Origin of the sequence: Roseibium sp. MMSF_3412, from assembly GCF_030733265.1 — a bacterium.
Taxonomy (GTDB): Bacteria; Pseudomonadota; Alphaproteobacteria; order Rhizobiales; family Stappiaceae; genus Roseibium.
The window spans coordinates 169,913-221,835 of sequence record NZ_JASHJI010000010.1 but is presented as its reverse complement, the minus strand read 5'-3'; the positions used below and the strand labels follow the sequence as shown (position 1 = coordinate 221,835).

General features: G+C 59.6%; 45 protein-coding genes, 1 tRNA gene and 1 pseudogene (1 of these 47 cut by a window edge). 26 read left to right on the top strand and 21 right to left on the bottom strand.

All coding sequences use genetic code 11. The features are described from left to right. From RBB49_RS18460 to RBB49_RS18445, 4 genes and pseudogenes are all read right to left on the bottom strand, one after another. Nucleotides 1-1,010 (bottom strand): annotated as a pseudogene (locus RBB49_RS18460) (hypothetical protein); the annotation flags it as partial. Nucleotides 1,011-2,014: 1,004 nt separating this feature from the next. Then, nucleotides 2,015-2,869, bottom strand: coding sequence for a flagellar motor protein MotB (locus tag RBB49_RS18455; protein ID WP_306144337.1), 855 nt, complete (start codon nt 2,867-2,869; stop codon nt 2,015-2,017). A gap of 26 nt (nt 2,870-2,895) precedes the next feature. Continuing rightward, nucleotides 2,896-3,663, bottom strand: coding sequence for a motility protein A (locus RBB49_RS18450; protein WP_306144336.1), 768 nt, complete (start codon nt 3,661-3,663; stop codon nt 2,896-2,898). 173 nt (nt 3,664-3,836) lie between these two features. Next, a complete protein-coding gene (locus RBB49_RS18445; RefSeq protein WP_306144335.1) occupies nt 3,837-4,850 on the bottom strand; it encodes an SIS domain-containing protein in 1,014 nt (337 codons plus the stop codon). Between the two features lie 318 nt (nt 4,851-5,168). Here RBB49_RS18445 and RBB49_RS18440 point away from each other — a divergent pair, with 318 nt between their 5' ends. The 3 genes from RBB49_RS18440 to RBB49_RS18430 all read left to right on the top strand — a co-directional run bounded on the left by RBB49_RS18440 (nt 5,169) and on the right by RBB49_RS18430 (nt 9,230). After that, nucleotides 5,169-6,626, top strand: coding sequence for an outer membrane beta-barrel protein (locus RBB49_RS18440; protein ID WP_306144334.1), 1,458 nt, complete (start codon nt 5,169-5,171; stop codon nt 6,624-6,626). 92 nt (nt 6,627-6,718) lie between these two features. Then, on the top strand, nt 6,719-7,948 hold the full coding sequence (locus RBB49_RS18435; protein ID WP_306144332.1) for a lytic murein transglycosylase: 1,230 nt from the start codon (nt 6,719-6,721) through the stop codon (nt 7,946-7,948). Between the two features lie 136 nt (nt 7,949-8,084). After that, entirely contained in the window at nt 8,085-9,230 is a 1,146-nt protein-coding gene (locus RBB49_RS18430) for a GDSL-type esterase/lipase family protein (protein WP_306144331.1), read from the top strand. An 82-nt stretch (nt 9,231-9,312) separates the two neighbouring features. Here RBB49_RS18430 and RBB49_RS18425 read toward each other — a convergent pair whose 3' ends face one another. After that, nucleotides 9,313-10,743, bottom strand: coding sequence for a glutamate synthase subunit beta (locus RBB49_RS18425; RefSeq protein ID WP_306144329.1), 1,431 nt, complete (start codon nt 10,741-10,743; stop codon nt 9,313-9,315). A gap of 86 nt (nt 10,744-10,829) precedes the next feature. Then, entirely contained in the window at nt 10,830-15,563 is a 4,734-nt protein-coding gene (gltB, locus tag RBB49_RS18420; RefSeq protein WP_306144328.1) for a glutamate synthase large subunit, read from the bottom strand. A gap of 606 nt (nt 15,564-16,169) precedes the next feature. Between gltB and RBB49_RS18415 the strand changes: the two genes are divergently transcribed. The 5 genes from RBB49_RS18415 to RBB49_RS18395 all read left to right on the top strand — a co-directional run bounded on the left by RBB49_RS18415 (nt 16,170) and on the right by RBB49_RS18395 (nt 19,976). Beyond that, complete coding sequence (locus RBB49_RS18415; RefSeq protein WP_306144327.1) at nt 16,170-16,469, top strand: DUF2282 domain-containing protein; 300 nt, start codon at nt 16,170-16,172, stop codon at nt 16,467-16,469. 96 nt (nt 16,470-16,565) lie between these two features. Further along, on the top strand, nt 16,566-17,456 hold the full coding sequence (locus tag RBB49_RS18410) for a DUF692 domain-containing protein (protein WP_306144326.1): 891 nt from the start codon (nt 16,566-16,568) through the stop codon (nt 17,454-17,456). Beyond that, nucleotides 17,456-18,238 carry a DUF2063 domain-containing protein gene (locus RBB49_RS18405; protein ID WP_306144325.1) on the top strand — a complete coding sequence of 261 codons (783 nt, stop codon included), beginning with the start codon at nt 17,456-17,458 and terminating at the stop codon, nt 18,236-18,238. Before RBB49_RS18410 ends, RBB49_RS18405 begins: the two co-directional genes overlap by 1 nt. A 49-nt stretch (nt 18,239-18,287) precedes the next feature. Continuing rightward, nucleotides 18,288-18,872, top strand: coding sequence for a DoxX family protein (locus RBB49_RS18400; protein WP_306144324.1), 585 nt, complete (start codon nt 18,288-18,290; stop codon nt 18,870-18,872). A 45-nt stretch (nt 18,873-18,917) separates the two neighbouring features. Beyond that, on the top strand, nt 18,918-19,976 hold the full coding sequence (locus tag RBB49_RS18395) for a low specificity L-threonine aldolase (protein ID WP_306144323.1): 1,059 nt from the start codon (nt 18,918-18,920) through the stop codon (nt 19,974-19,976). A gap of 89 nt (nt 19,977-20,065) precedes the next feature. On the opposite strand, the gene RBB49_RS18390 is transcribed toward RBB49_RS18395, so the two are convergent. Beyond that, nucleotides 20,066-20,512, bottom strand: a complete 447-nt coding sequence (locus RBB49_RS18390; RefSeq protein ID WP_306144322.1) for an Hsp20 family protein — start codon at nt 20,510-20,512, stop codon at nt 20,066-20,068. A 270-nt stretch (nt 20,513-20,782) separates the two neighbouring features. Between RBB49_RS18390 and RBB49_RS18385 the strand changes: the two genes are divergently transcribed. Both RBB49_RS18385 and RBB49_RS18380 read left to right on the top strand, forming a co-directional pair. Further along, nucleotides 20,783-21,214, top strand: a complete 432-nt coding sequence (locus RBB49_RS18385) for a hypothetical protein (protein ID WP_306144321.1) — start codon at nt 20,783-20,785, stop codon at nt 21,212-21,214. Between the two features lie 97 nt (nt 21,215-21,311). After that, the gene (locus RBB49_RS18380) at nt 21,312-22,448 is read left to right on the top strand and encodes an alpha/beta fold hydrolase (RefSeq protein WP_306144319.1); all 1,137 of its coding nucleotides are present in this window, start codon (nt 21,312-21,314) and stop codon (nt 22,446-22,448) included. Here RBB49_RS18380 and hisN read toward each other — a convergent pair. Both hisN and RBB49_RS18370 read right to left on the bottom strand, forming a co-directional pair. Next, nucleotides 22,435-23,235, bottom strand: a complete 801-nt coding sequence (hisN, locus tag RBB49_RS18375; protein WP_306144318.1) for a histidinol-phosphatase — start codon at nt 23,233-23,235, stop codon at nt 22,435-22,437. The two genes, RBB49_RS18380 and hisN, sit on opposite strands and share 14 nt — an antisense overlap. 266 nt (nt 23,236-23,501) lie before the next feature. Further along, nucleotides 23,502-24,365, bottom strand: a complete 864-nt coding sequence (locus RBB49_RS18370) for an N-formylglutamate amidohydrolase (protein ID WP_306144346.1) — start codon at nt 24,363-24,365, stop codon at nt 23,502-23,504. Between the two features lie 277 nt (nt 24,366-24,642). Between RBB49_RS18370 and cpdR the strand changes: the two genes are divergently transcribed. The 5 genes from cpdR to RBB49_RS18345 all read left to right on the top strand — a co-directional run bounded on the left by cpdR (nt 24,643) and on the right by RBB49_RS18345 (nt 27,388). Next, nucleotides 24,643-25,002, top strand: a complete 360-nt coding sequence (cpdR, locus tag RBB49_RS18365; protein WP_029060655.1) for a cell cycle two-component system response regulator CpdR — start codon at nt 24,643-24,645, stop codon at nt 25,000-25,002. Nucleotides 25,003-25,136: 134 nt separating this feature from the next. Further along, a tRNA-Val gene (locus RBB49_RS18360) sits at nt 25,137-25,211 on the top strand. 150 nt (nt 25,212-25,361) lie between these two features. Further along, nucleotides 25,362-25,487, top strand: coding sequence for a type B 50S ribosomal protein L36 (gene ykgO / locus RBB49_RS18355; protein WP_006932207.1), 126 nt, complete (start codon nt 25,362-25,364; stop codon nt 25,485-25,487). A 161-nt stretch (nt 25,488-25,648) separates the two neighbouring features. After that, nucleotides 25,649-26,311, top strand: coding sequence for a tetratricopeptide repeat protein (locus tag RBB49_RS18350; RefSeq protein WP_306144317.1), 663 nt, complete (start codon nt 25,649-25,651; stop codon nt 26,309-26,311). 66 nt (nt 26,312-26,377) lie between these two features. After that, a complete protein-coding gene (locus RBB49_RS18345) occupies nt 26,378-27,388 on the top strand; it encodes an alpha/beta fold hydrolase (RefSeq protein ID WP_306144316.1) in 1,011 nt (336 codons plus the stop codon). A gap of 58 nt (nt 27,389-27,446) precedes the next feature. Here RBB49_RS18345 and pyk read toward each other — a convergent pair whose 3' ends face one another. Together pyk and RBB49_RS18335 are read right to left on the bottom strand one after the other, a co-directional pair. Then, the gene (gene pyk / locus RBB49_RS18340; RefSeq protein ID WP_306144315.1) at nt 27,447-28,883 is read right to left on the bottom strand and encodes a pyruvate kinase; all 1,437 of its coding nucleotides are present in this window, start codon (nt 28,881-28,883) and stop codon (nt 27,447-27,449) included. After that, entirely contained in the window at nt 28,880-29,368 is a 489-nt protein-coding gene (locus tag RBB49_RS18335; protein WP_306144345.1) for a DUF1036 domain-containing protein, read from the bottom strand. The genes pyk and RBB49_RS18335 overlap by 4 nt, the downstream gene beginning before the upstream one ends. A 425-nt stretch (nt 29,369-29,793) precedes the next feature. On the opposite strand from RBB49_RS18335, the gene RBB49_RS18330 reads away from it, so the two are divergent. From RBB49_RS18330 to RBB49_RS18320, 3 genes are all read left to right on the top strand, one after another. Further along, on the top strand, nt 29,794-30,603 hold the full coding sequence (locus tag RBB49_RS18330; protein ID WP_306144314.1) for an N-formylglutamate amidohydrolase: 810 nt from the start codon (nt 29,794-29,796) through the stop codon (nt 30,601-30,603). Nucleotides 30,604-30,637: 34 nt separating this feature from the next. Further along, entirely contained in the window at nt 30,638-30,934 is a 297-nt protein-coding gene (locus RBB49_RS18325; protein WP_306144313.1) for a DUF1244 domain-containing protein, read from the top strand. A gap of 131 nt (nt 30,935-31,065) precedes the next feature. Further along, entirely contained in the window at nt 31,066-31,332 is a 267-nt protein-coding gene (locus tag RBB49_RS18320) for a DUF2312 domain-containing protein (protein WP_306144312.1), read from the top strand. Between the two features lie 350 nt (nt 31,333-31,682). Here the strand turns inward: RBB49_RS18320 and RBB49_RS18315 are convergent, their stop codons facing one another. Together RBB49_RS18315 and RBB49_RS18310 are read right to left on the bottom strand one after the other, a co-directional pair. Next, on the bottom strand, nt 31,683-33,479 hold the full coding sequence (locus RBB49_RS18315) for a DUF882 domain-containing protein (RefSeq protein ID WP_306144311.1): 1,797 nt from the start codon (nt 33,477-33,479) through the stop codon (nt 31,683-31,685). 236 nt (nt 33,480-33,715) lie between these two features. After that, nucleotides 33,716-35,296 (bottom strand): sigma-54 dependent transcriptional regulator, encoded by a 1,581-nt coding sequence (locus RBB49_RS18310; RefSeq protein ID WP_306144310.1) that lies wholly within the window; start codon nt 35,294-35,296, stop codon nt 33,716-33,718. Between the two features lie 186 nt (nt 35,297-35,482). Here RBB49_RS18310 and RBB49_RS18305 point away from each other — a divergent pair, with 186 nt between their 5' ends. From RBB49_RS18305 to RBB49_RS18285, 5 genes are all read left to right on the top strand, one after another. After that, nucleotides 35,483-37,309: a M3 family oligoendopeptidase gene (locus RBB49_RS18305; RefSeq protein WP_306144309.1), complete on the top strand. Its 1,827-nt coding sequence runs from the start codon at nt 35,483-35,485 to the stop codon at nt 37,307-37,309. Between the two features lie 26 nt (nt 37,310-37,335). Next, entirely contained in the window at nt 37,336-38,223 is an 888-nt protein-coding gene (locus RBB49_RS18300) for a DUF3445 domain-containing protein (RefSeq protein ID WP_306144308.1), read from the top strand. Nucleotides 38,224-38,348: 125 nt separating this feature from the next. Beyond that, nucleotides 38,349-39,728 carry an AarF/ABC1/UbiB kinase family protein gene (locus tag RBB49_RS18295; protein WP_306144307.1) on the top strand — a complete coding sequence of 460 codons (1,380 nt, stop codon included), beginning with the start codon at nt 38,349-38,351 and terminating at the stop codon, nt 39,726-39,728. A 164-nt stretch (nt 39,729-39,892) separates the two neighbouring features. Further along, on the top strand, nt 39,893-40,174 hold the full coding sequence (locus RBB49_RS18290) for an aa3-type cytochrome c oxidase subunit IV (protein WP_306144306.1): 282 nt from the start codon (nt 39,893-39,895) through the stop codon (nt 40,172-40,174). Nucleotides 40,175-40,274: 100 nt separating this feature from the next. After that, nucleotides 40,275-40,946, top strand: coding sequence for a pseudouridine synthase (locus tag RBB49_RS18285; RefSeq protein WP_306144305.1), 672 nt, complete (start codon nt 40,275-40,277; stop codon nt 40,944-40,946). Between the two features lie 427 nt (nt 40,947-41,373). Here the strand turns inward: RBB49_RS18285 and RBB49_RS18280 are convergent, their stop codons facing one another. The 3 genes from RBB49_RS18280 to rpsU all read right to left on the bottom strand — a co-directional run bounded on the left by RBB49_RS18280 (nt 41,374) and on the right by rpsU (nt 43,184). After that, nucleotides 41,374-41,817: an NAD(P)H-dependent oxidoreductase gene (locus tag RBB49_RS18280; protein ID WP_306144304.1), complete on the bottom strand. Its 444-nt coding sequence runs from the start codon at nt 41,815-41,817 to the stop codon at nt 41,374-41,376. A 115-nt stretch (nt 41,818-41,932) separates the two neighbouring features. Continuing rightward, nucleotides 41,933-42,787 (bottom strand): tetratricopeptide repeat protein, encoded by an 855-nt coding sequence (locus RBB49_RS18275; RefSeq protein ID WP_306144303.1) that lies wholly within the window; start codon nt 42,785-42,787, stop codon nt 41,933-41,935. Nucleotides 42,788-42,956: 169 nt separating this feature from the next. Continuing rightward, on the bottom strand, nt 42,957-43,184 hold the full coding sequence (gene rpsU, locus RBB49_RS18270) for a 30S ribosomal protein S21 (RefSeq protein WP_306144344.1): 228 nt from the start codon (nt 43,182-43,184) through the stop codon (nt 42,957-42,959). A 388-nt stretch (nt 43,185-43,572) separates the two neighbouring features. Between rpsU and RBB49_RS18265 the strand changes: the two genes are divergently transcribed. Continuing rightward, on the top strand, nt 43,573-44,970 hold the full coding sequence (locus tag RBB49_RS18265; RefSeq protein WP_306144302.1) for an MATE family efflux transporter: 1,398 nt from the start codon (nt 43,573-43,575) through the stop codon (nt 44,968-44,970). Nucleotides 44,971-44,973: 3 nt separating this feature from the next. On the opposite strand, the gene RBB49_RS18260 is transcribed toward RBB49_RS18265, so the two are convergent. The 3 genes from RBB49_RS18260 to RBB49_RS18250 form a co-directional block, all read right to left on the bottom strand. After that, a complete protein-coding gene (locus tag RBB49_RS18260) occupies nt 44,974-46,065 on the bottom strand; it encodes a 5-(carboxyamino)imidazole ribonucleotide synthase (protein ID WP_306144301.1) in 1,092 nt (363 codons plus the stop codon). Nucleotides 46,066-46,089: 24 nt separating this feature from the next. Beyond that, nucleotides 46,090-46,581, bottom strand: coding sequence for a 5-(carboxyamino)imidazole ribonucleotide mutase (purE, locus tag RBB49_RS18255; RefSeq protein WP_306144300.1), 492 nt, complete (start codon nt 46,579-46,581; stop codon nt 46,090-46,092). 138 nt (nt 46,582-46,719) lie between these two features. Further along, nucleotides 46,720-46,917, bottom strand: coding sequence for a YdcH family protein (locus tag RBB49_RS18250; RefSeq protein WP_306144298.1), 198 nt, complete (start codon nt 46,915-46,917; stop codon nt 46,720-46,722). Nucleotides 46,918-47,278: 361 nt separating this feature from the next. Here RBB49_RS18250 and RBB49_RS18245 point away from each other — a divergent pair, with 361 nt between their 5' ends. Continuing rightward, the gene (locus RBB49_RS18245) at nt 47,279-47,458 is read left to right on the top strand and encodes a YdcH family protein (RefSeq protein ID WP_306144297.1); all 180 of its coding nucleotides are present in this window, start codon (nt 47,279-47,281) and stop codon (nt 47,456-47,458) included. A 64-nt stretch (nt 47,459-47,522) separates the two neighbouring features. Here the strand turns inward: RBB49_RS18245 and RBB49_RS18240 are convergent, their stop codons facing one another. Together RBB49_RS18240 and RBB49_RS18235 are read right to left on the bottom strand one after the other, a co-directional pair. Beyond that, entirely contained in the window at nt 47,523-49,157 is a 1,635-nt protein-coding gene (locus tag RBB49_RS18240; protein ID WP_306144296.1) for an acyl-CoA synthetase, read from the bottom strand. Between the two features lie 618 nt (nt 49,158-49,775). Continuing rightward, a complete protein-coding gene (locus RBB49_RS18235; protein WP_306144295.1) occupies nt 49,776-50,540 on the bottom strand; it encodes a sulfite exporter TauE/SafE family protein in 765 nt (254 codons plus the stop codon). Between the two features lie 172 nt (nt 50,541-50,712). Here RBB49_RS18235 and RBB49_RS18230 point away from each other — a divergent pair, with 172 nt between their 5' ends. Then, nucleotides 50,713-51,923 carry the 5' portion of a propionyl-CoA synthetase gene (locus RBB49_RS18230; protein WP_306144294.1) on the top strand. 697 nt of this gene lie beyond the right edge of the window, so 1,211 of the gene's 1,908 nt are visible here — the first part of the coding sequence; the start codon lies at nt 50,713-50,715; its stop codon lies off the right edge, out of view.

Sequence of the window (51,923 nt, the reverse complement as noted above, 5' to 3'; positions counted from 1 at the left end):
GAGTGCGAGGCCCCGGTGGTGAGGTTGAGAGTTGTCTCGGATTCGAAGGTGATGGCACCGCCGAGAAAGGAGGGGGCATTCAGGTTGACGGTGCTTCCGTCCGAACCGTTGGCAACATGGATCGCCTCGCTTCTTTCGCTGATGATCACGCCGCTGTTGGTGAAGACTGTACCGCTTGAGTAGTAGCTGAAAAAACCGGGAGCATCATCGCCGGTTGTTCGTATGTTGCCGCTGTTGGTGATGCGCGCGTCGTAACCATAGTAGTTCAAAATTCCGTCGGCACGATCCCCTGTCGTTCGGATGTCACCACTATTGGTGATCACCGAAAGGTTGTTTCTGCTATTGAATATTCCACGGGCGTTGGCCCCGGTCGTTTGGATATTGCCACTGTTCGTGATCGTGGTTTCGTTTCCCGCATCGTTGAGGATCCCGGAAGCAAAGCGCCCGGTCGTGAGGATGTCGCCGCTGTTGACGACCGTGCCATTGTCGCCATAGTTGTAAATTCCGTATGCGGACTGCCCTTCTGTTCTGATGTCTCCGCTGTTGGTGATCCTGACGTCGCTTCCGTCGCTGAAAATCGCGATTGAAAAATTGCCTTCGGTCTGGATGTCGCCGCTGTTGGCAATTCGTGAGTCGTTGCCCCAATTGACGATTGCGTTCGAGTCGCTCTGAGTCGTCCGGATGTCACCAGTGTTGAGGATCGTTACATCGGAGCCAATGCTTCTGATCCCTTCCGACTCGCCTCCGGTGGCAAGAATGCTGCCGTTGTTGACAATCGAGTGGCCATCGCCGGTGCTGTAGACACCCGGTTCCTGGAAACCATCGGTCGTGAGGCTGCCATCCCCGGTGATGACGATTGCGTCATAGGGAAAACCATTCATGATCTGGGTGGCGGTTTCGGCACCCTCGACAACAATTTCGTCGGAGCGGGCGGGTTGTGTGGTCAGGGCGAAAACAAGCACACCGGTGGAAACAGTAGTCAGCAAAAGCTGACGGGACAAGCTCGACACTTCGGACGTCTCTCGAATCGGACGTCCCCCACACACTTCCTTGTACCCCGTCATTTCTGACCGGAACATGAAAATCTTGCGGTCAGGGGGATTAAAGGCGGATCAGGTGTGCACTGACCGCGACCATGCTGGAGATTGTCTCAGCAGAAAAGCGGATGCAGGTTCTACCGCGCTGCCTCCGGTGGGGCGGCCGGGTGGAAAGATCCGTCTTTCCGGACAAGTGCAGCGCAAGCTGCACGCTGATCCGGAATCCAGATGTCAGTGTGAGCGGAGCGAACCCGAAAACACATTTCCTGGGAGATGACGCGCCTCTGGCGCGAGCAGAAGTCTGGATTCCAGATCAGCGTTCGGTTCCACCTCACTTGTCTGGAATGACGGTAGGGGCGTGTTGCCGGCTCCAGCGCCATCGATTCAACGAGCGCATCCGATCGCGCAGGCGCGTATTTGGAATGACGATACTCGAGTATGAACACCCTCATCCTGAGGAAGCGCGTGAGCGCTGTCCCGAAGGATGGGTTCCACGGAACGGAGCTTGCCACTGATCCTTCGAGACGCACGCAAGCGTGCTCCTCAGGATGAGGTGGAGCGAACCTCTCTGTAAACGCGGAGGTCCCGGCTCTGCGCTTTGCTTGGCCGGGACGGCGGCCGGATGGAAAGATCCGTCTTTCCGGACAAGTGCAGCGCAAGCTGCACGCTGATCCGGAATCCAGATGTCAGTGTGAGCGGAGCGAACCCGAAAACACATTTCCTGGGAGACGACGCGCCTCTGGCGCGAGCAGAAATCTGGATTCCAGATCAGCGTTCGGTACCACCTCACTTGTCTGGAATGACGGTAGGGGCGTGTTGCCCGCCCCAGCGCCATCGATTCAACGAGCGCATCAGATCTCGCAGGCGCGTATTTGGAATGACGATACTCGAGAATGAACACCCTCATCCTGAGGAAGCGCGCTCGATCTCGCCGAACTCACGAACGAACGGGAGGAAAGGTCAGCGCCTTGGGAAGGTCAAAGCTTGTGGCCGGGCGGGACCGGAGGTTCTTCTGCCTTCAGCAGGATGCCGATGCGCCTGTTCGCAGCCAGGTAGGGATCGTTCGGAAATAGCGGCTCCGTATCTGCCTTGCCAACAACGGCGAAGAACTGATCCTCGGGCACCCCGTACTCCGCCAGGATCTGACGTGCGACATTCGCGCGTTCGCTCGACAGGTCCCAGCCGGTGTAGCTCGGATCACTTGTCTGCTGGCCTGCCGTGGTGTGCCCGGTGATTTCGACGCGATTCGGCATGCGCGCGAGCACCGGTGCCATCTTGGCAATCAGGCGCCGTGTTGTTTCATAGGGATATTTGGATCCTTCGCGGAACATCGAGCGGCCGTCCTGGTCGACCAGCATGATGTTCAGGCCTTCGTCTGATTCTTCCAGAATGATGTTGCTCGAAACCTCGGTGATTTCCGGCATTTCCTGCCAGGCCTGTCGCAGGGAGGCTGCGGCCGTTGCAAATTGGCGCGGTTTTTCGATATCGGCTTCAAGCGTGTCGTGCGTGTTGGCTTCCGGCCCCTGTTTGCGGCGCTTTTCGTGCCGCTCCTGCGAGAAGTCGGAATCGTTTTCCTGTTCGACCTGGCTGATGTCTTTCATGTATTGCCGGATGGGAATGCCTTCGACCTCGATAATGCCCGTGCGGCGCGAGGTTTCCTTGACACCGAAGGCCTCGCGCATCGACCCGGCAACGACCTGCAGTTTCTCCTTGTCCTGAATGGAAAAGGAGATGATCAGGACGAAGAAACACACGAGCAGCGACATCAGGTCGGCAAAGGTTACCAGCCAGTCTGGAGCGCCACCGCCGCCTTGCTGCTTTTTCTTTGCCATGCACTCCTGCCCGTTCGGTTAGACTGTTATGCCGCCTCAGCCAGTTCGGCGCGTATTTTCTCCGGCAGGTAGGCCACCAGCATTTCCTTGATGAGCGCGGGGCTCTTGGATTCGCGGATCTGGCACACACCGTCGATGATCAGCGTCTGGTTGAGTTCATCCACGTCGAATTTCGCATCGAGCTTGTCCACGAGCGGCAGGCAGATGATGTTCGAGATAAGAGCGCCGTAAAGCGTGGTGAGCAGCGCGACAGCCATGGAAGGACCGATCGCTGCCGGGTCGTCCATGTTGGCCAGCATCTGGACCAGACCGACCAGTGTTCCGATCATGCCGAAGGCCGGGGCCGAATCGCCGAGCGCCTTCATCACGCGCTTGCCTTCAGACAGGCGTGACAGCTGCAGATCCCGCTCCCGTTCCATCGCTTCCTTGATGAATTCGAGCTCGTAGCCGTCCGCGATATACTGCACACCCTTGGCAAGAACCGGGTCCGAGACATCGACGTTTTCCAGTCCGAGCGGACCGGACTTGCGCACGATTTCGCCGAGATTGGTGATCTCCGAAATGAGGTCCCGCGGGCTGTTGCCCTTGCCGGCAAGGGCAACCTTGAAACCTGTCACGAAGGCGGTCGCGATATCCGACAGCTGAAAGCGGACAAGCGTGGCGGCAAGACCGCCGCCGATCACGATCAGCATCGAGGGCACATCGACAAATTGCGTGAAGCTGCCGCCAAGGAAAATAGCGGTCAACACGATGCCAAACGCACCCAGGATTCCAATAAGGGTCGCCAGATCCATTCTGATCACACACCAAGGTTTATGGCACCAACGCCAGTTAAACTCGGGTGCAGTCTAAGTCCGTTATGGCTAATCAAATCCTAATGCGCTTCGACGAAGTGCATGGAAAACGAACTTTTTTAGCCGTGCTGACGGTTTTGTGACCGGGGCCTGCCGGTCCGTTTCGGCAAATTTCAGGCTGCGCCGATCCGCAGAAGATCGTGGAGGTGCACGATGCCGACGGGGCGGCCGTCCTCGATCACGAAAACGGACGTGATCGACAGGCTGTTCACCAGTTCAAGGATCGTCGCCGACAACGTGTCCGGCGCGACCGTTTTCGGCGACGCGGTCATGATATCACCGGCGGACTTTTCCAGGAGGTTCGCCGAGACGTGCCGGCGCAGATCGCCGTCCGTAATGATCCCGATCAGCTGGTTCAATTCGTCTGTCACACCGAGGACCCCGAAGCCGCGCTGGGTCATCAGGACAATGCCTTCGCTCATGGATGTGGATGCGGACACGAGCGGAAGTCTGTCCCCGGAATGCATGATGTCCCGCGCCGATTTGAGGCTGGCGCCCAGCCGGCCGCCGGGATGAAAGACGCGAAAATCCTGAGCGGTGAAACCGCGTCCCTCCAAAAGCGCCACGGCAAGCGCATCGCCGATGGCAAGCTGGATCAGGGCGGATGTCGTGGGTGCCAGGCCATGGGGGCAGGCTTCGGCGACGCTTGGCAGCTTCAGGACGATGTCCGAAGCCCGGCCGAGTGCGCTGTCTTCGCGGGAGGTGATGGCCACCAGCGGAACCTTGAAGCGCCGGGTGTAGGTCACGATGCTGGCGAGTTCCTGTGTCTCGCCCGACCAGGACAGGGCCAGAACCACATCGCCATTGCCGATCATGCCCAGGTCGCCATGACTTGCTTCGGAGGCGTGCACGAAGAAAGACGGCGTTCCCGTGGAGGCAAGACTGGCGGCGATCTTCGTGCCGATATGACCGCTCTTGCCGATGCCGGTAACGATGACACGACCGGTGCTCTTGCTGATCAGCTCAAACGTTCGTTGGAACGGGCCGGAAAGACCGTTTTTCAGTGCGGCCCTGACAGCGCTCAATCCCGCGATTTCTGTCTCCAGGGTCCGTTCGGCGGACACGACACTTTGCGCAAGATTGTCAGCGCCTTGATCGGAAACGGAACCGGGGGATGGAGTAGCCATATGATCTTTCTTTTTCTGAACAGGGTATGACCTAAAACACTCGTCGGCGGGGATCAAGGAGCGACAGCCGCCAAACCGCCGCAGATTCCCGACAAATTCACTGTCTCTGCCCAGATTGTGCCAAATCTATGGATGTGCGCGTATTTGACCGGTATGACGCGCGGCAAATTAGCCGCGCATGTGGATGAAAGCACGTTCGGGTCAAACTCCGGGTCTGCAAAGCGTTGTTGCGTTGTCATTTTGCAAAAAAGAAACGAAGGATTAACCATCATTCGTCAGTTTGAAACCGATCACGATTTCGACCGGTTCGATACCTGAATGCGCCGCTTATTGCCTTTGCTTGCCTTTCTGACCGTTTTTGCGGCGGCGCCGTCCCATGCGCAAACGGCGCTTCCGAACCTGCGCGGGACGGATGACCCCGGAGGGCGGGAAGGCGTGGCCGATGCTGCCGCGGAGAGCGCGCGGGCCAACCCGACCCAATCCGACGTCTATGCGCTTCGACGGACGCTCAACAGCGCGGAGGCGGAAGAAGGCTCCAGCGGCCTGGGGACAAACGGCCAGGTCGCGCCGGTGCGGCCGTTTTCCGATCGAATCGCGTCTGTGGACCGTTCGGTTCCCCTGTCGGACAGTCTTGTCGATGACAGCGTCTTTGGCGGGGACACGACGTTCGATCAGCCGAGCGGCATTCGTCTTGGATCCTTCACCTTCACGCCGCAAATTACGCTTGCCACCGGCTGGACGGACAACACCGCCCGCTCCTCCTCGGGCACGGCAGGGGCCCTCTACCGGATTTCTCCGGACCTGGCGCTTACATCAAACTGGTCACGGCATGAATTCGGCGCGTCGCTGCGCGGCTCTTATACCGGGTATCCGGAAAACTCAGACGACAATGACGGCAACGTGTCCGCCGCTGCCGACCTGAGGCTCGATCTCAACGATGTGACACAGATCGACACCGGTGTGTCCTACACCTACACGCGCGAGGAGGACGGGAGCGCCGAATCAACGGCTTCCGGTGCCGATCACGTCCAGACATTCACCGCCGATCTCGGTGCGACGCGCGCCGTCGGTCTTGTTGCGGCGACGGCGTTCGTCGGGCTCGACCGGAGTGTCTACACCTCGGACGACGATATCGACAGCGGGCGCGACAACACGCTTTACTCGGCCAATCTCCGGCTCGACATGGATACCGGCAGCGTGTTCACGCCCTTTGTTGAGGGATCACTGCTTCTGCGCCGCTTCGACGACTCCTGTAGTGACAGCCTTTGTGAAAAACGCGATGCCAACGGCTACCAGCTGCGCGGCGGTCTCAGCATCGCGTCGGGTCCTAAGGTGACCGGCAATATCGGTCTCGGCTGGCGGATCGAGGATATCGAGGATGACCGTCTGGACGCCCTGTCTGGTCTTGTTGTCGACGGATCGCTGGTCTGGTCGCCCTCCCGCCTGACAACCGTCACGGCCGGGCTCGGAACAAACTTTGTCGCCACCGATATTGACACGTCCAGCGGCTCGATCATTTATTCGGGGGATCTGAGGGTTGCGCACGCGTTCAGTGACCGGCTGGTTGCGGAAACGGGTGTCGGATACAGTTACAGGACGTATGAAGGCGTTTCGATTGAAGAAAAGACATTGACCGGATTTGGCGGCGTGACCTTCGCATTGACGCGAAACACGGCCCTGATCGTCGACTACACCCATCGCAGGTTCGACAGTTCGGAGGATGGCAGCGACTACACGGAAAATGCGATCGAAGCCGGTGTCAGGTTCCGTCATTAACGGTACAGTAACCACTCAACGATCATTCATGGGGCGGGGGCAGAAGCGAACACGAATGAGGGTCACGGACCCTTGGGCTTAAGGAGGCCCTGATGCCTGGACTGACTTTCGTGACATCCCGACTTCGGCGGCTGGCGAGCCGCGCCATCCTGGCAACCGGACTTGCCGCCATGGCCGTGCCCGCGCAGGCCGATCCCGGGTTTGACCGTTTCGTGCGCGACTTCTGGCCGACGGCGAAGGCTGCCGGGATCTCCTCACAGACCTACAATTCCGTCTTCACCGGGATGAAACCCGACGACGACACGATCCGCCTGATGGGAAAACAGTCGGAATTCGTGAAGCCGATCTGGGACTACCTGGACAGTGCGGTTTCCGATACCCGTGTTGAAAAGGGGCGCGAGCTGCTGGAGGAATACGCAATTGTCCTGCAGCAGATCGAAGGCAGATATGGCGTCGACCGGGAAGCGGTCCTGGCGATCTGGGGCATGGAGACCAACTATGGCGGCTTCATGGGCCGGCACAACGTGATCCAGGCCCTTGCCACCCTGGCCTATGCGGCGCCGCGACGGAAGAGCTTCTGGAACAAGGAGCTGGTGACCGCTCTTGCCATCGTTCAGGCGGGTCATGTCCGCTTTCAGGACATGGAAGGTTCCTGGGCCGGTGCGATGGGTCACACGCAATTCATGCCGTCGAGCTGGAAAGCCTACGCCTCCGATTATGACGGCGATGGCCGCCGGGATATCTGGACGTCGATCCCTGATGCACTCGCCTCCACCGCGAACTACCTGAAGAAACACGGCTGGCAGACCGGCAAGACCTGGGGCTATGAAGTCAAGCTGCCGTCCGGCTTCGACTATCACCTGGCCGATGGCGAGAAGACCCTGACGATCGGCGAGTGGAGCAAATACGGCATCGGCCGCTCCAATGGCAGGGGCTTTCCGCGGCCGTCCGACAAGGCTGTTCTGGTGCTTCCGGCAGGCGCGAGCGGACCGGCCTTTCTGATGTTGCGCAATTTCTACGTGATCAAGCGGTACAACAATGCGACGGCCTACGCCCTTGCCGTCGGCCACCTGGCAGACCGGCTGATCGGAGGCGGACCGCTTGCGGGCGACTGGTCGCGGGATCACAAACCGCTCAGCCGATCGGAAACGGCCGAATTGCAGAACCTTCTGAACAGGCGCGGTTTTTCCGTCGGTGCCGCAGACGGCAAGGTCGGACCCGCAACGCGCAGGGGCATCCGTGCCTTCCAGCAATCGCGCGGTCTCGTGCCGGACGGATATGCATCGGTCATGTTGCTGAGGCAGGTGAAGCAGGGCGGCTGAATGCCACCTGCACAAATCAACACGCATCTGGTGGCTTCCCCTGCGGCGCTGTTGGGTTTATCTGTGTTAGGCGGATCAACGGGATTGAGCGGTGGCATTGATGCCCGGACAGGCAAAGCTCAGCACGAAAGCAATAATGCATCTTTCAAGAGTTGCGTTGGTTGCCGTGCTGTGCCTCTCGTTCGGGCCGTCTCCTGATGCCTTTGCCCAGCAGGCTGAAGACAAAGAGATAATTGTCGCGCAAAGCGGTTTGCTGCGCGGCTTCAATCCGTTTTCCCCCTTGCAGAAACTTTTCGGCAACAAGGAACGCCGCCGGGGTCAGCAGTCCCAGCAGCAGGTGAAGAAACGCAAGGCACCGGCACGGGCGGCCGGGACGCCGCCGAAATACGAAGCCGTGGCCAAAGACGAAAACGCCGGTGTGATCCTGGTCGTCGGCGACCGCATGGCACGTGGCGTTGCCGACGGGCTTGATTTCATCTTTTCCGAAAAGCCGCAGATTCGCGTCGAGCGGATCACGGAGGACAAACTGGGCTTTGCGGGTGAAGGCGCGCCCGACTGGAGCACCAGAGCGCTTGCGAAGATACGTGGAGACGACGTCAAGGCCGTGGTCGTGATGATCGGCCGCCAGGATCTGGGCAAGCCGTTTCCAGGCGAAGTCCCGGTCGAGTTCATGACCCAGGAATGGATCGACGCCTATCGCAACAAGGTCGAAGGCTTTGTGCGCGTGGTGCGCCAGGAAAAGAAGCCCGTCGTCTGGGCGGGATTGCCGCCCACGAATACGGAGACGGTCAACGCGGATTTCACGCAGCTGAACTCGATCTTCCAGTCGCTGACAGAGGACCGCCGTGTCCGCTATGTGGATATCTGGGACATTTTCCTGGCGGAGGACGGCAGCTATTCCTCTTTCGGCCCGGATGTTGACGGCAAGAACACACGGCTGCGCACGCAGGACCGGATCGGCTTCACCTGGCCGGGGTATCAGAAGGTCGCGTTCTTCGTTGACCGCGAGCTGCTGCGGCTGCTTGGCGGTTATGGCGGGCTTGCGTTCGAGGGCATCGAGGACGATCCGAACTTCATCGTGCTGACGGGCCGGACAACGTCGCCCGAGGCCCTGCTTCTGGGCGGCGAGGATGACGAAGGCACTGTCAACAGAAACAGCTCGGCCTATCGTTTCTTCGTCAAGGGCGACCCGCTGCCGCCCATGCCCGGCCGCGTGGACGACCCGCGCATGGCGGTCGAAGGCACGTCGGTCCTGGAAGAAGCCATTCCGAGCGGGTCTTAGTTTCCAAAAGGTGCAACGCAGCTTCTTCGCTGCGTGCGTAGACCTTGGAGTGGCGGCCCGGAGCCGCCTTCACACTCTCGGGTTATCTCGGAAGATCGGAAGAACCGGTCAGGAATTCGTCGACTGCCCTTGCGGCCTGCCGGCCTTCCCGGATGGCCCAGACGACCAGCGACTGACCCTTGCGCACGTCACCTGCGGCAAAGACCTTGTCCAGGCTTGTCTTGTAATCTTCGGTATTGGCCTTCACGTTGGTGCGACCGTCGAGTTCAAGCTGATCACCTGCCTCGGCAATATAGGTATCCAGCAGCGGGCCGGAAAAGCCGATTGCTGCCAGAACCAGATCCGCGCGCAGAATGAATTCCGTGCCCTCGATCGGACGGCGCTTTTCGTCAACGCGGGCGCATTTGACGCCGGTAACCACACCGTCTTCGCCGACGAGGGCCAGTGTTGCCGCTGAGAATTCGCGTTCGGCGCCTTCCGCCTGCGAGGACGACGTGCGGAACTTGGTCGGCCAGTAGGGCCAGACCGTCATCTTGTCTTCCTTGAGCGGCGGGATCGGGCGGATGTCGAGCTGCGTAACGGACAGCGCGCCCTGACGGAACGCCGTTCCAACACAGTCGGAGGCGGTGTCGCCGCCGCCGATGACAACGACGTGCTTGCCACCTGCCCAGATCGGCAGTTCGTCGCCTTCCGGTTCACCGCCGACCCGGCGGTTCTGCTGGACGAGATATTTCATTGCCCAGTGGCAACCTTCCAGTTCCATGCCGGAAACGCCCGGATCGCGCGGGCGTTCCGCACCGGCGCACAGGATGACCGCATCGTGCCGTTCGGCAAGCTCTTCAAGCGTGGTGTCGACGCCGACATTCACTCCGTAGTGGAAGGTGACACCTTCGCCTTCCATCTGCTCGACGCGCCGGTCGATATAGTGTTTTTCCATCTTGAAATCGGGGATGCCGTAGCGCAGCAGACCGCCCGCCTTGGGTTCCCGCTCGTAGATGTGGACGGTGTGCCCGGCGCGCGCGAGCTGCTGTGCAGCTGCCATTCCGGCCGGTCCGGACCCGATGATCGCAACGGCCTTGCCGGTCTTGCGTGCGGAAGGTTCCGGGACGATCCAGCCCTCTTCCCATCCCTTGTCGGCAATTGCCTGTTCGACGGTCTTGATGTTGACCGGGATGTCTTCAAGGTTCAGCGTGCAGGCTTCCTCGCAAGGGGCCGGGCAGATGCGTCCGGTGAATTCGGGGAAGTTGTTCGTCGAATGCAGATTGCGCAGGGCAATGTCCCAGTCACCCTGGTAGACGAGGTCGTTCCAGTCGGGGATCTGGTTGTTGACAGGACATCCGTCGGGACCGTGACAGAACGGGATACCGCAATCCATGCAGCGCGCTGCCTGGCTGGCGACTTCCTGATCGTTCAACGGGATTGTGAATTCGCGGAAATGGCGGATACGGTCAGAAGCCGGCTGGTACTTCTGCTCCTGACGATCGATTTCCATAAAACCGGTGACCTTGCCCAAGGTAACCTCCTCAAATTTGCGTCTTCCCAAAGTGGCTTCTATCGGCCGCCGGCGGCGGCCGAGAGCCATATCGTTCCGTTTTCCGGTTATTCCGCGGCGACCATGCCGAGGCGTTGCTCTTCCATTTCACGCAGCGCACGGCGGTATTCGACCGGCATCACCTTGACGAATTTCGGCCGGTAGGTCGCCCAGTCGTCCAGGATCGATGCCGCCTTTGTCGACCCGGTCAGCTCGACATGCTTTGTCAGCATCTGGCGCAGGCGCTCGTCATCGTGCCGGCTCATGTCGGACGACAGGTCGACACGCCCCTTGTGCTCGATGTCGCCGCCGTGGTGATGCAGCTTTTCCAGAAGGTCGTCTTCTTCGGTGACCGGTTCCAGATCGACCATGGCCAGGTTGCAACGGGTGCCGAAGGAGCCGTCCTCGTCGAGAACGTAGGCGATGCCGCCGGACATGCCGGCTGCAAAGTTGCGTCCGGTCTGGCCGATGACGACCACAACGCCGCCGGTCATGTATTCGCAGCCGTGGTCACCCACGCCTTCGACAACGGCAACGGCACCGGAATTGCGGACCGCGAAACGTTCACCGGCGACACCGCGGAAGTAACATTCGCCTTCGGTCGCGCCGTATAGAACGGTGTTGCCGACGATGATGCTGTTCTCCGCGACAATGCGGGTGTTCTGCGGCGGCCGCACGATCAGCTTGCCGCCTGCGAGGCCCTTGCCGACATAGTCGTTGGCATCACCTACCAGATCGATGGTCACGCCCCGGGCGACAAACGCTCCGAATGCCTGTCCGGCCGTGCCTTTCAGGTTGATCCTGAGCGTATCGGGTTTCTTGAGGCCCTTGTTGCCGTAGCGTTTGGCAATCTCGCCGGACAGCATTGCTCCAACCGACCGGTCGACCGAGCAGATGGTTTCGTCGATGACGGTCGGTTCCTTGCTCTCCAGTGCCGGCTGGGCGGCAGCGATCAGGCGACGGTCGAGAATGTCGACAATCGGGTGTTCCTGGGTCTGCGTCCACCGGGTTTCCTCCGGGTCCGCATCCGGCTGGAAGAAGATGCGCGAGAAGTCGAGACCCTGGGCTTTCCAGTGCTCGATCGCCGCGTTCTTGTCCAGGAAGTCCGAGCGGCCAATGAGCTCGTCCAGCTTGCTGACACCGAGCCCGGCCATGATCTCGCGCACTTCCTCGGCAACGTAGAAGAAGTAGTTGATGACGTGTTCCGGCGTTCCCTTGAAACGCTTGCGCAACACGGGATCCTGGGTGGCGATGCCGACAGGGCAGGTGTTGAGATGGCACTTGCGCATCATCAGGCAGCCGGCGGCAATCAGCGGGGCCGTGGAGAAGCCGAACTCGTCTGCACCAAGGAGGGCACCGACGATCACGTCACGACCGGTGCGCAAGCCGCCATCCACCTGGAGGGCAACACGCGAGCGCAGGCCGTTCAACACGAGTGTCTGCTGGGTCTCGGCCAGGCCGATTTCCCACGGGCTGCCGGCATGCTTGATCGAGGTAAGCGGGGATGCGCCCGTGCCGCCGTCGAAACCGGAAATGGTGATGTGGTCCGCACGTGCCTTCGCGACACCGGCCGCAACCGTCCCGACACCGACTTCCGACACCAGCTTGACGGAGATATCCGCTTCGGGGTTGACGTTCTTCAGGTCGTAGATGAGCTGCGCCAGATCCTCGATGGAATAGATGTCATGGTGTGGCGGCGGCGAGATCAGGCCGACACCCGGGGTCGAGTGACGCACCTTGGCGATCACCGCGTCGACCTTGTGACCGGGAAGCTGGCCGCCTTCACCGGGCTTCGCACCCTGGGCAACCTTGATCTGGATCATGTCGGAATTGACCAGATATTCCGTGGTGACGCCGAACCGGCCGGAGGCTACCTGCTTGATCGCCGACCGGCGCGGATTGCTTGAACCGTCGGGAAGCGGGTTGAAGCGCTCGGGCTCCTCACCGCCTTCACCTGTGTTCGACTTGCCGCCGATCTGGTTCATGGCAATGGCCAGTGTCGTATGGGCTTCGCGCGAAATCGAGCCGAACGACATGGCACCGGTGACGAAGCGCTTGACGATGCTCTCTGCAGGCTCCACCTGATCGATGTCGATCGCGGACCGGCCGATTTCACCGGCGCCCTTGATGCGGAACAGGCCGCGGATCGCGTAGCGGCCGCTCTTTTCGTTCACTTCCTGGGCGAACGCGCGGTACATGTCCGGAAGCTTGGACCGGACCGCATGCTGGAGCTGTGCGATGGATTCGGGCGTCCACATGTGGTTTTCGCCACGTGTGCGGTAGGCATACTCGCCGCCGACTTCCAGCGAGCGGCGCAGGATCGCGACGTCGCCGAAGGCTTCCGAATGACGCAGAACGGTTTCCTCAGCAACCTCGCCGAGGCCGATGCCCTCGATCATGGTGGCGGTTCCGAAGAAGTACTTTTCAACAAATTTCGACCCGAGGCCGACAGCGTCGAAAATCTGCGCGCCGCAGTAGGACTGGTAGGTCGAAATGCCCATTTTGGACATGACCTTCAGGATGCCCTTGTCGATCGACTTGATATAGCGCTCGACGACCTCGAACTGGTCCACTTCTTCCGGAAAGTCCATTTCCATGTGCATGGAAAGAAGCGTTTCGAAGGCGAGATACGGGTTGATCGCCTCGGCACCGAAACCGGCGAGAACGCAGAAGTGATGCACCTCCCGTGCTTCACCCGTTTCCACCACGAGCCCGACGGATGTGCGCAGGCCCTTGCGGATCAGGTGATGATGCACGGCGGCGGTCGCCAGTAGCGCTGGAATGGCAATGCGCGACCGGCTGATCAGGCGGTCGGACAGGATGATGATGTTGTAACCGTCGCGAACGGCTTTTTCCGCACGTTGGCACAGTTCATCAAGCGCACCTTCCATCCCGTTCGAGCCTTTTTCGGCGTTGTAGGTGATGTCCAGTGTCTTGGCGGAGAACTGGTTGTCGGCGATGTCGCCGATGGCGCGGATTTTCTCCAGGTCCTCGTTCGTCAGGATCGGCTGGCGCACTTCCAGGCGTTTGGAAGAGGACAGACCCTTCAGGTCGAAGATGTTCGGGCGCGGTCCGATGAAGGACACCAGGCTCATCACCAGTTCCTCGCGGATCGGATCAATCGGCGGGTTGGTGACCTGGGCGAAGTTCTGCTTGAAATAGGTGTAAAGCAGCTTCGACTTGTCGGAGAGCGCTGAAATCGGCGTGTCGGTTCCCATGGAGCCGATGGCTTCCTGGCCGACGGTTGCCATCGGTGTCATCAGAAGCTTGATGTCTTCCTGGGTGTAGCCGAAGGCCTGCTGACGATCGAGCAGGCTTTCACCGGCGACAGGCGCGCGCTGGCGCACGCCCGGCAGATCCTCAAGCACGATCTGGGTCCGGTGGAGCCAGTCCTTGTAGGGGTTGGCCGTCGAGAGTTCACGCTTGATCTCGTCGTCGGAGACAATGCGGCCCTCGTCAAGATCGATCAGAAGCATCTTGCCCGGCTGCAGGCGCCACTTCTGGACGATCCGCTCTTCCTCGACCGGCAGCACGCCAACTTCGGAGGACATGATCACGAAATCGTCGTCGGTGACGATGTAGCGGGCCGGGCGCAGGCCGTTGCGGTCCAGCGTCGCACCGATCTGCTGCCCGTCGGTGAAGGCAACGGCCGCCGGGCCGTCCCACGGCTCCATAAGCGCCGCGTGATACTCGTAAAATGCACGGCGGTTGTCGTCCATCAGCGGATTGCCGGCCCAGGCTTCCGGGATCAGCATCATCGCCGCATGCGCGAGCGAGTACCCGCCCATGACGAGGAATTCCAGCGCATTGTCGAAACATGCCGTGTCGGACTGGCCTTCATAGGAAATCGGCCAGAGCTTGGAAATATCGTCACCCAGCAGTGCGGAGGAAACGGACGCCTGACGGGCCGCCATCCAGTTGACATTGCCGCGCAGGGTATTGATCTCGCCGTTGTGGGCGACCATCCGGTAAGGGTGCGACAGGTCCCAGGACGGGAACGTGTTGGTTGAAAAGCGCTGGTGTACGAGCGCAAGTGCGGATGTGAAGCGTTCGTCCTTCAGGTCGGCGTAGTAGGCGCCGAGCTGATAGGCAAGGAACATGCCCTTGTAGACAATGGTCCGGCTGGACAGCGAGACGATGTAGAACCCTTTTTCGACCGCATCGGTCTCAGCACGCACGGTGTTGGAAATCACCTTGCGCAACACGTAGAGACGGCGCTCGAAGGCATCCTGGTCCTCGCTGCGCGCGCGCTTGATGAAGACCTGGCGGGAGACAGGTTCCGTCGCTGCAATGTCCGGCGCCTTGGACAGCGACGCATTGTCGACGGGCACATCGCGCCAGCCGATCAGGTCCTCGCCCTCGGCGACAATGACCCGCTCGACGATCTCTTCGCATTTGGCGCGCAGGGCATCGTCCTGAGGCATGAAAACGAAACCGACGCCGTAGTGGCCGGCTTCCGGAAGCGGCGTCCCCGCCTTTTCCATTTCTTCGGCAAAGAAGGCGTGCGGGATCTGGACAAGCATGCCAGCGCCGTCGCCCATGAGCGGGTCGGCACCGACAGCGCCGCGGTGCGTCAGGTTTTCCAGAACCTGCAGGCCGTCGGAAATGATCTTGTGGGACTTTGCGCCCTTCATGTGGGCAATAAAACCGACACCGCAGGCATCGTGTTCGCGCGACGGATTGTAGAGCCCTTTGTCGGCGGCCGTGCCCAGTCGTTCGGCAAGTGTTGCGGCTGTGGCGGATTTTGTCTCCGCGTTGCCTGCTTGCATGGCTGTGCTGGTCGTCAGCTCTGTTCTCGTCATGTGCGCCCTCACTGTTTACCCCAGTGCTGCCGTGGTTTGAAGCGTCCGGTTCCGTTCGGGTCGCATCCCATCAAGAATGCGGCTCGGCGAACCCTGGCCTCAATGCCCCGGCTCTGTCGATGTATTACCGCGCCGGCCTGTCAAAACAAACCGTCGCATTGACGCAGCGGATATACCGCTGCCGAAACATCCCGTTTCGTCTTGCCGCGAATCCTCCCCGGATCCGTCGACCGGTCAGCCTACTTGCTGCTTCTTTCCCGTCATCCGGCATGTGCCGCTGACGTCGCATTAATTGGGACAGCATACCTGTCCTATTCTAGGCGCGCGGAACATGACAGATTTCACTGCCGGGAGCAAGTCTGTTTCTGTGGGGCGGCATTATAATTGTTTCATCGAAAAAGTTCCAATTGTCTCGAAAGGTCATTTTCGCCAGAATTTGGGTAAGAATATTTCGTCTGTGAAAATCTTGCCTTTGGGTGCTCTCAAACCGGTCACAGGCGTTTGATTTCCTATTTATCGGCGATAGGCTCATTTCTGTGTTGCGCCTGCGCCACAAAGGAGCGCGTTGGCCCCTATTGGAATTTGGATCGACCAGAGGAGTTCGAAATGAAGAATAAGGCTATGTCCGCAGCAATCCTTGCCGGTGCCGTTGCAACTGCTGTCGCCGGTCTTTCAGCTACGGCCCCTGCGCACGCGCAGGCCAAGGAAAAGTGCTACGGCGTGTCGCTCAAAGGCCAGAATGACTGCAAGGCAGGTGCCGGCACGACATGCGCGGGCACATCCACCGTCGATTACCAGGGCAACGCCTGGACGCTCGTTCCGAAGGGAACATGCGTTTCCATGGATCTGCCGGATGGCCGCAAGGGTTCGCTCACCGAGCTTGACCGCGACCTCCCGGAAGCCTGATTTCCGATCGAATTGCGGCCGGATGACCGGCCGCTTCTTCGGGCAGGCGGATATGTGCCGCCTGCCTGATGGTTTTTTCTCCACCCGGAGCAAGACATGGTCGCCCAAGAGACACGTCCACACCGCATAGACGCAGCCATTCCGGCGCGGGCAGGCGCGGGACTGAAGGCTGAACATGTGAACGATATCCTCCAAACGGATGCCGATATCGGGTTTTTCGAGGTTCACGCGGAAAACTACATGGGTGCCGGCGGCATGCCGCATCGCCAGTTGGAGACAATCCGGGAAAAATACCCCCTTTCCCTGCACGGTGTCGGTCTTTCGATCGGCGGCGAGATGCCGCTCGACAAGGACCACCTGCAGCGGCTTGCGATACTCAACAGGCGATACGAGCCGGGTCTTTTCTCGGAGCATCTCGCGTGGTCCACCCACGACACCACCTATTTCAACGATCTGCTTCCGGTGCCATATGACAAGGCAACGCTGGATCGCGTTTGCGAACATATCGACGAAGTGCAGACCGTGGTCGGGCGCAAGATGCTGCTGGAAAACCCGTCGACCTACGTTGCGTTCGAACAAAGCACGATGAGCGAGCTCGAATTCCTGAGGGAGATCACGCGCCGTACCGGCTGCGGCTTGCTGCTCGACGTCAACAATGTCCACGTGTCGTGCACCAATCACGAAAGATCTGCCGAGGATTATCTGGCGGCGTTTCCCATCGGCGATGTCGGCGAGATTCACCTGGGCGGTCACGCGCCGGATATCGACGATGCCGGGCGTCCACTGCTGATCGATGCACATGACCGTGAAGTGGACGAGGCCGTCTGGACGCTTTACGAGACGGTGATCCGTCAGAACGGCCCGATTCCCACCCTGATCGAGTGGGACAACGACGTTCCCGCCTGGCAAGTGCTTCTGTCCGAGGCGAAGGCTGCCGATACGCTTCTCAGTCAGGCTGCCGCGACACATCTGAAGCGTGCGGTCTGATGAATGCGTCCGAGTTTTCTCCCAGGGTAAGCGCCGACACGTTCGGCAGGGCGCTCTGGGATCCGGCCGCGGAGACGCCAACGGGGCTGGTCGGGCCGGACGGCAAGACTGCGCCCAAACGTTTCAACGTCTATCGCAACAATGTCGTTGCCAGCCTGAGCGAAGCGCTCGAACAGTCGTTCCCGGCGGTTGGACGCCTGCTTGGCGAAGACTATTTCAAGGCGCTTGCACGCGCGTTCGTGGCCGAGCACCCGCCCAGGTCCCCGGTGCTGATGTGGTATGGCGCGGAATTCGGTGGTTTCATCGAGAGGTTTCCGCCGCTCCAGGCCTATCCCTATCTTGCAGATGTGGCGCGGGTCGAATGGGCCTGGCTGGAAGCGTATCATTCCGCTGACGCTCTACCGCTCGATCCGGCCGAGATCGGCGCCGTTGCGCCTGACGAGATCGGGAACATCCGTTTTGAAAAACATCCGGCATCGTGCGTCTTCCGGTCGGAATGGCCGATCTGGGATCTTGTGCGCGCGAACCGGTTTGACCCAGATGCCAATATCGAAATCGATCTGGAGAAGCCGCAATCGGTACTGATTACGCGCCCGGAGCTTGAAGTTGAGCTGATGCTGCTCCGTCCCGGAGGCGACGTTTTCCTGAGCGCCCTCTTCGATGGCGGGACGCTCGCGGAAGCCGCCGCGGCGGCGAGTTCGCAAGTCGAAGAGTTTTCACTGTCCGACACCCTGTCGGATTGTCTAGCAAATGGTGTTTTCACAACTCTCGTAAAGGCTTAAACAAGCAAAGAGCCTGAAGTTGTCGACTGGAAAGGGAATGGGGTCTTCTATGGGTGCTCTCATCGGATTTTTTGTCAGATTGTATACGGCCGTGTTCGGCTTCTTTGAACGCATCACCAACGGCTGGCTGCTCGGACTTGCGTCCCGGCTGATTTTCGCTGCCGTCCTGTTGCAGTTTTTCTGGGCGTCCGCGCTGACCAAGATCGGCGGCAGCTTCATGAACATTTTCACGCCGACCGCGGGTGCCTATGCCCAGATGTTTCCGCAACTGATGGAACAGGTCAGCTACGACACGAGCCAGATCGCCTATTTCCCCTACGGTCTGATCGTTCTGGTCGGAACCCTCGGTGAGTTCATCCTGCCGTTTCTGATTGTCGTTGGCCTGTTCACGCGCTTTGCCAGCGTCGGCATGATCATCTTCATTTGCGTCATGACCTATGTCGACATTACCGGACACGGTCTGGATGCAAAGTCGATCGGCAAGTTTTTCGACAATGATCCTTACAGCATTGTCTCCGATGACAGGCTGCTCTGGATCTTCCTGCTGCTGGTTCCGACGCTGAAGGGACCCGGTGTGATCTCGCTCGACTGGCTGTTCGGGCGCATGTATCGCAAGCGGGAAATGTACTACTGAGAAAATCCTGTTGCCGGTTGAAAGGCGACCTGCTTAAACCGGCACATGAATTTCGCAAGTGACAATTGGGCGGGTGCGGCTCCGGCGGTGATGTCGGCGCTGGCCCGCCACAGTTCCGGGTTTGCACCCGGTTATGGTGCAGATCCGTTGACGGCCGGCGTCAGCAGGTCTTTCAACGACATCTTCGAGCGCGAGGTCGCGGTCTATTTCGTGGCCACGGGGACGGCTGCAAACGCGCTCGCGCTTGCCAGTTTCGCAAAACCGGGCGGTGCCGTGTTTTGCCATCGCGACAGCCATATCAATATCGACGAGTGCAACTGTCCGGAATTCATGACCAGCGGCAACAAGCTCGTCGGCATTCCAGGTGCCGATTGCAAGATTACCCCGGCCGCCCTGACCGAGGCGATGTCCAGATTTCCGGACGGTGTGGTGATGCACGGCCAGGTCGCGTCCGTCTCGATCAGCCAGGCCACCGAAAGCGGCACGGTCTACACGGTCGCGGAGATCGAAGCGCTGGCGGAAGCCGCCCGTTCCCGGTCAGTCCCGCTGCATATGGATGGAGCCAGGTTTACCAATGCCCTGGTTTCACTTGGATGCACTCCTGCGGAAATGACCTGGAAGGCAGGTGTCGATGCCCTGTCCTTTGGCGCAACGAAAAACGGGTGCTGGTGCGCCGAGGCCGTTGTCTTCTTTGATCCGGAACGGGCAAGAGACTTTGAGTATTTCCGGAAACGTGGCGGACACCTTTTCTCCAAGAGCCGGTTCGTGGCCGCCCAGTTCGAGGGCTACTTCGAGAATGAAAGCTGGCTGGATACGGCGCGGCACGCCAATGCCATGGCGCTGAGGCTGGCGGAGGGCATCAGATCGCTTGGCGGGCGCACGGCATGGGCCGTTGAAGCCAACGAGCTGTTCCCGATCGTCAAACGCAGCCAGTTCGAAACCCTGACGGCGGCTGGTGCAAAAATCTACGAATGGCCGGCCAGTGACCTGTCGGACAACGTCGCTCCAGCCGACGATGAAGTCTGTTTCAGAATGGTGACGAGCTTTGCAACAACAGATGAGGACGTGAAAACGTTCCTGGAAACGCTCACGCAAGCCAGCTGAACGGCGGTATGCGATGGGAGAAATGAAACAAGGGCGTCCGGTTTCCCGGGCGCCCGTATTTTTTTTGCGGTTCGATACAGACCCGGTGTTTAGTGGGTCTTGGCTTCGATCTGCTTGGACGCGCCGGATGAAATCTCGATCTTGCGCGGTTTCATGGCTTCCGGGATCTCGCGCACGAGATCGACGTGGAGCAAGCCGTTCTCAAGGCTGGCGCCGTCGACGCGGACATGCTCGGCGATCTGGAAGCGACGCTCGAACGTGCGCGAGGCGATGCCGCGATAGAGGATTTCCCTGTCGGAATCCTCGTCGGTCTTTTCACCTTTGATCGTCAGGACGTGTTCCTTGGCTTCGACGGAAAGTTCAGCGTCGGTAAAGCCGGCCACGGCCATCGTGATCCGGTAGGCGTTTTCGCCGGTCCGTTCGATGTTGTAGGGCGGGTAGCTCGGGGTGTCGTTGCCGGCGGTATCCAGCATCGAGAAAAGCCGGTCAAAACCGACGGTCGAGCGATAAAGGGGAGAGAAGTCCAAGTGACGCATTTAAGTGTCCTCCTTTGAGCAACAGATACTTCACTGATTTTCATGTGTTCCTGTCCCCCATAGTGGCGGGACGGGAGGTGATTGCAGACCCGATTGGCGCCTGCACGGTTGAGGTGGGAATTGCCCGGCTCGATTTCAAGACCGTGGCTCTGTGACCGGCATGCGACATGAACGCCCGATGAATGACCTCTTCCGGTTTGGTTCAAGCGGGATCGGTCATCTTCCGGTCAACGTCAGCAAAACGCTGGCGATCAGACCAGGAGAATTGAAATGTCATTCTTTGCTTCAAAACTTTCCGCTCCGATCGCCGGAGCCATCTTGCTGGCAACGGTCGGGTTCGCCCCGGCAGCCACCGCTTCACCGCTCTCCGCCAGCAAGCAGATCCAGTCCTCGCAGGATGCGCCCGTCATCCAGATCCATCACAAGAAAAAGGGCTACGGCAAGCACAAGGGAAAACGCCACGGATGGCAGGGCGGATACGGCGGGGGGCATTATTCCCTCGGACCGCGCCAGATTCGCCGCAGCCTGCGTCATCGCGGATTTCACAGGATCCGGATCATCGACCGCCGCGGTCCGATGTATATCGTCAAGGCCGTCGGCTGGCGCGGCATGCCCATGAGACTTGTCGTTGATTCGCGCAATGCACATATCGTGCGCAGCCGCCCGATCGGGCACGGCGTCTACTGGCAATACCGCTGGTAAGATTTGCCAGGTGTATTGCGGCTTCCCGGCCGGTGCTGCCATGCACCGGCCCGAAGTCTGTTGTCGGGCCGCGCGAAGGCGGGTATCACAAAGAACCATGGACCTGATCGATCATCCCGACAATCCCGTGCCGGACGGGGGAAAAGCCGGATTTGTAACCACAGCGGACGGGATCCGCATCCGCTATGCGCACTGGGCCGGAACAGGCCCGCACAGGCGCGGAACGGTGACGCTCTTGCAGGGCCGCGCCGAGTTCATCGAGAAGTACTTCGAGGTGGTCGAAGATCTGCGCAAGCGCGGTTTTGACGTGGTTGCCTTCGACTGGCGCGGGCAGGGTGGTTCCCAGCGCGTGACACGCAGTTTACGGCGCGGTCATATTTCCAACTTCCGCAAGTTCAGGACGGATCTGCGCACGATCCTGAAGGAAGTCTCGCTCGCCCATTATGCCGGCCCCCATTTTGCCCTCGCGCATTCCACGGGCGGCCTGGTGCTCCTGAGCGATACGGCACGCCTTCGCACGATGCTGGACCGGGCCGTTATCACCAGCCCCCTGCTCGGTCTGCCGTCAGGTTCCCATGCCCTGGGGATTGGCGATTCGTATCGCCGGTTTCTGCGGATCATCACGTTGGGACTGCTGGGCAAGCCTCCCCTGCGCGCGAGCGCTCCGAAGACGTCGGCCGTCGTGGAGAAGGTCGGGTATCCGCTTGCGCGGCTGATGTCGATCATCGGTCTGGGCCGGCTTTATGTGCCGGGGGGGAACAGCAAGCTCATGGTGCCGTTCGAGAAGAACCGCCAGACATCGGACCGGACGCGTTTCGAGAGATGCAAAAAGGTTCTGGACAAGGCTCCGGAGCTTGGCATCGGGTCGGCGACCTTCGGTTGGCTGAACGCTGCCGCGCGCACGATGATGCCGCTTCGAAAACGGGCCGCCGGCCCGGGTATCAAACTGCCCTGCCTGATGTTAGGTGCCGGCGAGGACAGGATCGTCTCGACGCCCATTGTCGAGGACTTCGTCGCCCGCACGCGGTCGGCTGCTTATGTGGAAATTCCCGGCGCTGCCCATGAGATCATGATGGAGCGGGATGTTTACCGCGACCAGTTCTGGGCAGCATTCGATGCCTTCATTCCCGGTTTCGAGGCAGAGCAGGAACTTGCCGAGGCCCGGTTGAAATCAACCGCGACGGTCGTGCGCGATCCCAACAAAGCGGGTCTGGCCGAGGTCAGTCAGGCTTAGAGAGTTCCGTCAGAAGTCGGTCGTGGAGGCGCGGGTCGCCGCTCGCGACAATCTGGCCGCCGTTTGCGGGTGAGCCGCCCGTCCAGGTCGTCACAACACCGCCGGCACCCTCGATGATCGGAACCAGCGCCACAATGTCATATGCCTGCAGCCCGGATTCAATCACGGCATCGCCCTGTCCTGCCGCGACCATGCAATAGGCGTAACAATCCGTTCCATATCTGGAAAGGCGCGCAGAGGCCTCGACGCTGTCGAAGGCCGCACGTTCAGTATCGTTGAAAAGAAACGGTGTGGTTGTGAATATGGCCGCGTCTTCAAGCCTGCTGCACGTCCGCGCCTTCAGTGTCCTCGTTCCCAGCGGGCCGTTGTACCAGGCCTGTTCGCAGTCTCCTGCGTAGCGCTCGCCGATATAGGGCTGAACCATCATGCCGAGACTTGGCGTGCCGGCGCTCCGAAGGCCGATCAGCGTTCCCCATGTCGGCAAACCGGTGATGAATGCCCGTGTCCCATCGATCGGGTCGAGCACCCAGACATGGTCGGCATCCAGTTTTTCCGGCCCGTGTTCCTCGCCGAGAATGCCATGATCGGGATAAGTGCTGTTGATCAGGGTACGCATCGCGGATTCGCCGTTCCGGTCCGCAATCGTGACAGGGTCGAACCCGGATTCGAGTTTGTTATCAACGGCAAAGCCCTGGCGGAAATGCGGCATGATCGCCGCGGCGGCGGCATTTGCCAATTCGTCCAGAAAGGGGGCAAACCTATTCGAACTTGGGGCGGTTTCGGTCATTGAATTTTCCTGATGGAACGTGCGCGCGCGCACCGAATAACACTCGATTTGCCGCTTGTATAATCTCTTGTGATGAAAATTGGATCTCTGAAATAGGGTATTTTGCCTATAGTTTGTACAGGATACTACCTATTTACGACTTGACCTTTGTGCACTGCAATGCGATTTTATTGCAGTGCGATATCTTTTATCGCATCGCCCTCCTTGGGCGTTTCCTCCCTAGACTCGGGCCGCCTCATCAGAGTGCGGCCTCTTTTTTTGGGTGATTATTCGGCTGCGATCGAGTCGGCAGGCAATGCGGCATCCGGCATTGCAATCAGTTCCTGCGCGAATTGCTTCAGATTGTGGAACAGGTCGTCGAAGCCGGGTGCGCGTTCGTGTGTCGCCTCGTTCATGTAAAGGCCGCGGTTGATTTCGACCTGCAGCGCGTGCAGACCGCTGGCGGGACGGCCGTAGTGTTCGGTGATGAATCCACCGGCATAAGGTTTGTTGCGGCTGACGCTGTATCCCATGTCCCGGAGAATCGAGCAGGCATATTCCGTCAGTTCACTGTTGCAACTGGTGCCGTAACGATCGCCGAGTATGAAATCGGGGCGCACGTCGGTTGTCTGGCATTTGACGCTGGATGGCATCGAGTGGCAATCGATCAGGACGGCATAGCCGAAGGTGACATGCGTTTGCGCGAGCAGCCGGCGCAGCGTGGAGTGATAAGGCTTGTAGATCTCCTCGATCCGGTTCAATGCCTCTTCGACCGGAAGCCGGTGCCGATAGATCTCGTGGTTTTCGCTGACAATACGGGCCACCGTTCCCAAGCCCCCGGCAACGCGTATCGAGCGGATGTTGGCGTAGGACGGAAGCCTGCCGTCGAACATCTTGGGATCGAGCTCATAGGGTTCCCGGTTCACATCCAGGTATGCCCGGGGGAAATGCGCGCGCAGCAGTGGCGCGCCAAGAGGAACGACATGCGCGAACAGATCATCCACGAAAGCGTCTTCAGAGCGCCGGATCGCGCTTTCATCCAGGCGGGAAGATGCGAGAAACTGCTGCGAATACTGCCTGCCGGAGTGAGGCGAATTGAATATGTAGGGAACCCGTTGGTCGGCGGGACACAGAACGTCAAATGCGGGCAAGCCGTTAAAGTCGGCTACGAATGGCGTATTGAACGAGGGCTTTGTGTCGTCCGTCAAATTGTCCGTCCTACCGTTTCACCTTTGGGCCAGGCCACCCCAATCGCTGCCGGTTCCCCTATGTCTATGGTGCCAAGGAATCAACACACAGTCCACAGTCGGCTGATCAAAAGCTTTGAAGAACTATTTCTCCCTATCATTCTGTGGAATTCGGGCTATAACCGGCAAAAGGTGAGATCCCAATGCCGCCAAATCGAAATTAAAGCAATGGTTGTTTACAATGTCGCGTATCCTGCTTGCTGAAGATGATAACGATATGCGCCGGTTTCTTGCGAAAGCGCTGGAAAACGCCGGGCATGATGTCGTTTCTTTCGATAACGGCAGGAGCGCGTACGAACGGTTACGCGAAGAACCGTTTTCGCTTCTGCTGACCGATATCGTCATGCCGGAGATGGACGGTATTGAACTCGCGCGGCGGGCGACGGAGCTGGATCCGGACCTTAAAGTCATGTTCATAACCGGTTTTGCTGCGGTTGCCCTCAACCCGGAATCCGACGCGCCCAAGGATGCGAAGGTCCTGTCCAAGCCGTTCCATCTGAAGGATCTTGTTCAGGAAGTGGAGCGCATGCTGGCGGCATGATGATTGCCGTTTCGGGCGGGCAGTCCGGACGGGGAAAATTTGACGGTTCGATGAAGAACAGGGTTGCGCTGAATGCCGATCCCCGTTATATCGCACCCCACTACGGCGTTCGGCGCCGGACTACCGAGAAATTCGGGCGTGTAGCTCAGCGGGAGAGCACTTCGTTGACATCGAAGGGGTCACAGGTTCAATCCCTGTCACGCCCACCATTATTGCGCTGAATGAGGGTTTCAGGACGCGCAGGTTGATCCGAAAAGCGGCGCAGCAATGCGACTCGATTGAAGGCAACCGAATAGAATGTGAGCGCCTCAGGCGCTCATTTGGTTTAAAGTAACGGGACCCCGAGAGGGGACAGTGACATGAAGATCAAGAACTCGCTCAAGGCGTTGATGACCCGCCATCGGGACAACCGCATGGTGCGCCGCAAAGGCCGCGTCTACATCATCAACAAGAAAAATCCGCGCTTCAAGGCGCGCCAGGGCTAAGTCCCGTTTTTCGGGCGCGCTGCGGGAGTGTTGAAAACTCCTGCGATGCGAAGTGCTTAATCGCTGGACGATCGGGCCTTCCGACATCGGCAAGACGGCGCGCACGAAGAAGTGTCAAATTCCCGGATTGACCGCCGCATTCAACGACCCATAATCGTTGGATGCGGATTTTTGTGTTTACATGCCTGTTTGCCATGGTGCCGTTCCTCGCAGGAGCGCAACCTGTCCCCGATCTCGGACCCGAGGTCGATCCGCCGTCTGCCGAAGACTTCAATCCCATGCCGGAAGATCTCCCGGAGGCCGGTGGCCAGGTTGTTGTCGAAGAAAGCGATCCCGAAGAGGAGCAGTCCCGGCTCGACCAGCTGTTCGATGACCTGGCCAAATCCGAGGAACCTTCGGACGCAGAGCGCGCCGTGCGGGAAATCCAGATGATCTGGATGGAATCTGGAAGCGATACAGTCGATATCCTGATGTCGCGGGCCGGGAAAGCCATACAGGCCGACGATCACGCCCTCGCTCTTGATCTGCTCGACGTCGTCGTCGTCCTGAAGCCCTCCTTCGCGGAAGGATGGAACCGGCGGGCAACGGTCCATTACATGCGCGAGGATTTCGGGAAGTCTCTTGTCGATATCGAGCGGACGCTTGCGCTTGAGCCGCGTCACTGGGGCGCGCTTTCCGGACTTGCAATCATTCAGCGCCGGCTGGGCTTTGACGATGACGCACTTGTGACATTCAAGCGGGCGCTCGAAGTCAATCCTGGACTTGAGAACGCCGAGGAAGCCATCGAGGAGCTTGAAAAGAAGGCCGAAGGCGCGCCGGCCTGAGGCCCGGATCGGCGGATCTTGCACGACAACCCTTGAAGCGACCGGTGCGAAAGCTATGTTCGCGCTATGATCCTGATTGTGTTCTTGTCCGTCGGTGCACCGTTTCTGGCCGCATTCATCTATACCCTGATCAAGGTGAGGCAAATCAGGCACCGGTTTCAGCCCGATGGCAGGTTGTTCGAGACCGATGGCGTCAATCTCCACTATCACTTCTACCCGTTGCCTGAAGAGGATCAGGCGGCGCCTGTGCTTGTGTTCCTGCATGGAGCGAGCGGAAACGCCTACGACATGAAACTTGCCTTCCTGGAGGCTTTGCGGGGCCGCCATTCTCTGTTGTTCATCGACCGGCCGGGCCTTGGATTCTCAAGCAGCTCAAAAGACGGCTCGGACCTGCCTGAGGGGCAGGCGGAGGCCATTGCTCGTCTGCTGGAGGAACTGGAGATCGAGACCGCCATCGTCGTCGGGCATTCCCTTGGCAGCGCCGTGACGGCCGCACTTGGCCTTGCGGCTCCGGGCAGGGTCAAGGGCCTGGCGTTTCTCGCCCCGGTCAGCCATGAGTGGCCCGGCGGCGTGACCTGGTACTACACTGTGGCTGCCTGGCCGGTGATCGGTGCGCTGTTCTGCTGGACCCTGACGCTTCCGGTCGGCGGGCTGCTCGCGCCGGGGGCCATGACCAACGTGTTTTTCCCCGACCGCGCGCCGCAGGACTATTTTGCAGGGATACGGCTGCCGCTTTTGTTCAGGCCGGCCTCCTTTCGCGCCAATTCGCGCCAAATAGCCTTTCTGAAATCGGCGATCATCGGTCAGTCGAAGCAGTATTCCAGGCTCGACCAGCCCGCGCTTGTCGTCAGCGGGACGCAAGATACGGTTGTCTGGCCGTCGATCCATTGCGAGGGGCTCATGCGGGATCTGCCGAACGCGCAGCTGCTCATGCTGGACGAGGCGGGTCACATGCCTCACCACACGCACACCGATGACATTGTCAAAGCCCTTGCGACGCTTGTTCGCAGGGTTGAAGGCACAGAAGAGGCGCTGCCGCATGAACAGGCCGGAGGCGAAGTCGGCAGTCCAGTCTGACCCGGTCCTGATACCGGGCGGTGATGCCGCCCGATGCCCGTTTCAAACGATTAGAGGATCAAATTCCGCCCTGGCCATCGTTGCCGACAAACGCGATCCTGAGCATGTTGGTGGAACCGGGCGTCCCGAACGGAACACCTGCCGTCACGATGACACGCTGACCCGGTTTCGCGAACCCTTCAGAAAAGGAAATGCGGCAGGCGCGGTCGATCATGTCTTCTTCGTTGGTGGCGTCTTCGCTGACAACGCAGTGAAGCCCCCAACCGAGCGACAGGCGGCGTGCCGTTGCCAGAACGGGCGACAGAACGATCACCGGCGACGAAGGACGTTCCCGGGACGCGCGCAACCCGGTTGCACCTGACGTGGTGTAACACACCACGGCAGCGAGGTTGAGCGTTTCCGCGATTTGCCTGGCGGCAGCGGAGATCGCATCTGCGCCTGTTGCTTCCGGTTCCGCCCGCTGGGCATCGATAATCGTCCGGTAGTTGTTGTCCTGCTCGACCTGGTGCGCGATCTTGTCCATGGTCGTGACGGCTTCGACGGGGAAGTCACCGGCTGCCGATTCCGCGGACAGCATCACCGCATCCGCACCTTCGAACACCGCGGTCGCCACATCGGAGACCTCGGCACGCGTCGGTACCGGGGAGGTGATCATGGATTCAAGCATCTGCGTTGCGATGACCACCGGCTTGCCGGCGCGCCGGCAGGCACGTGTGATCCGCTTCTGCAGGCCCGGGACCTGCTCCAGCGGCATTTCCACGCCGAGATCGCCGCGTGCCACCATGATTGCGTCCGACAGTTCGATAATCTCGTCCAGTCGCCCGATTGCCTGCGGCTTTTCGATCTTTGCCAGGACGCCCGCGCGCCCGCGCGTGATCTTGCGCACTTCCGCGAGATCATCCGGGCGCTGAACGAAGGAAAGCGCAACCCAGTCAACCTTCTGCTCGAGTGCGGCAATCAGGTCCTTGTGGTCCTTCTCGGTCATTGCGCTCGTGGCGATTTCGGAATCGGGAACGCTCACGCCCTTGCGGTCGGAGAGCTTGCCGCCGACGACAACCTCGGTAATCGCTTTCGTTGCGCTGGCCTCTTTCACGTTCAGCTGGATCTTGCCGTCGTCCAGCAAAAGCCTGTGGCCGGGTTCCAGCGCTTCGAGAATTTCCGGATGCGGGAGATGAACCCGATTGACGTCGCCGCCGGACGTGTCCGCGTCGAGCGTAAAGGTTGCGCCGTTTTCCAGCATCACCGGACCGTCTGAAAACGTGCCCACGCGCAGTTTCGGACCCTGAAGATCGGCCAGAATGCCGATCGGTCTCCCAATCTTTTCCTCAGCAGAACGGATTCGCTCAACGAGCAGTGCCAAACGATCATGGTTTGTATGGCTCATGTTGATGCGGAACACGTCCGCTCCAGAGCGATACAGGTTTTCTATGATGTCTTGTTCTGAGGAAGAGGGTCCGAGAGTTGCTAGAATTTTCACTCGCCGGTTTCGCCTCATCGCCCACCTGTCCCTTGTTGCACGGGTTCGGTCAGCTGGACCGTCCAGCTGCTTTGTTCACCCGTGTCGATTTCAAAAAAGCCTGTCCGCTCAAAGCCACGGGCCACACAGTCCTCGATCCCACGAATGGTGAATTCCTTCTCGCGGGTGCACATGAATGCGCGGCCGCCCCATTCGCCGAACTGATCGTAATCAACTGCGTAGATGTAATAGTATCGTGACACCAGAGAACCTGGAACCAGCGTCTCGCATGAATTCGAGGCGAGGTTCCACCAGCCCTCGGTAACCCAGTCGCTCTTGTCCTTGTAGCCGATCGCCACGCCAACCTGACTGTCCGTCTTGTTGCAGAGCCGCAAATCGGCATGTGCGTCATCACTGGATATTGAGAAAAACAGCAGTGTAAAGACAGCGAGCAAGACTGCCCTCAAAGGCGCATTGACGCGCGCCCGAGACCATCCTTGGTGTCGTTCCCCAACCTCATACATATGCAGTCGTTCACTTTGCTGCTTTACTGACATTCGCTTTTTGCGTCGACAACAGGGTCTTGTCAACGTCGTTAACAGGTTAATGTGCAGGCACCCACCCAACCGTGTTTACAGAAACCGTTCAATAAAATCTGCCCGCGGGAACGATAAGGACACCTATGTGGCCAGAAATGGGGCGGGAACATGGCGGTTTCTTCGCTGATAGATGCTAGCCGTCAATAAAGCGTATACAAATGCGGTTTGGCGACGGGAAAGGGCCATGAATTCACAGAGTTTTCCAGCGCCCGCCTCGAATGCGGCGGACTTGGCCCGCGGAAGGGATGATCTTGCCGTTTTTGCGGATTCCGACTTGGTTCTTCCTCCGGTTTGACGTAAAGCTTTCGGCGACCGCATTCTGCGCTCGACAAACTTCCACGAAGCGAGACATGACACAGACAGCAGCGATAGCGAGTGAGATTTTTCGGCCGACCGAATATGTGACTGGTGATCTGAAATCCGGACTTTTGCTTCTGTGCGACCATGCCCGCAACACCGTGCCGCCGGGCTATGGAAATCTCGGCGTGGCACCGGAGCAGTTCGAGCGCCACATCGGCTACGATATCGGTGCCCGTGCTGTCACGCTTGAACTCGCAAAGCAGCTGAGCGCGCCGGCCTGCCTTTCAACCTTTTCCCGGTTGCTGATCGATCCAAACAGGGGGGAAGACGACCCGACGCTGATCATGCGCCTGTCCGACGGTGCAGTTGTCCCGGGCAACGCCCGTGTGGATGAAACCGAGCGAGCGTTCCGCATCGATCAGTTTCACAAGCCCTATCATGATCTGATCGATCAGACGCTGGATGCCATGATCGACGTTGCCGCGCCTCCGGTCCTTGTGTCGATCCACAGCTTCACGCCGATCTGGCGCGGTGTGCCCAGACCCTGGCATGCGACGGTTCTGTGGGACCTGGATGCGCGCGCGGTCGAGCCCATGCTGAGCGGCCTCAGGGCGCAGGACGATCTTGTCATCGGAGACAACGAGCCTTATGACGGCGCACTGAAAAACGATACCATGTACCGGCATGGAACCTGTCGCGGATTGGCGCATGTTCTCCTGGAGCTGAGGCAGGACCTGATCGCCGATCACGCCGGCCAGATGGAATGGGCCGGACGTCTGGCGCCTATCCTGCGCGATATTGCGACACGGAGCGCTTGCCGGGAAATCAGGCATTTCAATTCGCGCACCGACGCGCATTGACCGGCTGGGACAGACACTGAAGGAACCCGTTGCGATGGACGATAAAACGAAACAGGAACTGGAGGCCGCGGTTTTCCGCCGTCTTGTGGATCATCTGCGGAACCGGACCGATGTTCAGAACATCGACATGATGAACCTTGCCGGGTTCTGCCGCAATTGCCTGTCGAACTGGTATCAGGACGCCGCCGGGGAAAAGGGCATTTCGCTGGAGAAGGCGGATGCCCGCGAGATTGTCTACGGCATGCCGTATGGCGAGTGGAAAGACAAATACCAGACCGAGGCCACGGCCGAGCAGAAAGCGGCATTCGACAAGAACAAGCCGGAACACTAGCAAACCGTTCCGTCGCGTCCGATAGGCGACGCGACAGGTATTCACATTTGTATCCCTGTCCGGGCGGGCAGCATTCGCCCGGATCCGGCTCCCCGAGCCGTCAAGAAAAATGAAAAAGGAGAGTTGAGTTCATGTCCGATCCGGGTGGAGTTGCAGCAGATCAGCTGCGGGCATTTGTTGAACGCATCGAGCGTTTGGAAGAAGAAAAGAAAGTCATTGCCGACGACATCAAGGATGTCTACGCCGAGGCGAAGGGCAACGGCTACGACGTTAAAATCCTGCGCAAGGTGGTGTCGCTGCGCAAGAAACAGCCACACGAGCGTGAAGAGGAAGAAGCCGTTCTCGACCTCTATATGCACGCCCTCGGCATGGCCGGTCCCGCAGAACCGGAAAGCTGAGCCTTAGGGTACGGACCCATAAATGACGCCGATTTGGCGACAGAAATGGCAAAATCTCGGGAGGAAGCGTGAGTAGAGCGGGCTTTATGCCCGGTCAAGCGCGGTGACGCTGCGAGGTGAGGTCATTTTGCCGTCCTTCGGATTTGGCCGTTTTGGCCATCTACCACGTCGCGAAAGGCTTGAAAATGAACCACATTTCCTGCGCTTTCACTTCTCGCAGTTGGTCAAAACGATCCAAACTAAATCGGCGCCATTTATGGGTCCGTACCCTAGAGTCCAGCACGTGTCAAAGAAAAGAGCGGCCGTTGAGCCGCTCTTTTTTTAATCAAGAAAATGCGTTTGCCGAAAAGCTATCGTGCGTAGCGCACCGGCAGCACGACGATCGCCGGCCCGTCAAAACGGTCTGTGCGGAGCGCGCCATAGGGCGCGTCCTCAAAGCTTGCCGACACGAAGCGGTTGCCCGGCATCATCACATTCTTCAGTTGGCGCTGGTTCGGGTGGCTGAGAAGCGCAAATTTCTGATGACGCGTTGTTCCCGCTCCCGACAGCAGGGTCGGTTCGGACTTGTCCGGAAGGCTCGCAAAGCCCGCCATCGGGTCGATGATCTGATCACGGGGGATCCGGCCGGAAAGAGACGGCTGGGCGCGGACCGGCGCATTTCCGCTCTGTGCCGCCTCAAGGTGGGCAGCGTCAGGCTGTTGCTGTGAAGTCGCGTTTGTCCTGAGCGACCTGTTCAGGACAGGCGGGGTCGCAGTCGCAGAGGCATAGGCCAGCGTTGCTTCCGGGCGCGGTGCAGGCGCCGGGAAGGGCGCCGCGGTTCCGGTCGCGGCAGCGATTGCGGCAACGGGATCGTCTGTCTGCGGTGCCGCGGTCGGCGCGGCTGCTTCGTCGATGCCAAGCTGTGCGGCAGCGATCTTCGCTGCCTCGCTCAGGCCGCTGTCGGGCTTCTGGCCGGGCAGGGCGGCGACCTGGAACCGTGAGTCGATCGCCTCGTTTGCGGCCACCGTCTGACCGCTCTCAAGTGCAAATCGTTGTGCATCCAGTGTGTTGGGAGCGGGCGTTGTGCCAATGGATTGGGGCGGGACCGGTCCGGCCGGGGCCGGCTTGGCGCCTGGCGATGCGCTCGCAAGCACGATTTCCGGGGCCGTTTCCGGCGGTGTTGCCCTGAATTTCGGTGCCGGGATCGGCGGGTTCTTGACCACAGGCGATACGCGCGCTGTGGTGGTTCTGTTGTTGCGCGTGCCGTTCTTGTTCGCCTCGTCCCGGTCTCTCGATCCGCCCCGGAACAGACCTGCAAAGAGGCTGCCGCCGCTGCTGTCCGCAGAAGCCGGTCTTTCGCTGCCGGATGCTGTCTGGATCGGTTTGCCGGGCGCGGTCAGGTTCTGATCCCTGGTATTGAGTTCCCGACGGGCCGAGTTTTCGTTTCTGTTGGAGGCGACGATCGTCGGCTTGGTAATCGACCGGCGCTTTCCTGATTTCGATTCAGCAAGCGCCAGCTTGTAGCCCTTCATCGGTTTTCCGTCCGAAGGAATATGCAACGTCTTGCCACTCGGGAAGACCTTTGCCAGCTGGGACCTGCTCATCTTCGGCCAATGGCGGACGCGGCCTGTATCCATATGCACGAAGGGAGATCCGGAGCGCGGGTAATAGCCGACACCGCCCACCTGTTTGCGCAGTCCCGCCGCGCGCAGTTTTGCAAGGTTCACGCCCGGAATATAGAAATCCATTGCCTTGCCGAGCGTGTGCTGGCTGTTCTTGGCGACACCTCTTGAGCGCTTGCGCAGCATGTTGTTGGTCGCAGGCGACCGGTAACTTGAGACGACGTAAATGTAGTCCCTGGCGCGGACCTCGCGGTAGACTTCCCAGATCAGGTCCAGAAGCTCCGGGTCGATCTTGGTGATCTCGTTGCGTCGCCAGTCGCGCAGAAAGCGATTGACCTCGCGCAGGCCGGACGGGATGTAACGACCGTTTTTCTTGAACGTGATGGAGACACGTTCCTTGGTATGGGTGTTGTAAAGCTTCAGGGTGCGGGTCTGTGCATGAGCAATCGTGGTGAGGCAGGCAAGCGTGACCACGCATGCAATTGCGAGCCTCGCTGTTCGCGTCAGCCAATCGACGGCGCCGAAATCAAAAAATCGGTTACGCAATCTCTATCTCGCCGTTTTTTGAGGGCTCACGCCCATCCCTTGCTCCCCAGCAGGAGCCAAACACTATCCGCTGCAAGTTAAGAAGTTTTTACCTTAAATTCGCTTGCCTGAAAATCGTAGCATAAATGCAACGAGGCGCCCGCAAACCGGAAAAAACCCTGCAAGAGGGCTGGATAAGGGCAGAATGCGTCAAAAAATCGTCCATTTGACAGTTGCCGCCCGAATCTTGACGCGATTCAGGCTGCGGCATTCTTGTCCGTGTCTTCCAGACCGTATTCCTTGAGCTTGCGATAAAGTGTGGACCGGCCGATTCCAAGCCGCTTGGCGACTTCGGTCATGCGGCCGGAATAGTGATTGATGGCGGCTCGAATCAACTCTTCCTCGATATCGGTGAGCTTTCTGACGTGACCCTCATGATCGAGGTTGCGCATGAAGCCGAAGGGGGCAGCGAACTCAAATCCGGCTGGCGAGGCTGAAACACCCGGCGCTTCGTCCGGTTGTGCGCCGGCGGGTGCGTTGCCGGTTGGGTTGCCGGGCGAACCGGCGGCAGTTTGACTGGGAACGGGTTCGCTGAGGACACTGTGTGACCGTGGCGGTGAAACGGGCTCCGGAACCGGCTGATCGACGGCGGCGGCGACCTGAGGAAAATCGTTGATCGTGAGCTGGGCACCGTCACACAGGACGACGGCCCTGAACACGGCGTTTTCAAGTTGGCGGATGTTCCCCGGCCAGTGGTAATCCTGAAGCATCGCGACAGTGTCGCTTCTGACACCGGCGACATGCGGTTTTCCCTCTTCGGCCGCGAACCGCGCCAGGAAGTGACGGGTCAGCGCCGGGATGTCTTCACGCCGGTCGCGCAGGGGCGGGATCCAGATCGGAAACACGTTGAGCCGGTAGTAAAGATCCTCGCGGAAAGCCCCTTCCTTGACCTGATCGATCAGGCGGCGGTTGGTGGCAGATATCAGGCGGAAATCCACCTTGACCGGGCGCCGGGAACCAATCGGGTCAATTTCGTTTTCCTGAAGCGCGCGCAGCAGCTTGACCTGGACATCCTGCGGCAGTTCTCCAACCTCATCCAGGAACAGCGTTCCACCGTGGGCCTCCTGAAACTTGCCGACATGCTTGTCGACAGCACCCGTGAACGCACCCTTCTCGTGTCCGAACAGAATGGATTCCACAAGGTTTTCTGCGATGGCACCGCAGTTTACGGCGATGAGAGGTTTGGACCTGCGATCGCTGGAGCCCTGGATCGCGCTTGCGATCATCTCCTTGCCGACACCGCTCTCGCCCTCGATCAGGATCGGAATGTTGGAGGCGGCCGCGCGTTTGCCGAGACTGATCACGCGCTCCATTGCCGCGGAATGCGTGATGATGTCCGCGAAGGTCAGCGTGCCGGACGCCTGTTTTCTGAACCGGGTGATTTCGTCTTCAAGGGCGGATGTCTTCAACAGGTTCCGGATCGAGACGTTGAGGCGTTCGGGCGCAACGGGTTTGACGACAAAGTCCTGCGCGCCCGCATTCATGACACTCACCACGGTGTCGATGCCGCCATGGCCCGTCTGAACGATGACCGGCGTCGCATTCTTGTTGCCGCGCAACTGTTCCAGAACGCCCATGCCGTCCAGTTCCGGCATGACCATGTCCAGGATGATGAGGTCGATCTCGCTGGCCTCCGAACCGTTCATGATCTGCATCGCCTCGACGCCGTTTTCCGCCGTTTTGGAGCGATAGCCGAACTTTTTTACCGCTTCTTCGAGAAGCCGGCGTTGAATCGGGTCGTCGTCGACAATGAGAATTTTACCACTGGTTGCTTGCATGGGCCGGATCAGTTCACTTGAAATTGTCTCGTTTCGATCCATTGTGGTCGCAATCGGGTAAATAAATCGTCCCTGCCACATGAAAAATTTCGGTTTTCTGAATTGCACGCCGGTGGCCGGGCGTCCTACATATCGGAAAATCGCAAGTTTGCTGCCCCACGAGGCAGGTTCTCACCGGAGTTGAAAATGCCTCTTCCGCACCCAGTCCATGCGCCTCAGTCCGCCGGATCCGCTGATCTTGGTACCTTGCCGGAGTGGGATCTCACCGATCTCTATAATGCCATGGATGCCCCCGAGGTCGAGCGGGACCTGAAGGAAAGCCTGGAACGCGCGAAGACATTCGAGGCGTCCTACAAGGGCCGCCTGGCGGAATTGGCAAAGGACAATGTGTCCGCGCTGGTTACCGCGATCCGGGCTTATGAAGACCTGGAAGATCTCATGGGGCGGCTGATTTCATTCGCCGGTCTGGTCTATGCAGGGAACACGATCGACCCGGCGGCGCAGAAGTTTTATGGCGACGTGCAGGAGCAGATCACGACGGCCAGTTCCCACTTGCTGTTTTTCGGTCTCGAGCTGAACACTGTCGATGACGCGGTCATGGATGCCGCGCTGGATGACGGTCAGCTCAAGCACTACCGGCCCTGGATCGAAGATCTGCGCAAGGGCAAGCCCTATCAGCTGGAAGACCGCGTCGAACAGCTCTTCCACGAAAAATCAGTCACCGGAAACAACGCCTGGAACCGGCTCTTCGACGAGACGATGGCGGCGCTCACCTTCAATGTCGACGGCGACAAGCTTGCGATCGAGCCGACGCTCAATCTTCTGGTCGACCCCTCGGCGGACAAGCGCCGTCAGGCGTTCCAGGCGCTGAATGAAACCTTCTCGGAAAACCTGAGGACCTTCGCCCTGATCACGAACACGCTGGCGAAGGACAAGGAAATTTCCGACCGCTGGCGGAACTTCAAGGATATTGCCGACAGCAGGCACCTGGCCAACCGGGTCGAGCGGGACGTCGTCGACGCTCTTGTCGCCGCCGTCCGGGATGCGTATCCGCGGCTGTCCCACCGGTATTACAAGCTCAAGGCAGGCTGGCTCGGAACAGAACAGCTGAACAGCTGGGACCGGAACGCACCGCTCCCGGAGGCGGATACAAGGGTCATTCCCTGGGATGAGGCGCAGCAGACGGTGCTGTCCGCCTATGACGCCTTTTCGCCTGAGATGTCGGAAATTGCCGGGCAGTTCTTCGACAGGGGCTGGATCGACGCCCCGGCGCGGTCGGGAAAGGCTCCGGGCGCGTTTGCGCATCCGACGGTGCCAAGTGCCCATCCTTATGTTCTGGTCAACTACCAGGGCAAGATCCGCGACGTGATGACGCTCGCGCATGAGCTCGGGCATGGCGTGCACCAGGTTCTGGCCGGGCACAACGGTCCGCTGATGGCGCCGACACCGTTGACGCTTGCAGAGACCGCCAGCGTCTTCGGCGAAATGCTGACCTTCAAGTCATTGCTGGCAAAGGCGGACAATCCCCAGACCCGCAAGATCATGCTGGCGTCCAAGGCCGAGGACATGATCAACACGGTGGTCCGGCAGATCGCTTTCTACAGTTTCGAGCGCAAGGTCCATACCGAACGGCGCAACGGCGAGTTGACTGCCGACAAGATCGGTGAGTTGTGGATGTCCGTTCAGGGAGAGAGCCTCGGTCCGGCGATCAAGCTGAACGAGGGTTACGAAACCTTCTGGACGTATATTCCGCATTTCATCCACTCGCCGTTTTATGTCTATGCCTATGCGTTCGGTGACTGTCTCGTGAACTCGTTGTTCGCGGTTTACGAAGATGCCGAAAGCGGATTCCAGGAGAAGTATTTCGAGCTTTTGAAGGCAGGCGGCACCAAGCATCACTCCGAGCTGCTGGCACCGTTCGGACTGAGCGCAACGGACCCCGATTTCTGGAAAAAGGGTCTGTCTGTCATCGAGCGGATCATCGATGAGCTCGAAGAGCTCGACAAGGCGTGAGGTAAGCGGATCGCGTGCCGACGCCAATGCCCAAAGACCCGCCGTTCCGGCATCGTCCCTATGACGGATCAACGCGGCCCTTCACCGTCGGTCTGAAGCCGATCGGCGAAGAGGTCTGGCTGGAGCCGGACCGGTTTCTGAACGTGCATCTGGCGGAAAAAGACAGACTTTATGCGCGGGATCTTTCAGCAGTATTCCGCGCCGAGGACGACACGGCCGACGTTCAGCGCGAGGTGCTGGACCTGGTCGCGGACAACCTGGTGCGGTTTCATCCTCGAACGCATGCGTTCGAGAAAGGTTCGGTGACCCTCACGGAGACCGGGCGCAGGATTGCGCTTGCCGAGGAGCCGGCTCTGCTGACGGCCTCCAAGCTGGTGCAGGAAGACCTGGTGGTGATGCGCAAGGGAGTGGACGGGTACCGGCTTGTTGCCGCATCCGTCTGTTTTCCCTCGTCCTGGCGGCTCTCTGAGAAAATCGGGCGTTCCATGTCCGGGATCCATGAAGGTGTGCCCGATTTCAACGGCGCGCGCATGGGGCAGGTCGTGGAGCGGCTGTTTGAGAACCTGACGACAGATCAGCTTGTTTGCCGGTTCAACTGGTCGATCTATCCGGACAGCAACCTTCATCACCCGATGCCGGAGGGCATTCCGTTCACCGTTACGGCAGAAACCCTGGCCCGGCTGTTTCTGCGGGTGGAGCGGCAGACGCTGCGCAGGCTTCCCGGGAGCGGGGACATCCTTTTCACGATCCGTATTCATCATGATCCGCTGGCAAAGCTGGCAGAGCAGGAGGACCGGAAACGCATCGCATCGGACCTCCGCGGCCAGCTGATGAACCTGACGGAAGACCAGCTCGACTACAAGGGAATGGTCACGGCCCGCGATGAAATTGCCGCAACGCTTGCGCGCATGTAAGTTCGCAGAGCGGCGTTTTGTCGACTGGTCCAGCTGGATTTCTTTGCCGTAGGTCATATGTGTTGGACTATTGAATTCCGGCCGTATGGCACAGATCAGGTCAGTTGCAGGGAGTAGCTTGCCGAATGGCACAGTCAAAAGACCGCGAGAGCAACCGGTTCACCGCCCGGATGGGGCGCTATGCCAAGGTCGGAACGAACATGAGCGGCATTGCCGCGAAATTCGCCGGGGCGCGGTTCTTCGGCATGAACCTCGACAACGCCAAGAACGCGGCCGAACTTGCAGAGGCGCTGGGCGGGCTAAAGGGTCCTCTCATGAAAGTGGCGCAGCTGCTTTCCACCATTCCCGACGCTCTGCCGCCCGAATACACCACCGAGCTCGCGAAGCTCCAGGCGAGCGCTCCGCCAATGGGCTGGGCATTTGTCAAACGCCGGATGCGCGCAGAACTCGGCGCGGACTGGCAAAGCCGGTTCGCCGAATTCGGCCGCGAACCCGCCGCGGCGGCGTCGCTCGGACAGGTGCACAGGGCCACCGCCCATGACGGGCGTGTGCTGGCCTGCAAGCTGCAATATCCCGACATGGCGTCTGCCGTCGAAGCCGATCTTTCCCAGCTGCAAATGCTGTTCTCGTTGCACCGGCGCATGAGCCCGGCCATCGACACGCGCGAAATCGCGAAGGAAATTAGCGCAAGAGTGCGCGAGGAACTCGACTATGCGCGCGAGGCTGCGCATATTGCGATGTATCAGGAGATCCTTGCCGAGTATGAGAACATCCGTGTTCCCTCGGTCGTTGACGAGTTGTCTACGCGCAGGCTCCTGACCATGGGCTGGCTTACCGGCAAACCGCTGCTGGATTTCAAGGAACACGATCAGGAAGACCGCAATCTGCTGGCGAAAACGATGTTCCATGCGTGGTGGCACCCCTTCAGCCATTATGGCGTCATCCATGGCGACCCGCATCTTGGAAACTACACCGTGTTCGAACAGGAAGGCCGGCCGGCCGGCATCAACCTGCTCGACTATGGCTGTATCCGCGTGTTCCCGGAATCGTTTGTCGAAGGCGTCGTCAATCTCTATCTCGGTCTTCTGGAAGAGGACAACGACCGGGTCGTATCGGCCTACGAGCGCTGGGGTTTCAAGAACCTCAAGAAAGACGTCGTCGAGGTTCTGAATATCTGGGCGCGGTTTATCTACGGACCGCTCCTGAGCGACCGCGTGCGCTCGATCGCGGACGGGGTCTCCGCTGCCGAATACGGCCGCAAGGAAGCCTTCAAGGTACATTCGGCACTGAAACAGCTCGGCCCGGTCACCGTGCCGCAGGAGTTCGTCTTCATGGATCGCGCGGCCATCGGGCTTGGCGGTGTTTTCCTGCACCTGCGGGCCCAGCTGAACTTCTTCCAGCTGTTCAATGAGCAGATTGAAGGTTTCGAGGCGTCCAAGGTGCGTCAGCGCCAGGATGACGTGCTGCGCGCGGCCGGTCTTGCCGGAACGTCTAACGCGGCGTAACCACCGGATCAACAGGCCGAAAAGTGCTGCCGACAACACCGTTTGGTCCAGCCTAGGCCAAAAAGTCGCGTCGAACCTGTCGGATTATGTGTTTGCGGACATTGCGAACCCGGAAGTCTTTATTGTATGAAGTCTGCCAACTGCTGTTTTTCCTGGGGAACTGAATGTCTGACGAAAAAGCACCCGCGATGGACTATGACGCTCACGAGCGGACTTACGAAGGCTTCATCAACTTTTCCAAAGTCGGCACCATCGCCGTCATCAACATCGTCATCTGCCTTATCCTGTTCGGGTTTGGCGGCACCACGGCAGTGGTGTTCGGATGGCTGATGCTGATTGCCACCATGGTTGCCTCGGCCATCGGCCTGGCCCTTGGAGATTCGGGTTGGATCCCGGTAACCGCCGTGACCGTTCTCACGATCATCCTGGCGATCCTGACGGTCTGACCCGGTATCGATTTCCGGGCGTTTCAGCGCCCGTCCGATTGCAAAAGGCGCAGTCCGGAACTGCGCCTTTCGTTTATCCGGAAAGGCGCGGAAAACGGCCATGACAAGCGCAGTGCCCCAGTCTTTCGACTACAAGCCTCCCCTGGATCCGTTTCTGCCTGTCATCCATGCGGACGCGGACGTTCTGGTCGTCGACAAACCAAGCGGCCTTTTGAGCGTTCCGGGCAAGGCTCCCGAGCATGGGGACTGCGTGGAGAGCCGCGCGCAGGCGGCGCATGGCAACGCCCGCATCGTGCATCGCCTCGACATGGATACTTCGGGCGTCATGGTCCTTGCGATGAACCCGGCAGCGCACCGTCACCTCGGCCTGCAGTTCGAGCGGCGCAAGACCCACAAGACCTATATCGCCGACCTGTGGGGCCACCTGGCAGGCGACACCGGCGAAGTTGATCTGCCATTGATCTGCGACTGGCCAAACCGCCCGAAACAGATGGTGTGCCATGCAAACGGAAAGGCGGCGCTCACCAAATGGCAGGTCATCGGCCGATCCGACAGGACGACACGCGTCCGGCTCTTTCCGCATACCGGCCGCTCCCATCAATTGAGGGTGCATATGCTGGCGCTGGGGCATCCTATCCTGGGCGACCGGTTTTATGCCGAAGACGAGGCCTTGATGGCGTCGGGTCGTCTGGCGCTGCATGCGGAGAGCCTCGAGCTGCATCATCCGACCGGTGGTGAACGGGTCACGTTCCGCTCACCGTGCCCCTTTTGACGACGCCTTGGATATAGCCGTCAGATCGCCTTTTGCCCGAGTTTTTCCATTGTATTCAGCCAGCGACCGACCTGCGCAGGGTCGGCATGTTCCACCATGCCAAGGACCGTGGACCTGACCGGCTTGAATCCGACAAAGCCGAGAATGTTCCGCTTCAGGCTTTTCAGGCTGTGCGCGCCATACCAGAGCTTGTAGGTGAGGGTACGGACTCATAAATGAGACTGAAATGGCATGCGAAATGGCGAAATCCCGTTAGGAAGGGTGCGCGGAGCGGGCTTCCGGCCCGGTCAAGCGCGCTGACGCCACGGGGTGAAGCCATTTCCTTGTTCTTCGGATTTGACCGGCTTGCTCCTCCTCGGCGTTGCGAAAGGCTTGAAAATGAGGGACATTTCCTGCGCTTTCGCTCCTTGACGAGAAGCAAGCCGCCTCAAACCATTTCGGCCTCATTTATGAATCCGTACCCTATGGCGGGCATGTCGGCGGTCAGGACGATCCGTGCCGACTTTCCGCGCATCTTGCCTTTCGGCCAGCGATCTTCCGCCGAGCGTTCGAACGCGGTGTCGTAATGGAGGAGCTGTTCCAGGAAGCCCTTGGTATAGGCCGGCAGCGTGCCCAGCCACAAAGGATAGATCGGCACAAGGTGATCGGCCTTCCGGAGCGCGTCACGGACCGGTCTGACGGGTTCCGGGCTTGGTTGATCTGTGAAGTCCGACGGCTTGCGCAGAATGGGAAAATCGAGATCGGCTATGCGGATGAGGGTCGGGCGATGTCCTGCCTGCTCCGCGCCCGCTTGATAGGCGCTTGCGAGCGCGTGACACAGGTGGGTGCCGTCGGGGTCGGGGTGACCGTCCAGTATCAGGATGGTTTTCATGGGACCTTCCATCGGTATCGGAACGGATGCAGGAAGGTCTCAATGAAGGTGTGAGGTCGCGTTTTTCGCGTTGATCTGGATCAGGTGGGCGTATGACCCGTGTGTGCGCTGATCGTCAACCCTGGCCGACGCGGCCCAGGCCCTCGCGCGCGATCTTGTTGGAATTGTCGAGCGACATGGCCCGCGAATAATTGCGGCGGGCATCCTTCGGCTTGCCGAGCAGCTCCAGTGCAAGGCCGCGATTTGCCCAGGCGATCGCCGATTCCCTGTCGAGATTGACTGCCATGGACAGGTCCTCGAATGCCGCGTTCGGGTCGTTGACGGCCAGATAGGAGATGCCGCGCGCGATATAGGGGGCGCTTGCCTTCGGGTTCAGGCCGATTGCCGTCGCAAAGTCCTCGATCGCAAGGCTGTCCTGCTTCTGTGCCTGGTAGATCAGGCCCCGGTTGTAGAAGGCGCGGGCGTCGCTGCTGTCGCGGGCAATCACCGAATTGAAGTCGGCGAGGGCTGCGTTGTAGTTGCCCTGCTGGCGATAGATGTTGCCGCGGCCGACATAGGCGACATCATAGTCGGGCTTGATGTTGATGGCGCGGGTGTAGTCCGAAACGGCCAGATCGTTCTTGCCCTGGCGGCGGTAGACAAGCGCCCTGTTGGCGTAGGTCTGGTAGGACTGGGGATTGAGTTGCAGGGCGCGGTTGAAGTCCTCGATCGCCTGGTCGAGTTTGCCGGCCTGTCCATAGGCAATGCCGCGGGTGCTGTAGGCCGTCGCGTCGGAAGGATTCGATTCGATCACTGCAGTCAGCGAGGCGATGTTGGTCGAAGACCCTGCCGACTTGTTGACCGGTACGTCGTCATAAACGCCGGCGGTGTTGCACGCAGCCAGGAGCGTTGCAAAGGCGAACAAGGTCGCGTGTGGCAGGAAATTGCGCATGCGGCACATATGCTCTCTGACAATAAGGCGTTCGGACATGCCGTTCATCGACCTCCAATAGGGCGGTAATGTGGCTGCCGTTTCCATACGGCGTTTCCGCCCGGCAATTTCTTTGTAAAAACGCCAAAAGCCGACCGTGAACCCGGTCGGCCTTACGGCAGATTTGCGAAAAGAAGAGGCCTTTCAGCCGGGTGCACTCAAGCCGCTATCAGCGACGAGCGGACTTGCCCGGAAGCAGACCTTCACGCTGTGCACGCTTGCGGGCCAGCTTGCGCGCGCGGCGCACGGCTTCGGCCTTTTCACGGGCTTTTTTCTCGGACGGCTTTTCAAAATGGCCGCGAAGTTTCATTTCACGGAAGATGCCTTCGCGCTGCATCTTTTTCTTCAGCGCCTTGAGCGCCTGATCGACATTGTTGTCGCGAACCAAAACCTGCACGCGTTTTTTCCTGTTCTCGATGCCCTGCGGCCGACCCGCGGGCAAATTAAAACCTTGATTAAAGACGCCTTGCCAGCCCTTCAATCGATCGTCCCGAAATCACAACGTGATGTGCCGCTGCAGCAACGGGCTGCGATGCATTCACTTGTGTATAGAGACTTGATCGCCGCTGACGCGTCGCTCACATGAGGGCGGTACATACCAGAGGCGGCAACACCTGTCCACAGCCATTCGCAAATAATCCGGGCGAAATCCGACCTTACGACGGTTGGCGGACCAGAAGAAAGATGGACAGGGGAGCGATAGAGGACTAGAGCTGATTTTCTCACCAGAACCCAAATGCCTCATTCAAGAAGGCGGTTCAACGCCCCGTTTGCTGGAGGAAACAATGGCGCATCCCGCGTCACGAGAACCTGTTCCGGCGCAGTCGAAGTCGTTGTGGCAGAGCGATATCCTGCCGACGCTTTCGCTCGGCATGCCGCTTGCCGGCGCGCAGCTTGCGCAGATCGCGATCAACACGACCGATGTGCTGATGATCGGCCGTCTTGGGGCCGTGGAACTTGCCGCCTCGGTTCTGGCGTTCAATTTCTACATGCTGCTGTGGTTTTTCGGCATGGGAATCCTGCAGGCGGTTATACCGCTCGCGGCGCTGGCGCGTGGTCAAAGGCGGCCCCGCGATCTGCGCCGTGCCGTGCGAATGGGCTTCTGGATCTCCGTTATATTCAGCGTTCCGGTCTGGATTGTCCTGTTTTTCACCGAATCGATTCTGCTCCTGCTCGGCCAGGAGCCGGAACTGGCGCGGCTTGCCGGTATCTACATGCGGGTGCTGCAATGGACGATGCTGCCCGCCCTGCTGATCATGGCCATCCGCGGTTTCCTTACGGTTATGGAACGCACCCAGGTCGTCCTGTGGGCAACGATCGCCGGGGCGGTCGCCAATGCCATCCTCGATTACCTGCTCATCTTCGGTCATTTCGGATTTCCGAGGCTGGAGCTTGTCGGGGCAGGGATTGCATCCGTCCTCAGTTCAACGACCACATTCCTGTTCCTGCTCGGTTACGCGCTGCTGCATCCCAAGCTCCGCCGCTACAATCTCCTCGGCCGCATCTGGCGGTCCGATTGGCCGGTCTTTTTTCAGATCCTCCGGCTCGGCACACCGATCGGACTGACCATCGTTGCGGAAGGGTCGCTGTTCACGGCCTCGGCCATCATGATCGGCTGGCTGGGGACGGTGCCTCTGGCTGCGCACGGCATTGCGCTTCAGATCGCGTCGATCACCTTCATGGTGCCGGTCGGGCTTTCGATGGCGGCAATGACACGCGTCAGCCTTGCGGCAGGCCGCGGCGACCGGGCCGGCATCGGCCGCGCCGGTTGGACATCGCTGTGGGTGACAACTTTCTTCATGGTGTGCTTTGCGATTGTCTTCTGGACGATCCCCGAGACACTGATCGGGCTTTATCTCGATTTTGCAGACCCGGAAGCGCTGGAGGTCCTCGCCTATGGCGTTTCCTTCCTGCTGGTCGCAGCGTTGTTTCAGCTTGCAGATGGCGGGCAGATCATCGGCGTGAACAACCTGCGCGGCCTTGGCGACACGACGGTCCCGCTGTTCTACGCGCTTTTCGGTTATTGGGTCGTGGGCATCAGCCTGTCCCTGGGACTCGGCTTTCTGGCGGGGTGGGGCGGTGTCGGCGTATGGCTCGGTCTTGCCGGCGGCCTTGCCAGCGTCGCCCTGCTTGCCAATCTCCGGTTTGCGCGCCGCGAGGAACTCGGTCTGGTCAGGATCTGACCGTCAGTCCGATTTCGGAGCAATGCGATTGACGTGCCCCATCTTGCGGCCTTCGCGGGTTTCGGACTTGCCGTAGAGATGGAGCCGCGCGCCCGGGTCCTTCAGAATATCCGTCCAGGCATCGACATCGAAGCCAATCAGGTTTTCCATGACGGCATCCGAGTGCCGTTCAGCCGAGCCGAGCGGCCAGCCAGCCACCGCACGGATATGCTGGTCGAATTGCGATGTCAGGCAGGCATCCTGCGTCCAGTGCCCGGAATTGTGAACCCTCGGCGCAACTTCGTTGACGAGCAGTCTTTCGCCGGTCCCGTCCCGGACAAGGAACATCTCGACGCCCATGACACCGACATAGTCGAGGCCGTCGACAATCTGTCCGGCCATTTCGCGGGCGGTCTCCGCCGTCTGGGCGGAAACGCCGGCCGGGATCGTGGAAGTCTTGAGGATGTGGTTTTCGTGGTGGTTGCGCGCGATGTCGAAGCTGCGGGACGTGCCATCGAGATCACGGGCAACAATCACCGAGACTTCGCATTCGAAGGGGATCAGCGCCTCCAGGACGGCCGGCACCGCGCCGATCCGGTCAAACGCACCGTCGGCATCGCCAGGCTGGCGGATCATCATCTGGCCCTTGCCGTCATAGCCGAATCGCCGGGTTTTCAGAACGCCCTTGCCGCCGAAATCCTTCAGGGCGTTGTCGAGGTCCTGTTGCGAATTGATGTCTGCAAAACCGGCAATCGCGATGCCGGTCTCCGACAGGAAGCGTTTTTCAAGCAGACGATCCTGGGAGACTTCCAGCGCACGCACTCCGGGGCGCACCGGGACTTTTGCATCCAGATGGGCGGCGGTTGGGCCGGGCACGTTCTCAAATTCATATGTGACGACAGACACGGCGTCCGCGAACCGGTTCAGCGCATCGATGTCCTCGTATGGCGCGATGGTGAAGGTCGCGCTGACATCGAAGGCAGGGCTGTGCGGATCCGGGCAGAAGATATGGGTCTTCAGACCGAGACTGGCGGCGGACTGAGCAAGCATGCGGCCAAGCTGGCCTCCGCCAAGAATACCGACAGTGTCGCCCGGGCTTAGCCGTTTGTCGCTCATCTTCGATGTCTCGTGTTTGTGGTTTCAGAGATCGTCTGCCGGAAATTCGGCGACAGCGGCAGTGCGTTCGGCGCGGTAGGCGTCAAGCGCGGCCTCGATTGCAGGATCGCCAAGCGCGAGCACGGCTGCTGCAAGCAGTCCGGCGTTCGTGGCACCGGCCTTACCGATGGCAAGCGTGCCGACCGGAATACCGCCGGGCATCTGCACGATCGAGAGCAGGCTGTCCTCGCCCGACAGCGCCCGGCTTTCCACGGGGACGCCAAACACGGGTAGCGGCGTCAGCGCGGCGGTTATGCCGGGAAGATGGGCGGCGCCGCCGGCCCCAGCGATGATCACCTTGAAGCCTTCGGCCTTCGCACTCTTGGCGAAATCATACATGCGCTGAGGCGTGCGGTGTGCGGAGACGATCCGCGCTTCGTAGCTCACACCAAGCTGGTCGAGCGTCTCAGCCGCGTGTTTCATCGTCGGCCAGTCCGACTGGCTTCCCATTATGATCGCGACATCCGCATTTGCCATTGCTTGCTCCACAGGCCCGGGGCTCAGAAAGGCGCGGAGTATAGGCAGAGCGCCCAGCATCGCAACCCCGGAATGGCGCGGATGCGAACAAAAAAAGCGCTCAACCGGCTGAACCCGGTTGGTCCGCCCTCGCGAAGGTTATGCGATGATATCCGGGAACAGCTGATCCTCCAGGGCCGAAATGCGATCCTTGATCAGAAGTTTCTTCTTTTTCAGCCGCTGAAGCTGCAATACGTCATGGTTCGATGTTGCCGCAAGCGCCTCCACGGCGACGTCAAGGTCCCTGTGTTCCTGACGAAGCTGCGCAAGCTCCATTCGCAAAGCATCCGTGTCCATTTGGCCCTCTGTTCCCCAACGCCCAGGAATCAAGTCCTAGTCTATTTTGCCCGTCGCGGGCAAGATAGCATCTTTCGCAGCCACCAATGCGTCGCGGGCATCGATGCGACGCGGGATGGCTCCACAATTGTCCAATAATTGTACACAGCGTGATTTCCTCAGCCGGCGAAGTAAGCAGGAGCAATTATCGTGCGATTTTAGACAGTTAATCGACGGGCGTTCTTTAAGCTTTTCTAAGGATAGATACATGAATGCGTATTTTGTCGGCGAAATGGATCAGATATGCGGAATCTGCAATCGACAAGGTCAGATTTCATGTGGCACGATGGTAATGTTGAGCCAACAGACAGGAGGTTTATCCATGTCAATGCAGTCGCATCTCGAAGAACTTGAGCGCCGTCACGCGGAAATGAAGCGCAAAATCGAAGACGCTCTGATGCACCCGAGTACAGACTCACTGGAATTGGCCGACATGAAAAGACAAAAGCTCAAGATCAAGGACGAGATTGAGCGAATAAGGCATGACAAGACCCTTCACTAGACAGTTTATATCTGTTTGAGGAAGGTTTGGATCGCCGCACAATGTGCGGCGATTTTGTTTTATCTCACAGCTGTTTCGCCTGTTCGCGCAAGGCAAATTTCTGGATCTTTCCGGTCGACGTCTTGGGCAACTCGCAAAAGACCACTGTTCTTGGCGCCTTGAAGTTGGCCATGTGCTCGCGGCAGAACGCGATCAATTCCGCTTCCGTGATATCCGATCCGGCGGCAAGCTCGACAAAGGCGCAGGGTGTTTCTCCCCATTTCTCGTCGGGCCGGGCGACGACGGCAGCCGCCTGAACGGCCGGGTGTTTGTAGAGCACATCTTCAACCTCGATTGACGAGATATTCTCGCCGCCAGAGATGATGATGTCCTTGGACCGGTCCTTGAGCTGGATATAGCCGTCGGGGTGCATGACGCCAAGATCACCGGAATGAAACCAGCCGCCTTGGAACGCATCCGACGTGGCATCCGGGTTTTTCAGATAGCCTTTCATGACCACATTGCCGCGGAACATCACTTCGCCGAGGGTGGTGCCGTCGGCAGGCACGGGGTCCAGCGTTTCCGGATCGAGGACTTTCAAGTCCTCCAGCGCAACGTAGCGGACCCCCTGGCGGGCCTTTTTCTGGGCCTGCTGTTCCAGCGGCAGGGCATCCCAGTCCGACTTCCAGTCATTGACAACCGCCGGACCGTATACCTCGGTCAGACCGTAGAGGTGGGTAACGTTGAAGCCGGCCGTTTTCATCGCCGCAAGCACGCTTTCGGGGGGCGGCGCGGCGGCGGTAAAGAACTCGACCTCGCGCTCCAGATCCCGTTTCTGCTCCGCTGGAGCATTCAGAAGCGTGGACATGATGATCGGTGCACCGCACAGATGCGTGACGCTTTCGTCCGCGATCAGGTCCCACATAGACTGGGGCCGGACCCAGCGGAGGCAGACATGGGTCCCGGCGACGATGGAGATCGACCAGGGAAAACACCAGCCGTTGCAGTGGAACATCGGCAGCGTCCAGAGATAGACCGGGTGTTTCGCCATCGAGGCGGTGATCACGTTGGCCTGTGCAAGCAGATAAGCGCCCCGGTGGTGATAGACGACGCCCTTCGGATTCCCGGTCGTCCCGGAGGTATAGTTCAGGGTAATCGCATCCCATTCATCGTCCGGAAGCGACCAGTCGAACCCGGGATCTCCGGATTGCACGAAGTCTTCATAGTCCAGTGTTCCGAGCCGCTCACCGTCCTGCGGAAATTCCGGGTCGGAATAGTCGATGACCACCGGGTTGACGGTTGCGATCGACAGGGCCTCCTTCATCACGGGTGCATATTCGCGGTCCGTGATCAGGACTTTGCAGTCGGCGTGATCCAGTTGAAACGCAATGACGGCCGCGTCCAGGCGCGTATTCATCGAATGCAGTACCGCCTTGGTCATCGGGACGCCGTAGTGGGCCTCGAGCATCGGCGGGACGTTGGAGAGCATCACGCTGACAGTGTCGTTCTTGCCGATGCCAAGCTTCGACAGGGACGAGGCAAGCTGACGCGAGCGGCGGTAGAAGGTCCGGTAATCCGTCCGCTGGTTGCCGTGAACGATGGCGATCTTTTCCGGAAAGACGTCGGCCGCACGCGCCAGAAAACTGAGCGGGCTCAGCGCAGCGTAGTTTGCGGTATTCTTGTCGAGCCCCTGTTCGAAGGGGCTGAGACCGGCATCCATGACTATCCTCCCAGCTATTGCCCTGTTTAGGGTCAGGACTCATTAATTTGGACGAATTGGTAGAGATGAATTTGTTCGGATACGAGGCGCAAAGCTGCAGGAAACCGTCCGGTTTCCAAAGATTTGTAACGACGTTGCCGGGCAAATTCACTCTATCCTGAAGGGACGCAAAAACGGCTTCGGTCTGCTTCGTCAAACCGCTCAACAGGGCAGGAAGCCCGCTTGTCGCGCTTTTCCTTGCAACTCGTCGCCGTTTGCTGCGCCAATTCAACCAAATTAATAAGTCCTGATCCTAGGTGATGGACCCATAAATGAGGCCGAAATGGTTTGAGGTGGCTTGCTTCTCGTCAAGGAGCGGAAGCGCAGGAAATGCGGCGCATTTTCAAGCCTTTCGCAACGCCGAAGAGGCGCAAGCCGGTCAAATCCGAAGGACATGGAAATGGTATCACCCCGTGGCGTCAGCGTGCTTGACCGGGCAGGAAGCCCGCTCCGCACACTCTTCCTGACGGGATTTCGCCATTTCGCATGCCATTTCAGTCTCATTTATAGGTCCATCACCTAGACTATCAAATCCGGAAATGCCTCGCCGCGCAATCTCCCGTTAGAGTTGGAAGCAGGCTAGGCGAGCAGGTTCGTGAGACCGTCATAGGTCAGCTTCGCACCAATCAGACCCATGAACACATAGATGAGTTTGTAGAATGTGTCGGCATTGATGACCCTGATCAGGCGCACGCCCGCAAGGGTCGCGACGAGGGCGAGCGGCATCAGCACGGCCGATGTGGCCAGGTTCGTCGTGTCGAACTGACCGAGAAAGAAATAGGGAACAACCTTGATCGCGTTGACTGTCGCAAAGAAGATGACGGCCGTGCCCGCGAACAGCAGCTTCGGCATTCTGAGCGGAACCGTGTACATCTGATAGGGCGGCCCGCCGGTGTGGCTGATGAAGCTGGTAAATCCGGCAATGCCACCCCAGAAGAAACCCCAGACCGGCTTATGCCCGCTGGCCGTTTCCTGCTTGCGCCGTTTGAAAACATAATCTGCGACGAAGGCAAGAGAGGTCACGCCCACAAGGAGCGTGATGAAATTGTCGTTGACATAAGCCGCCGCTGCCCAGCCGATGACAATGCCGACAACGGCGGCCGGCAGCATGATCGCTAGGCAGGTCCAGTCCGCGCGGCCCCGGTAGGCGAGCAGCGCGACCACATCCATCAGGAGGAGGATCGGCAACATGATCCCGGCCGCCTGGATGGGGGAGATCACCAGTGTCAGGATCGGAACCGCCAGCATCGCCAGCGTGCCGCCGAAGCCGCCCTTGGAAAGGCCAACCAGAATGACGGCGGGAAACGCGGCGAAATAGAACCAGGGATCGGCAATGGGCAGCATTTGAAGGAAGGACTGTCTCGGTGACGGGATCGGAGGCGGGAAACAAGCACGCCAGAGAGATTACGTAAAGACCCGACCACCTAATTGCTTACGCCAGCCCACTTGCATTTCCGTATTGTCTTACAGCAGTGTAGTCACAAATTGCCGAGGCGGCTGTTCGGGAGGATTTGACATGGCAAGCCGGTATCACGAGGTCTACCAGGGCTGGAAAGACGATCCCCATGGGTTCTGGAAGGCGGCTGCCGCCGAGATCGACTGGATTTCCACGACGGACACGGTCTTCGATCCGGATCAGGGGCAATACGGCCGATGGTATCCGGACTGGGAGTGCAACACCTGTTACAACTGTCTCGACAGGCATGTGGAACGCGGGCGGCCCGGTCAGCCCGCGCTTATTTACGACAGCCCGATCACCGGCAGGCAGGCAACCTATACATTCGAGGAGTTGCTCGATGAAGTCGAGGCCTTTGCCGCTGTCCTCACCGACAAGGGGCTGACGAAGGGCGATCGTGCGATCATCTACATGCCGATGATCCCGCAGGCGGTGATGGCGATGCTCGCCTGCGCGCGGCTTGGCGTCATTCACTCCGTCGTTTTCGGCGGGTTCGCGGCCAACGAGCTGGCGACCCGGATCGACGATGCCTCGCCCAAGGCGATTATCGCGGCCTCCTGCGGTATCGAACCCGGACGGGTGATCGCCTACAAACCGCTTGTCGACAAGGCAATCGAACTGTCCACGCACAAGCCGGCCTCCTGTTTCGTGTTCCAGCGCGAGGAACTGGAAGCGGAGATGACGGAGGGCCGGGATCACGATCTCGGACACCTGATGGACGAAGCCAGGGCGGCGGGCCGGAAAGTGGCTCCGGTGCCGGTGAAGGCAACAGACCCGCTCTATATTCTCTACACTTCCGGCACCACCGGGCAGCCGAAAGGCGTTGTCCGGGACAATGGCGGTCACATGGTTGCCCTGAAGTGGTCAATGAGCAATCTCTACGACATTCAGCCCGGCGAGGTGTTCTGGGCGGCATCGGATGTCGGCTGGGTCGTCGGCCACTCCTACATCTGCTATGCGCCGCTGCTTCACGGCTGCACCACGGTGCTGTTCGAAGGCAAGCCGGTCGGTACGCCGGACGCGGGTGTGTTCTGGCGCGTCATATCGGAACACAACGTCGCGTCCCTCTTCACCGCTCCGACAGCATTCCGCGCGATCCGCAAGGAAGACCCGGAAGGCGAACTGATCAAGAAGTACGACCTGTCTCAATACAGGTCTCTGTTCCTAGCAGGCGAGCGCGCCGATCCGGAAACGGTCAACTGGGCCATCGATCAGCTGCAGGTGCCAGTGATCGACCACTGGTGGCAGACCGAAACAGGATGGTGCATCGT

Coding starts and splice junctions, on each gene's coding strand:
- RBB49_RS18245 (WP_306144297.1), top strand. CDS start 47,279: ATGTCAATGCAGTCGCATCTCGAAGAACTTGAGCGCCGTCACGCGGAA.
- RBB49_RS18280 (WP_306144304.1), bottom strand. CDS start 41,817: ATGAAAACCATCCTGATACTGGACGGTCACCCCGACCCCGACGGCACC.
- RBB49_RS18390 (WP_306144322.1), bottom strand. CDS start 20,512: ATGCGTCACTTGGACTTCTCTCCCCTTTATCGCTCGACCGTCGGTTTT.
- RBB49_RS18325 (WP_306144313.1), top strand. CDS start 30,638: ATGGACGATAAAACGAAACAGGAACTGGAGGCCGCGGTTTTCCGCCGT.
- RBB49_RS18335 (WP_306144345.1), bottom strand. CDS start 29,368: ATGTATGAGGTTGGGGAACGACACCAAGGATGGTCTCGGGCGCGCGTC.
- RBB49_RS18400 (WP_306144324.1), top strand. CDS start 18,288: ATGGGTGCTCTCATCGGATTTTTTGTCAGATTGTATACGGCCGTGTTC.
- RBB49_RS18455 (WP_306144337.1), bottom strand. CDS start 2,869: ATGGCAAAGAAAAAGCAGCAAGGCGGCGGTGGCGCTCCAGACTGGCTG.
- RBB49_RS18305 (WP_306144309.1), top strand. CDS start 35,483: ATGCCTCTTCCGCACCCAGTCCATGCGCCTCAGTCCGCCGGATCCGCT.
- gltB (WP_306144328.1), bottom strand. CDS start 15,563: ATGACGAGAACAGAGCTGACGACCAGCACAGCCATGCAAGCAGGCAAC.
- RBB49_RS18265 (WP_306144302.1), top strand. CDS start 43,573: ATGGCGCATCCCGCGTCACGAGAACCTGTTCCGGCGCAGTCGAAGTCG.
- RBB49_RS18440 (WP_306144334.1), top strand. CDS start 5,169: ATGCGCCGCTTATTGCCTTTGCTTGCCTTTCTGACCGTTTTTGCGGCG.
- RBB49_RS18275 (WP_306144303.1), bottom strand. CDS start 42,787: ATGTCCGAACGCCTTATTGTCAGAGAGCATATGTGCCGCATGCGCAAT.
- RBB49_RS18300 (WP_306144308.1), top strand. CDS start 37,336: ATGCCCAAAGACCCGCCGTTCCGGCATCGTCCCTATGACGGATCAACG.
- pyk (WP_306144315.1), bottom strand. CDS start 28,883: ATGAGGCGAAACCGGCGAGTGAAAATTCTAGCAACTCTCGGACCCTCT.
- RBB49_RS18235 (WP_306144295.1), bottom strand. CDS start 50,540: ATGCTGCCCATTGCCGATCCCTGGTTCTATTTCGCCGCGTTTCCCGCC.
- ykgO (WP_006932207.1), top strand. CDS start 25,362: ATGAAGATCAAGAACTCGCTCAAGGCGTTGATGACCCGCCATCGGGAC.
- RBB49_RS18385 (WP_306144321.1), top strand. CDS start 20,783: ATGTCATTCTTTGCTTCAAAACTTTCCGCTCCGATCGCCGGAGCCATC.
- RBB49_RS18240 (WP_306144296.1), bottom strand. CDS start 49,157: ATGGATGCCGGTCTCAGCCCCTTCGAACAGGGGCTCGACAAGAATACC.
- RBB49_RS18450 (WP_306144336.1), bottom strand. CDS start 3,663: ATGGATCTGGCGACCCTTATTGGAATCCTGGGTGCGTTTGGCATCGTG.
- RBB49_RS18410 (WP_306144326.1), top strand. CDS start 16,566: ATGGTCGCCCAAGAGACACGTCCACACCGCATAGACGCAGCCATTCCG.
- RBB49_RS18330 (WP_306144314.1), top strand. CDS start 29,794: ATGACACAGACAGCAGCGATAGCGAGTGAGATTTTTCGGCCGACCGAA.
- RBB49_RS18295 (WP_306144307.1), top strand. CDS start 38,349: ATGGCACAGTCAAAAGACCGCGAGAGCAACCGGTTCACCGCCCGGATG.
- RBB49_RS18435 (WP_306144332.1), top strand. CDS start 6,719: ATGCCTGGACTGACTTTCGTGACATCCCGACTTCGGCGGCTGGCGAGC.
- RBB49_RS18395 (WP_306144323.1), top strand. CDS start 18,918: ATGAATTTCGCAAGTGACAATTGGGCGGGTGCGGCTCCGGCGGTGATG.
- RBB49_RS18290 (WP_306144306.1), top strand. CDS start 39,893: ATGTCTGACGAAAAAGCACCCGCGATGGACTATGACGCTCACGAGCGG.
- RBB49_RS18320 (WP_306144312.1), top strand. CDS start 31,066: ATGTCCGATCCGGGTGGAGTTGCAGCAGATCAGCTGCGGGCATTTGTT.
- RBB49_RS18380 (WP_306144319.1), top strand. CDS start 21,312: ATGGACCTGATCGATCATCCCGACAATCCCGTGCCGGACGGGGGAAAA.
- RBB49_RS18415 (WP_306144327.1), top strand. CDS start 16,170: ATGAAGAATAAGGCTATGTCCGCAGCAATCCTTGCCGGTGCCGTTGCA.
- RBB49_RS18350 (WP_306144317.1), top strand. CDS start 25,649: ATGCGGATTTTTGTGTTTACATGCCTGTTTGCCATGGTGCCGTTCCTC.
- RBB49_RS18445 (WP_306144335.1), bottom strand. CDS start 4,850: ATGGCTACTCCATCCCCCGGTTCCGTTTCCGATCAAGGCGCTGACAAT.
- RBB49_RS18310 (WP_306144310.1), bottom strand. CDS start 35,296: ATGCAAGCAACCAGTGGTAAAATTCTCATTGTCGACGACGACCCGATT.
- RBB49_RS18430 (WP_306144331.1), top strand. CDS start 8,085: ATGCATCTTTCAAGAGTTGCGTTGGTTGCCGTGCTGTGCCTCTCGTTC.
- RBB49_RS18250 (WP_306144298.1), bottom strand. CDS start 46,917: ATGGACACGGATGCTTTGCGAATGGAGCTTGCGCAGCTTCGTCAGGAA.
- RBB49_RS18260 (WP_306144301.1), bottom strand. CDS start 46,065: ATGAGCGACAAACGGCTAAGCCCGGGCGACACTGTCGGTATTCTTGGC.
- RBB49_RS18345 (WP_306144316.1), top strand. CDS start 26,378: ATGATCCTGATTGTGTTCTTGTCCGTCGGTGCACCGTTTCTGGCCGCA.
- cpdR (WP_029060655.1), top strand. CDS start 24,643: ATGTCGCGTATCCTGCTTGCTGAAGATGATAACGATATGCGCCGGTTT.
- RBB49_RS18405 (WP_306144325.1), top strand. CDS start 17,456: ATGAATGCGTCCGAGTTTTCTCCCAGGGTAAGCGCCGACACGTTCGGC.
- hisN (WP_306144318.1), bottom strand. CDS start 23,235: ATGACCGAAACCGCCCCAAGTTCGAATAGGTTTGCCCCCTTTCTGGAC.
- purE (WP_306144300.1), bottom strand. CDS start 46,581: ATGGCAAATGCGGATGTCGCGATCATAATGGGAAGCCAGTCGGACTGG.
- RBB49_RS18285 (WP_306144305.1), top strand. CDS start 40,275: ATGACAAGCGCAGTGCCCCAGTCTTTCGACTACAAGCCTCCCCTGGAT.